Here is a 57,671-nt window from a genome sequence, read left to right as displayed (position 1 = left end):
TTGTATCAATTCCATTAATTTTTATGTGATGAAATTTAGATATTTCATATTCATAAAAAGTATATTTATTTTGCTGATTTGACTTTAAGAAATTAAAAATCAGACCTAAAGAGTCATTGGTATAAATTTTATTAAACTCATACAATCGCGAATCGTTTCCACAAAAAGCTATAGAGTCATTTTGCAAATAATCTTCAGGTGTAGTTTCTTTTACAGTAAATAGGATTTTCTTATTCGCCATCAATTTTTCAAATTCTTCTGAAGTTGTTTTATTAAAACTTAACTCTTTTAATGAAAAATCTTTATTTATATTAATCAATTCCTGAGATGTTTCCGTTTTACATCCAACAAAAAATAGAATAGAAAATATGATTATTTTGTAAAACATTGATTTTTATTTATGATTAAATTTAGAGATTAATAACTAAATAAAACTCACTAAGAATAGGGAATAAAATGGAACATCATATTTACTTTTCTTCCCATAAAAATGCCCCCAAATAGTGTCTAACTTTTTTGGAGGCAGTGTATTTTGATTCTCTCTTTATTAACCTTGATTATTTAATGTAATAAGTGGTTCTATATATTCTCTTGTATTTGCCAAACGAGGAACTTTATTTTGTCCACCGAGTTTTCCACGAGAAGCCATCCATTCTATAAATAATCTTTTTCTTGCTTTATGAACAACTGGTCTATTAAGCGTCATGTTGTTGTAGCGTTTTGCTTCGTAGTCCGAATTTACTTCTTGCAAACTCTTATCCAATGCATCTATAAAAGCATCAAAATCGGTCGGTTCTTTATCAAATTCGATAACCCATTCGTGTGCACCTTTTTCTTTATCTTTCATAAAAATAGGACCAGCGCTATATTCAGAAACAATTGCATTTGTTTTGTCACAAGCACGTTTCAGAGCTTCTTCGGCATTTTCTATCATTAATTCTTCACCAAAGGCATTGATATAATGTTTTGTTCGCCCAGAAACAACAATTCTGTGCGGATTTGTTGATGTAAAACGAACAGTATCACCAATAATATAACGCCACAAACCACCATTGGTTGTGATAACCATTGCATAATTTTCACCAATTTCTACTTCTCCAATAGTCAAATAATGTTGATCTGCTGATCCAAATTCTTCCATTGGAATAAATTCGTAAAATATTCCGTTATCTAAAAGCAACAATAAATCTTTATTATTTAATTGATCTTGAATACCAAAAAAACCTTCTGAAGCATTATAAAGTTCGAAGTAGTTTATCTTTTTTTGAGTGATAGAGTTGTAGTTTTCTTCGTAAGGTTTAAAACTAATTCCACCATGAAAAAATACTTCTAGATTTGGCCATAATTCATCTAAATAATTTTTATCCGTTTCGGCTAAAAGTTTTTGTAGAACAACCATCATCCATGAAGGAACACCTGTTAACGAACCAACATCTTCATTTTTTGTTGCATTAATAATTGCTTGCATTTTAGTCGCCCAATCTGGCATCAACGAAATTTCACGATTCGGAATATTCTTCATTTCTGCATAAAAAGGAAGATTATCAATCAAAATAGCAGATAAATCGCCGAAACGCGTGTCATATTTTTGATACAACTCACTACTACCACCAATTCGTAGATTTTTGTGCATAAAAATATCTGTCTCAGGATAAGCATTTAGGTATAAAGCAAACATAGTTTTACCAGCGGCGTAATGGCAATCTTCGAGAGATTCGTCACTAATCGGAATAAATTTACTTTTGGCATTCGTAGTTCCAGATGATTTTGCAAACCATTTGATTTTTCCATGCCAAGCAACATCTTTTTCACCTTTACGAGCAAGCTCAATATAAGGTTCAAAATCTTCGTAATGAACAGCAGGAACTTGTTGTTGAAATTGATGAATTCTATTTATTTCATCAAAACCAAACTCTTTTCCATAAATAGTAGATTTAGCTTTTTTTATGTTGTCAAACAGGACACGTTCTTGTGTACCAATTGGATTTTTGATGCTTTGTTCGATAACATTCATTTTGCTTCGCATCATAATTTCCATAATCTTATTGACTATTCCCATCCGCTAAAAGTTTTGTAGATTTACACAAAAATAATTAAACTTTAGATAGTAAGATGCAGTTTGAAGGACAAATTCGTAAAATGATGACAGAAAATGGAAATCCGATAAAGTATTATTGGAATTTCAAGAATGATTTTATTGTCATGAACCAATTATTGGGTAAAAAGATTAAAATTTCGTTTGATCATTACGAATGTTTGGGATGTGGTTTAGATAAAGAAATTTATCAGATGGGATATTGTAAGAATTGTTTTTTTACATTACCTGAAGCAAATCCAAGTATTATTAGTCCAGAACTTTCTACAGCTCATTTAGGAATTGCACAACGTGATTTGGAATGGGAACAGAAGTTTGAATTGCAGCCACACATTGTTTATTTAGCAAATTCATCAGGTGTAAAAGTTGGTGTAACGCGCGAAACACAAATACCAACACGTTGGATAGATCAAGGCGCATCTGAAGCTATAGTTATTGCGCGAACGGCTAATCGCTACGAGGCAGGAATGATAGAGGTTTCTTTGAAAGAAGTAATTGCCGATAAAACAAATTGGCAACGTATGTTGAAGAATGAAGTACCTGAAGTTAATTTATTTGAAAAATATCAAGAAATTAAAAATATAATTGGAGCAGATTTTCAACAATTTTTGGTGGAAGAGCCAGAAGTTTATCAATTAAATTATCCTGTTATTTCTTATCCAGAAAAAGTAAAATCATTAAACCTGAAAAAAACTCCCGAGATAGAAGGTGTTTTGAAAGGTATAAAAGCACAATATTTAATATTCGAAGACAATAGTGTTTTTAATGTTAGAGGACACGAAGGTTTCTATGTGAAGCTAGATCTTTAAATATTTTTAGAGAAAATTATATTCAAAAGTCGATTCTGAAACAGAATCGACTTTTTGTCATCTATCTATTTGATTTTAATAAAAATACTTGTTTATCATCTTATTTATTTTTACATTAGTTATAATCAATTAACACAAAAAATAGGAATTATGAAAGCAAGTGCATTACTTATCGTTGGAGGTATTTTGGCTTTAACAGCATGTAATAAAAAGAGTGATTTACCTCAATACAAAGTAGAAGAAGCTGTTTTAGCAGTCTATAAATATAGAGCGGATAAACCAGATTCTCTTTCATCCAAAGTAGAAGGTGTAAAAGTAGAAGATTTAATGGCTCCAGTGAAAGCATTTGGAGCAGTAGATGTCTACAATGTCGAGAAAGTAACACCTTTACAAGATGGTGATAAAACAGTTTATGAAGCGGTTTATAAAGTTTCTTTTAAAGGAGCCGAAGGTACAGAAACTTTCAAAGTAAGAAGAGTAGATAAATTAGACGGAATTGTTGTAGGCTACGCAAGCGACATAAAGCCTGTTGCAGCTCCAGCTACGGATTCAACAGCTGTTAAAAAAGATTCTGCTGCAGTAAAAAAATAATATTCTAAAATTAAATAATTAAAAAGATGATTCTGAATTATTCAGAGTCATCTTTTTTTGTTTTTATCAATTGATTATATTTGCAAAACTTTGGAACAGAAAACTATTCAAAACGTTTTTAGCTTATACGATTCATCAGATTTCGTACAGAAGCTTATTGTCAATTTCAAAAATAATCCTCAACACAAAGTAAATATCAAAGGTTTTTTAGGCTCTGGTCTTAGCATTTTAGCTGGTCATTTATATGATCGCGTTGCTCGTCCAACCATTCTTATCTTCGATGATAAAGAAGAAGCTGCTTATGTGTTGAATGATTTAGAAACGTTATTTGACAAAGATCAAATTCTATTTTTTCCTTCATCTTACAAGCGTCCGTACGAAGTAGAAGAAGTAAACAATGCAAATGTTGTTGTACGCACAGAAGTGTTGAATGCTTTGGCGCATTCTAAGCGTCCAAAAATTGTAGTTACTTACGCAGAAGCGCTTTCAGAGAGAGTTGTAACCAAAAAAGCACTTTCTACAAATACGCTAAAAGTAAAAGTTGGAAACGATTTGGGAATTGATTTTCTTACAGAAGTTCTTTCTTCTTACAATTTTTATCGTGTCGATTTTGTTTCCGAGCCAGGAGAATTCTCTATTCGTGGAGGAATTATAGATGTTTTTTCATTTTCGAATGAACATCCTTACCGTATTTCACTTTTTGGAGATGAGGTAGAAACAATCAGAACGTTTGATATCGAAAATCAATTGTCGATTGCAACGACAAAAGAAATTACGATTATTCCAAATCTCGAAAGTAAATCGATCAATGAAAAACGTGAGAGTTTCTTAGAATATATTTCGAAAGATAGTTTAATTATTGCCAAAAACATTTCGGTTTTAGCAAAACAAATCACCAAAAATTTTGAACAAGCCGAAACTTCTTTTTTAGCTTTGAAAGGAGAAATTAAACAAGCTGAACCAAATCAATTATTTCTAAATGAAAATGCTTTTCTTCAACAAATTTCAAGTTTTGGATTGATAGAATGTTCGATGAAATCGTATTTCGAGACGATTGAAGAAATAGAATCGCCTTTCAAACCGCAACCAACATTCAACAAACAATTTGAATTATTGATTGATGATTTGAATGAACATAAAACAGATGGTTTCAAAAATGCCTTGATTTGTTCAAGTGAAACACAAATCAAACGTTTCGAAGAAATCTTTGAAGACATCGGAAAAGAAGTTTCTTATATTCCAGTTTTAGGCTCTATTTATCAAGGTTTTATTGATGAAGAAATTAAATTAACGTGTTACACCGATCATCAGATTTTTGGTCGATATCATAAATTTAATCTTCGAAATTCTTTTTCCAAAAAAGAAGCAATCACGCTAAAAGAAATTAATGCACTGCAAGTCGGTGATTACGTAACACATATAGATTACGGAATTGGGAAATTTGCTGGTCTTGTACGATTGAATAATAATGGCGTAATGCAAGAATCAATCAAACTGATTTATCAGAACAATGATATTTTGTACGTTAATATTCATTCGTTGCACAAAATTGCAAAATTTAGAGGAAAAGATGGTGCTGAGCCAAAAATCTCGAAACTTGGATCGCCAGCTTGGAAAAATTTAAAGAATAAAACCAAAGCGAAAGTAAAAGAAATTGCATACGATTTGATCAAATTATATGCAAAACGTCGTACCAGAAAAGGTTTTGCTTATTCGCCAGACACATATTTGCAGAACGAATTGGAAGCATCTTTTATTTATGAAGATACGCCAGATCAGTTCAAATCAACTCAAGATGTAAAAGCAGATATGGAATCGGATCGCCCAATGGATCGTTTGGTTTGTGGTGATGTAGGTTTCGGAAAAACGGAAATTGCAATTCGTGCGGCTTTTAAAGCAGCAACAGACGGAAAACAAGTCGCCGTTTTAGTTCCGACAACTATTTTAGCTTTTCAACATTTTAAGACGTTTTCAGAACGTTTAGCAGATTTGCCTGTTACCGTAGCTTATCTTAATCGATTTGTAACTGGACCAAAGAAAAAAGCAATTTTAGATGGCTTAAAATCTGGTAAAGTAGATATCGTAATTGGTACGCATCAATTGGTTAATCCAAAAATAGAATACAAAGATTTAGGTTTATTGATTGTAGATGAAGAACATAAATTTGGAGTTGCTGTAAAAGATAAATTGAAAACGCTGCGAGAAAATATTGATACATTAACGCTTACGGCGACGCCAATTCCACGTACGCTTCAGTTTTCGTTGATGGCTGCGCGAGATTTGTCGGTAATCAAAACGCCACCGCCAAATAGACAACCTGTGGAAACGCAATTGGTTGGTTTTAACGAAGAAGTTTTTCGCGATGCAATAATGTATGAAATGCAACGTGGAGGACAAATTTATATCATTCACAATCGTGTTCAATCACTGAAAGATATTGCAGGAATGGTGCAACGCTTAGTTCCTGATGCGCGTGTTGCGATTGGTCATGGACAGATGGAAGGAAAACAATTAGAAGCCGTTTTACTCGATTTTATTGATGGTCGATATGATGTTTTTGTTTCCACAACAATTATCGAATCTGGTTTGGATGTTCCGAATGCAAATACAATATTAATCAACGATGCGCAGAATTTCGGTTTGGCAGATTTGCATCAAATGCGTGGTCGTGTTGGTCGAAGTAATCGCAAAGCATTTTGTTATTTGGTTGCGCCACCACTTTCGGTTTTGACGGATGAAGCGCGCAAACGTTTGCAAGCAATTGAGCAATTCTCAGATTTAGGTTCTGGATTTAATATTGCGATGAAAGATTTAGAAATTCGTGGAGCTGGAAATCTTTTGGGTGGAGAGCAAACAGGATTTATGATGGATATTGGTTTCGAAACTTATCAAAAAATCTTGAATGAAGCGATTGAAGAATTGAAAGAAACGGATTTTAAAGATTTATTTGAAGATCAAAAATCGGACGAAATAAAAACCTATGTTTCTGATGTACAGATTGATTCTGATTTACAAATTATGTTCTCAGATGACTATATAGAAAGTTCAGAAGAACGTTTATTATTGTACAAAGAATTGGCTGATATAGAAACTGAAACCGAATTACAAACCTTTAAAAACAATTTGATTGATCGTTTTGGTAAAATGCCACTTGAGGCTGAAAATTTATTAGAATCGATTCAATTAAAATGGGCGGCGAAAAAATTAGGTGTCGAACGTTTGGTAATGAAAAAAGGTGTTCTTTTAGCTTATTTTATCAACAAGCCACAAAGCGAATTTTATCAGTCAGAGGAATTTAGATTAATTTTAAATTACGTGCAAAATAACGCTAAAAACATCAGTTTTAAGGAAAAATCACCCAAAAACGGAGAAGAATTCCCAACTTTATTCTTACGCTTTGAGCATGTAAAAACTGTGCATGATGCTTTAGAAAATATGCAAAAATTATTAATTCAGTAGATTTTTTTAGAATAAAATAAGAATATAATAAAATAAGAAAGGAGAAATAACTATATTGTCATTTCTCCTTTTTGTGTTTAAAATATCTACTATCTTAAATAGATAAAAAATCTATAATTTATCATATTAAGAAATATAACTGGCTGTATGCGAATATTCATAATCAATCTAATAAATTATGATTATTTTTATCGATAAAATTTAGTTGGAAAAAATATAAAATGGTTATGGAAACAGCATCAAGCTATATTCCTATTCTCATCTTATTTGTTGTGGCTTTCGCATTTGTAGCAGGAACTATTGTTGCTACACATTTGTTGGGACCATCGCGTAAAACAGACGAAAAGTTAGAGAACTTTGAATCTGGGATTGAGAAGGTAGGAAATGCAAGACAACCATTTGCGATCAAATACTTTTTGGTAGCAATTCTGTTCGTCTTGTTCGATGTAGAAGTAATTTTCTTCTATCCTTATGCGGCAAACTTCAGAGAATTAGGTTGGGAAGGCTTTGCAGCAGTAGTGACATTCGTCGGATTATTTTTTGTGATGTACTTGTACGTTCGCAAAAAAGGAGCTCTTAACTGGGAAAAGTAGAGCAATTTATCATCTTAAAAAAATAGTAAAATGATTCATAATAAAAGACCAGTAACGCACAATACTAATGTGAAGATTGTAGAATCTCCAGGTGGTTTTGAAGGCGAAGGTTTTATGACAATGCAATTATCAAAAGTAGTTGGATTGGCGCGTAAAAATTCGATTTGGCCTTTACCATTTGCGACAAGTTGTTGTGGTATCGAATTCATGGCAACCATGGGTTCTACTTACGATTTGGCACGATTCGGATCAGAGCGTTTAGCGTTTACGCCACGTCAATGTGATTTGTTGATGGTAATGGGAACAATTTCTAAAAAAATGGCGCCAGTTCTAAAGCAAGTTTATATCCAAATGGCAGAACCTCGTTGGGTTATTGCGGTTGGTGCTTGTGCAAGTTCGGGTGGTATTTTTGATACATATTCGGTTTTACAAGGAATTGACGAAGTTATTCCAGTAGACGTTTATGTACCAGGTTGTCCTCCTCGTCCGGAAGCAATTATAGATGGAGTAATGCGAATTCAAGAATTGGTAGAGTCAGAAAGTGTACGTCGCAGAAGTAGCGATGAATATCAACAACTTTTGACAAGTTACGGAATTAAATAATTTGAACAAATGGATAACTCATTTATAAAAGACCGTTTGGTTCAGAAATTTCAAGAAAATATTTACGGATACGAAGAGCATTTTGGTGTTTTATCGATATTCGCAAACAAAGACTTCAATCTAAAAATTCTTCAATATTTGGTTGATGATGAGCAATTATCATTCAAATTCATGAAAGATTTAACGGCTGTTCATTATCCAAATCGTGTTGGAGAAGAACTTGTTGTCACTTATTTAGTTTATAATCTTTACGAAAAGGTTGAGTTGCGCTTAAATTTTAGTTTACCAATCGAAAAACCTTCGATTTTTACGGCAACTAAGATTTTTGAAACAGCAAACTGGTTAGAGCGTGAAGCGTATGATTTTTTTGGTGTAGATTTTATCGGACATCCAAATTTAATTCGTGTGATGAATGTAGACGAGATGGATTATCATCCATTACGTAAAGAATTTCCGTTGGAAGATCAAACGCGTAAAGACAAAGATGATGATATGTTTGGTCGTGGTGGTGATTTCAATTATGGAGGTTTTAATGTAAAAGCAAATTAACCATGGGAAAAGAAAAAACGAAAAAGAAAAAACACCTTGACCTTCCAGATGGTTCATTAGAAAAAAGTACGATTACCTTAAACTTAGGACCAACGCATCCTGCTACACATGGGGTATTTCAAAATATATTAGAGATTGATGGTGAAATCATCAAATCTACAGTTCCTACAGTTGGGTATATACACCGTGCTTTTGAGAAAATTGCAGAACGTAAACCATTGTACCAAATAACGCCTTTAACAGATCGATTAAATTATTGTTCGGCTCCGTTAAATAACTTAGGTTGGCACATGACGGTAGAGAAATTCGTTGGAATTGAAGTTCCAAAACGTGCTTCTTATTTACGTGTCATTATTATGGAATTGGCTCGTATCGCAGATCATATCGTATGTAATTCGATTATGGGTGTTGATACTGGGGCATTTACAGGATTCCTTTATATGATGAAGTACCGCGAATTGGTTTACGAAATTTATGAAGAAATTTGTGGATCTCGTTTGACGACAAATATTGGTCGTATCGGTGGTTTCGAACGTGATTTTTCTGATGTCGCATGGCAAAAAATTAATCGTTTTGTAGCCGAATTTCCAGATGTTTTAACAGAATTCAATAATCTATTTATACGAAACAGAATTTTTATGGATCGTACACAAGGTGTTGGAGGAATTTCTGCAGAGCGTGCATTAAATTATGGTTTTACAGGACCAAATTTACGTGCAGCTGGAGTAGATTATGACGTTCGTGTGGCAAAACCATATTCACGTTATGAGGAATTCGAATTCGAAATTCCAGTTGGTACAACAGGAGATTGTTACGACAGATTCTTGGTTCGTAATCAAGAAATGTGGCAAAGTTTGAGCATCATCAAGCAAGCAATTGCAAAAATTGATGCTTTAGAAGGTGAAGAAGCAACAAAATATCATGCAGACGCACCAGATTTCTATTTACCTAAAAAAGAAGATGTTTACACAAAAATGGAAGCGTTAATCTATCACTTCAAAATTATTATGGGTGAGGTAGATATGCCAAAAGGAGAAATTTATAATTCGATAGAAGCAGCAAATGGCGAGTTGGGTTATTATTTAATTTCTGATGGTGGGCGTTCGCCATTCCGTTTACATTTCCGTAGACCTTGTTTCATTTATTATCAAGCGTATCCAGAATTAATTCAAGGCTCAATGATTTCAGATGCAATCATTACGATGAGTAGTTTGAATTTGATTGCGGGTGAATTAGATGCTTAATAAAAATTAGTAAAAATGGCAATTCAATTTTCAGAAAATACACAAGAAAAAGTAGATAAAATCATTGCACGTTATCCAGCGGATAAAAAACGAAGTGCCTTGATTCCTTTACTTCATGTAGCGCAAGAAGAATTTGGAGGTTGGTTAGACACTCCTCATTTAGACTATGTTGCAGAAGTATTAGAAATATTACCAGTAGAAGTTTACGAAGTAGCTTCTTTTTATTCGATGTTTAATTTAAATCCTGTTGGGAAATTTGTTTTAGAAGTTTGTCAAACAGGACCTTGTATGTTAAATGGTTCTGATAAAATCATCAACCATATCAAAACAAAATTAAATATAGAAGCTGGTGAAACTTCAACAGACGGTTTATTTACATTAAAACCAGTTGAATGTTTAGGAGCATGTGGTTACGCACCAATGTTACAGTTAGGAAAAACATATCGTGAAAATTTAACAATCGAGAAGGTTGATGAATTAATCGAGGAATTGAAAAAATTAGCATAATGGGACAAAAATTACTGTTAAAAAATATTGATGTTCCAGGTATTCGTCATTACCAAGCTTACCGCGAAAATGGAGGTTATGCAAATGCTGAAAAAGCATTTAAAATGACAACAGACGAAATTTTAGAAGAAGTAAAAGCTTCAGGATTACGTGGTCGTGGTGGAGCAGGTTTCCCAACTGGAATGAAATGGAGCTTTTTGGCAAAGCCAGAAGGTGTGCCAAGACACTTAGTTGTTAATGCAGATGAATCTGAACCAGGAACGTTCAAAGACCGTTTCTTGATGGAATATATTCCTCATTTATTAATAGAAGGAGTTCTTATTTCATCTTTTTGTTTAGGATCTAACACATCATTTATTTACATCCGTGGAGAATATGCGTGGGTTGCAGAAATTTTAGAAGAAGCAATTGACGAAGCAAAAGCTGCAGGTTGGTTAGGTAAAAATATACAAGGAACTGGTTTCGATTGTGAAATTTATGTTCAACGTGGTGGTGGAGCTTACATTTGTGGTGAGGAAACTGCATTATTAGAATCTTTGGAAGGTAAACGTGGAAATCCACGACTTAAACCACCTTTCCCAGCTGTTAAAGGTTTATGGGGAAGACCAACAGTTGTAAACAATGTAGAAACAATTGCAGCAATCGTTCCAATCATCGAGATTACAGGTGCAGAATATGCAAAAATCGGAGTTGGACGTTCTACAGGAACTAAATTAATTTCTGCTTGTGGTAATATTAATAAACCAGGAGTTTATGAAATTGATATGACAATTACGGTAGAAGAATTTATCTATTCTGATGAATATTGTGGAGGAATTCCAAACGGAAAACGTCTTAAAGCATGTATTCCAGGAGGAAGTTCTGTTCCAATTGTTCCAGCAAATTTATTATTAACAACTGCCGAAGGTAAACCTCGTTACATGAATTACGAAAGTTTATCAGAAGGAGGATTCCAAACAGGAACAATGATGGGTTCTGGTGGATTTATTGTGTTAGATGAAGATCAAGACGTTGTTTATCATACTTATACATTAGCTCGTTTTTATCGTCACGAATCATGTGGACAATGTTCACCTTGTCGTGAAGGAACTGGTTGGATGGAAAAAATCTTGAAACGAATAGATGAAGGACAAGGAAAAATGTCTGACATCGAATTGTTATGGGATGTTCAACGTAAAATTGAAGGAAATACAATTTGTCCATTAGGAGATGCAGCGGCTTGGCCAGTTGCAGCAGCAATTCGTCACTTCCGTGATGAATTTGAATGGCATATTAATAATCCTGAAGAATGTTTGACACGTAATTTTGGTTTGGCGCATTACGCTGATCCTTTAGTGATTAAAGAAACCGCAAATTAATACGAAGATGGCAGAAGAAACACCATTATTTAAAGTTACCATCGATAACGAAATGATTGAAGTACCTGCGGGAACAACGATCCTTCAAGCTGCTCGTATGATTGGTAAAGAAGTAGCGCCTCCAGCGATGTGTTACTACGGTAAATTAGAAGATACAGGAGGAAATTGTAGAACTTGTTTGGTAGAAGTATCAAAAGGTAGTGAAGCAGATCCTCGTCCAATGCCAAAATTAGTTCCATCTTGCCGTACAACGGTAATGGACGGAATGGTTGTAGGCAATAAAACATCTGAGCGTACAGTTGAGGCTCGTAAAGGTATTGTTGAATTATTATTAATCAATCATCCTTTAGATTGTCCCGTTTGTGATCAGGCAGGAGAATGTAAATTACAAGATTTAAGTTACGAACACGGAGCAGAAGCAACGCGTTATGAATTTGATCGTCGTACATTCCCAAAAGAAGATTTAGGTCCAAATATTCAGTTGAACATGAACCGATGCATTTTATGTTATCGTTGTGTAAAAACTGCGGATCAAATCACAGGTTGTCGTGAGCATGGTGTAATGAATCGTGGAGATCATGCGGAAATTTCAACTCATATCAACAAAAGTTTAGACAACGAATTCATCGGAAATATAATTGATGTTTGTCCAGTTGGAGCTTTAACAGATAAAACGTTCCGTTTCAAAAACCGTGTTTGGTTCTTAAAACCAGTTGATGCACATCGCGATTGTCCTACTTGTTCTGGTAAAGCGCAAGTGTGGTTCCGTGGAAATGAAGTTTTCCGTGTAACAGCTCGTAAAGACGATTTTAATGAGGTAAAAGATTGGATTTGTAATACATGTCGTTTTGATAAAAAAGATATCAATGATTGGGTATTAGAAAAACCATCAGAAGTTTCTAAAGATTCTGTTGTTCGTCAAGGTCATTATTTTGAGAATAAAATAGAACCAAAAGAAACTTTACCAAAAGTTATCAAACGTGATCCAAAAATTTTGTTAGACATTCATTCGGTTTCAGAAGTTAATGAGCCAAATCGTGATTTATCTAAAATTGATGGACCAGCAACGAGTAAAGATTTTAAAGATTAATCATACGTAAATTAAAATAACAAAAATGACAGAAGAATTTATAGGTCTTGCATTAGAAAAGTTAGCTTTAGTAGGCGTTATGATTGCGTTTTCACTTGTTGTAGCAATGTACTCTACTTGGGCTGAACGTAAAGTTGCAGCTTTTTTACAAGATCGTATAGGACCAAACCGTGCAGGTATTTTTGGGTTATTGCAACCACTTGCCGATGGTTTAAAATTATTCTCGAAAGAGGAAATTACACCTAAAGATTCGAATAAATTTTTATTCATCTTAGGACCAGCTTTAGCTATGATTGTAGCGTGTATGACAGGAGCGGTTATTCCGTGGTCTACAGCTTTTGAGATTGGAGATCGCGTTGTAGTTCCTCAAATCGCAGATATCAACATCGGATTTTTATACATTTTGGGTGTATTAAGTTTAGGTGTTTACGGAATTATGATTGGTGCTTGGGCGTCGAACAACAAATACTCATTAATGGGTGGTTTGCGTGCAGCATCTCAAATTATTTCGTACGAATTACCAATGGGAATTGTGTTAATCACTTTATTGATGATGACAGGTTCTTTAAAATTAAGCGACATTGTACATTATCAGCAAGATAATGCGTGGTTTATCATTTTACAACCATTAGGATTTATCATTTTCTTGGTTTGTTCTTTTGCAGAAACAAATCGTACACCTTTTGATTTACCAGAAGCAGAAAATGAATTAGTAGGAGGTTATCACTCAGAATATTCATCGATGAAGATGGGATTCTTCTTATTTGCAGAATACATCAACATGTTCATCAGTTCTGTGGTTATTTCGACATTATATTTTGGTGGTTATGATATTCCATTTGTAGACGATGCAACATTAGTAAACTCGGTTGGAGTTAACGGATTGGCAATTCTTAATTTCCTATCGTTATTTGGTAAAGCGTGTTTCTTCATCTTTTTCTACATGTGGGTAAGATGGACGATTCCTCGTTTCCGTTACGATCAATTAATGAATTTAGGTTGGAAAAAATTATTGCCTTTAGCATTAATCAATATGTTAATTACGGGCTTAGTGATTTTATTATTAAACAAGTAGAATCATCAAAATAATAAAAAATTATGGAACCAATTACAAATAGATCAAAACAAGTAGAACGCAAACCCTTAACATTTTGGGAAAGTATCTATTTGATTTCTATCGCAAAAGGGTTGATGATTACATTGAAACATTTCTTTTCTAAGAAAGCAACAATTAATTATCCAGAAGAAAAAAGACCGTTTAGTCCTGTATTTAGAGGATTACACGTTTTGAATAGAGATGAAGAAAATCGTGAAAATTGTACAGCTTGTGGACTTTGTGCCTTGGCTTGTCCAGCAGAAGCGATAACGATGGAAGCAGCAGAAAGACTTCCTGGTGAAGAAAATCTTTACCGCGAAGAGAAATATGCAGCGAAATATGAAATTAACATGTTACGTTGTATTTTCTGTGGATTCTGTGAAGAAGCTTGTCCTAAAGATGCAGTTTATTTATCACAAACTGTTCCGCCAGCAAGTTTTGATCGCAAAAACTTCATCTATTCTAAAGAAGATTTATTAATCCCGAAAAAAGCGACAAACTAATGGAATTAGCACAAATTTTATTCTACGTTTTATCGAGCTTAACGGTGTTAAGTGCGTTACTGATGGTATTTAGCAAAAATCCTGTTTACTCGATTTTATATTTAATCGTGACGTTTTTCTGTATCAGTGGACATTACGTTTTACTTAACGCACAATTTTTGGCGATTGTAAATGTGATTGTTTATGCAGGTGCAATTATGGTATTGTTCTTATTCGTGGTGATGTTGATGAATCTTAATAACGAAAGACATTCATTCGGTAGACCAGCAAAATTTTTAGCAGCGACACTTATTTCGTTGTTATTTGTTGCCTTGACAGTAGGAATTTTCTTAGGAGACAAATCGGCTGTAACAACAGGAGTAGAAGTAGGAACAGGTGATCTTGGATTGATACACAATCTTGGTTCAATGCTATATTCAGAATATGTTTTACCATTCGAGTTGAGCAGTATTTTGTTTATTTCGGCAATGATTGGAGCAGTGATGTTATCAAAGAAAGATGAAGAATTATTGGATTAAATATAAAAAGTAAAAGATGTTACCAATCAGTTATTATATTACTTTATCATTAATCCTATTCGGAATAGGAATGGCAGGCGTTATGCTTCGTCGCAATGCGATTGTCATTTTTATGTGTATAGAATTGATGTTAAACTCTGTGAATTTGTTGTTAGTTGCATTTTCAAAAATGCACTATCACGCAAATCCAGCATTAGAAAAAGGAACCGACGCACAGTTGTTAGTATTCTTTATCATGGTAGTTGCTGCGGCTGAGGTTGCGGTAGGATTATCGGTAATAATACTATTGTTCCGAAAAGTTTATTCGGTAGATATTAATGTGTTAAATCGTTTAAAAGGTTAAGAATGGAGCAGTATATATGGTTAATTCCTTTGATTCCATTCATCGGATTTTTAATTAACGGTTTAGGACGAAATGTACTTTCTAAAAGCTTAGTTACTTTCATCGGAAGTGGAGCAGTTTTGGCAAGTTTCATTTTATCAATCATGGTTTTTATGTCAGTTCCATCAGGAGCAGACGCACAGCCATTAATTTTTAAGGCATTTGATATTATTAATATTCCAACACTACAAGTTCCATTTGCATTTCAAATTGATGCATTAACGAGTTTGTTTTTGTTAATTATAACAGGAGTTGGATTTTTAATACACGTGTACAGTTCTGCTTATATGAACGAGGACGAAGGATTTGCAAAATTCTTTTCTTACCTTAATTTATTCATCTTTTTCATGTTGATTCTTGTAATGGGAAACAATTTTGTAATGATGTTTATTGGATGGGAAGGAGTTGGACTTTGTTCATTCTTATTAATTGGATTTTGGTTTACAAACCCAGAATATATCAAAGCAGCAAAGAAAGCTTTCATTATGAACCGTATTGGTGATGTAGGATTTTTATTGGCAATGTTTTGGATTTTCAAAGAATTTGGAACGTTAGAATACGTAAAAGTATTCAATCAATTAGCAATCGATCCATCAGCATTTACAGGTTTTGTATTGACGGGAATCACATTATTGTTATTCTTAGCAGCAACAGGTAAATCTGCTCAATTACCATTATTTACATGGTTACCAGACGCGATGGCAGGTCCAACACCAGTTTCAGCACTTATACACGCTGCAACAATGGTAACGGCTGGTATTTTTATGATTACACGTTGCAACGAATTATTTACAGCAGCGCCATTTACATTAGAAATCATTCAATATGTAGGAATTGCAACAGCATTTGTTACCGCAACAATTGCGATGCGCCAAAACGATATCAAAAAAGTATTGGCTTATTCTACAGTTTCTCAATTAGGATTAATGTTTGCAGCAATTGGTTCTGGTGCGTATATCGCAGCAGTTTTCCATGTAATGACGCACGCATTCTTCAAAGCATTATTGTTCTTAGGAGCGGGTTCTGTAATTCACGGAATGCACCACGAGCAAGATATGCGCAAAATGGGAGGACTTAAAAAATACATGAAAATCACACACATCACATTCTTGATTGGATGTTTGGCAATTGCAGGTATTCCTGGTTTATCAGGTTTCTTTTCTAAAGACGAAATGTTATTAGGAATGTTTGTTTCTAATCCAATAATTTATGGTTTAGGATTTATTGTTTCTGTATTAACAGCTTTTTATATGTTCCGTTTATATGCCTTAACTTTCTTAGGAGATTTAAGAGATAAAGACGCTCATCCACACGAAAGTCCAGCAGCAATGACAATTCCATTAATCATTTTAGCAGTTTTATCTGTTGTTGCAGGTTATATCGGAATTCCAGCTTTGTTTATGAAAGATGGTCATCAATTACAAACTTTCTTAAGTGGAGTTGTAAATATAGGTGAAGCACATCACGTTTCTCATGCGACAGAATGGATGATGATGGGTGCATTATTAGTTTGTGTTTTAGGAGCGATTTTCTTTGCAATTAAAAAATATACAAATCAAATTGATGAAGAATCGACAGGAATTGCAAAATTCTTTGAAAATAAATGGTACATCGACGAACTTTATGACAATGCAATTGTAAAACCATTGTTTGAATTAGGTGATGTCTTGAAAAAATATGTAGAAAAAGCAGGTATTGCAGCTTTCGTTTTAGGAGTTGGAACTGTTTCTGATCGCGCATCAAAAAATGTACGTCAGCTACAAAACGGAAATGTCGGATTCTATATTTTGTTGATGGTTGTAGGAACTGTTGCAGGTATAGCAATCTTTTTTATGGGGTATTTAATTTCAAAATAGGTTAGTAATGCTTTTATCTTTATTTATCATATTACCATTAATAGTAGGAGTTTTCATGCTATTAATGAAAGGTCAAAAACCACAAAGATGGTTAGGAGCATTTGTTGGTGGAGCATTGTTGGCGTTGTACTTTTTTATCACTTGCAAAGGTGGAAATGATGAGTTAACGTACCAAACACAATGGTTCAATTTCAACAGCGTAAAAACTTATTTTGCGTTAAATGCACAAGGTTTGGGTGGCTTAATGTTGCTATTATCAAACTTTACATATTTGGCTCTTTTTGTTTATTTATCAACATCTAAACAAAACTATTCAAATACTTTTTATGGATTATTATTAATCACTTTAGCAGGATTGAATGGAGTTTTCTTAGCAGAAGATTTAATTTTATTCTACTTCTTTTGGGAAGTTGTCTTAATTCCAGTTTATTTCTTAATAGGATTATTCGGATTAGGAAAAGATAGACTTCGTGCAAATATGACATTTTTCTTATACACGATTTTAGGATCTATGTTTATGTTAGGTGGAATTATTTACATCGGATTTTTCTTGAAACCAGCTTCATTTTTATTAGCAGATGTACAGCAAGTAACAGCAGCAGCTTATTCTACAAATACAGCTTTAGCGTTATTATTTTTGATTGCATTTGTTATTAAAATTCCAATTTTTCCATTCCATACATGGCAACCAACAATCTACAAAACATCTCCAACACCACTTACAGTTGTACTTTCAGCTTTGATGGCGAAGATGGGATTATTTGCAGTGGTAACATGGTATTTGGGTATGTTTCCAGAAGTTTCAGTATTGTTCAAATACATTATGTACATCGCAATTTTCGGATTAGTTTACGCTTCGTTAATCGCATTGAGTGCAAAAAATGTAAAGAAAATTATTGCATATAGTTCGATTGCCCATTTAGCATTGATTTTTGTATCATTATTTTCTGAATTAGCAAATGGTATTACAGGTGCATATTTCCAAATGTTTTCGCACGGATTAGTCGTTTTAGGATTATGGCTTTGCGTTGATATTATGGAAAGAAAATATCATCTTACAGACATCAAGTCAATTGGTGGTTTAGCGAAAGTTGATCCTACATTGGCAATTTTGTTTATGGTTTTCGGTTTAGCTAATGTTGCCTTACCACTTACAAGTTCGTTTATTGGAGAATTTATGATGCTTTCGGCATTGTTTACATTCAATCCAGTTTTATGTGTTGTTGCGTGTTTAGGTGTTATCTTATCAGCCGTTTATACATTGCGTTTATCAGGTGCACTTTTGTTTGGAGAAGTAAAAAACATCAAACAAAAAGAAGCAAAAAAAGGAGGTTTCGGACCAATTGCAGTTTTATCTGTAATCGCTATTGTGATTATCATTTTAGGCGTTTATCCAACACCAATTTTTAATTTATTAGCTCATTAATCATTTAGAATAAATAGAATATGAATACTATTATTTTATCAGCACTTTCAGGTATTATATTGATGTTTAGTGGATTCTACATCAAAAATAATCGTGCCTTAAATATTCTTTCTGTTGTATTATTTTTCGGAATGATTGTAGGAGGAATATTTGATTTGAAGGGTTGCTCGATGTTTGCAGGCAAATTTGATAATATGATTGCACAATCGCTTTACGGCGTGTCTTTCTTTATCGCATTAGCGGCATTGGCAATTTTTTACTTGTTGTTGAACAAAGATGCTTTTGGCAAAGTAGGAAAACATGTTGCAGAATATTACGCACTTATTTTCTTTGCTTTTACGGGTATTGCAGTTTTAGCACAATTTCACAACTTAGTGATAATGTTTTTAGGAATCGAATTAATGTCAATTCCAATGTACATCATTGCTGGAACTAACAAAGAAAGTATAAAAAGTACAGAAGCATCTGTAAAATATTTCTTGATGGGAGCATTCTCAACAGGGATTTTGATGTTAGGAGTAACATTTTTATACGGTGCAACAGGAACATTTATGTTAGACCAATTGGTGAATTACAATCCGTCTTTCGAAAATATTTATTATTTAGGATGGTGTTTAATCATTTTTGCATTTTGTTTCAAAGTTTCGGCAGCACCATTCCACGCATGGACACCAGATGTTTACGACGGTACACCAACGGTTTTTACATCGTTTATGTCGACAATCATCAAAGGTGGATCTTTCTTAGGATTTATAATGGTTTTAAAATCATTTCCAACCAATGCAGAATACGCAGAATATTACCGATTATTATTTGCATCAATCATCATTTTGACGCTATTTATCGGGAATTTCGGAGCAATTTCTCAAAAATCTGTCAAACGATTAATGGCGTATTCATCAATTGCGCAAGCAGGTTTTATGTTGTTCGTTTTGTTTAACATCAATTCAGCATCTAAAGAAGCCTTGATGTTTTATACGATCGCTTATTCTATCGCGAATTTCATTATTTTCTATACGATTGATCAATTCAAAAATCCAAAATTTGAAAGTTTCATCGGTTTAGGAAAATCAAATCCAGTTTTGGCTGCAGCAGTTACAACATCTTTAATCTCGTTAGCTGGTATTCCATTAACAGGAGGTTTCTTTGCGAAATTTATGGCATTGAGTATTGGAGGTACAAACGATAAAAATCTTTTCTTGATTGTAATAGCTTTGGTTATGGCAGTTCTAAGTATGTATTATTATTTCAAAGTAATTAACTACATCTACTTTAAGAAAGGAAAAAATAAAGTAAAAACACAAGATGGATTGACTAATTTCCTTTTAATTATCGGAATGGTAATCTTGATTGTGATGGGAGTTTTTCCAGGAATATTATCATCATTTTTACAAACACCAATGTGGTAATTGTAGAATATGAACTAGTATAGTTTTTATTATTTATTATTAAAAAGCTCGTGTTTAAGTTTTACACGAGCTTTATTGTTTCTTAAGCATAAAAAAGCAGCTCTTTTCAAAATAGAAAAGAGCTGCTATACTTTTTTAGAGAAGGATTATTGTCCTACTCCAAGTTCTTGTAAACGTTTTAAGATTGCATCAGCTACAGCCTGAGAAGAAACCTGTTGTTGACCAGTGATCAAGTTACCATCTACAACAACGTGAGGAGTCCAAGGCGCTAATTTCACATAATTTGCACCAGCTAAACGTAAACGATCTTCTAATAACCAAGGAGCGTCACCAGCAAAAGTAGCTTGGTTTTCTTCTTCGTTACTGAAACCTGTTACATTACGTCCTTTGAATAACCAGTTTCCGTCTTTATCAAATACTGATAATAAACTTGCAGGTCCGTGACATACTGTTGCATAAACTTTTTTAGGATCATCAAGAATACCATTGATAATTCTGCTTAAATCTGGATCTACAGCTAAATCTTGCATAGGTCCGTGTCCACCAACTGTGAAAATTGCATCATAATCAGCAGGATTAATATCACCTAAAACTAAAGTAGATTTTAATGCATCTTGAGCATCAATGTAAGCTTGTTGATCATCAACTGATTTTTGATCATTATCGTTGTAACCTAAAGATAAACTTAATGGATCTACAACTGGTCTGCGACCACCTGGTGTAGCAATATGAACATCAAAACCAGCAGCAACAAATGTTTTGTGCGGTTTGATAAATTCTTCAGCCCAAAATCCAGTTGGGTGTAATTTTCCACTTTTCATTGTCCAGGTATTAGCTCCGGTAAGAACTACGAGAATACGAGTGTTTGGCATTTTTTTTAATTTTAAATGAATACTTTAAATTGATTTAGTAATAAAAGTATAATTAAAATATGAAAAAATGAAAATTTTTTTAAAAATAATAATAGCGCTTTTAAGCTAAAAAACTTCAATTATTAAAACAAACTTAGTCTATTACAAGCTTTTTCGTATTTTTGAGAGATTAAAGTTTAATGAATTAGTTTGAAATGAGAAAATTTACACTATTAATCTGTTTATGTTTAGTACAATTTGTTTTTGCGCAACGCAAAGGATATTGGCAACAAAAGGTAGATTATAAAATGACGATTGATATAAAAGACGATTTGTATCAATATGATGGAAAAATGAAATTGAAATACACGAATAATTCTGGTCAAAGCCTGAATAAAGTATATTTTCATTTATATTTTAATGCTTTTCAACCAAAATCGATGATGGATTATCGTTTGGCAAATATTGCAGATCCAGACAAACGAATGGTGAATAATATTGGAACAAAGGAAAATCCTAAAATGCAATCTCGTATCGCGACTTTAGGAAATGATAATATGGGTTATCAAAAAATAACTTCTTTAACTCAAAACGGTAAAGCGACTTCATATAAAGTGGACGGAACAATCTTAGAAGTTACGTTAGCAATACCAATTAAAGCAGGAAAATCTGCTACTTTTGATATGGTTTGGGAAGCACAAGTTCCTGAGCAAATTCGTCGTTCTGGAAGAAATTCTAAAGAAGGTGTAGCATATTCGATGACACAGTGGTATCCTAAGATGGCTCAATTTGATGATTTCGGATGGCATTTAGATGAATATGTTGGACGTGAATTTATTGCACCTTTCGGTAATTTTGATGTAACAATTAACATTGGAAAAGATTATGTAATTGGTTCTTCGGGAGTTTTACAAAACCCAAAAGAAGTAAAAGGTTATGATAAAAATGCAAAAATTGTTGAGAAAAACGGGCGTGCTTCTTGGAATTTTAAAGCAACTAATATTCACGATTTTGCTTGGGCAGCTGATAAAGATTTTGTGGTAGACGAAGCAACATCAAAAGGTGGAGTTAAAGTTTATTTAATTTACAAACCAGGAGAAAAAACAACTAAAGTTTGGAAAGAGGCAATGCCTTACGCAACTGAGTTTTTTGATTATGCTGGAGAAAAATTCGGAGCTTATCCATGGCCTACTTACACGGTTGTACAAGGAGGTGATGGTGGAATGGAATATGGAACGGCAACATTGATTACAGGTGAAAGAAACTTGTCATCATTGGTTGGTGTTATCTATCACGAAGCAGCACATTCTTGGTACCAACATTTATTTGGGATTAATGAAACGGTAGACGAATGGTTTGACGAAGGGTTTACATCTTATGTAGAAAATTTAGCTTCGTTACAAGTTTTTGAAAAGCAAGCTACGTTGGCTTCTAATCCAAACTTAGACGCATACAAAGGATACATTGGTTTAGCGCTTTCTGGTAAAGAAGAGCCTGCAAGTTTGTTGGCAGATTATTACAACACAAACTACGCATATTCTTTAGAGGCTTACTATAAAGGTCAAGTTTTAGCAATTCAGTTAGGATATATTATTGGACAAGATAATTTAGATAAAACATTTTTAGAATTCTATAAACAATGGAAATTTAAACATCCGACATCTAATGATTTCAAACGTGTAGCAGAAGAAGTTTCTGGAATTAATTTGAAATGGTATTTTAACTTATTCTTAAACACAACACGTAAAATTGATTATGCTGTAGAAAATGTTCAATCAAATTCTTTTGCAGTTGTTAACAAGTCAGATTTTGCAATGCCTTTAGACGTTTTAGTTGAGTACAATGACGGTTCGAAAGAATTATTTTACATTCCATTACGTGAAATGCGTGGAGAAAAACCAGCAGAAAATTTAGTTGAATACAAAGGCGTAAAACGTACTGTTTTGACTGATGCTTTTTGGACAAATCCTGTTTATGAAGTAAAAACGTCTAAAGCAGTTAAACAAATCACAATCGACCCTACAAAACGTTTGGCAGATGTAGATTATACAAATAACGTATTCACAAAATAATGTTATTAGCAGTTAACATAGGAAATACAAATATCCGTTTCGCAGCATTCAGAAGCGAAACGGATATTATTACTTGGACCATCAATTCTAAACCTCCACGTACAGAATCCGAATTTTTTGCAAAATTCTCAAATATGTACAAGCCTTTCGGAATTTCGAAAGAAGAGATTACAGATATTGTAATTGGCTCGGTTGTTCCACCGCTTACGGCGAGTGTAAAAATTGCTTTACAGAAAATTCATAAGTTCAAACCACTAATTGTAGATCGCAATACGCCATCAGCAATTGTACATACATCCAACCAAATGGGAACAGATTTGTATGCAAATGCGGTTGCGGCTCATTATCAAAATTACAAAGGCAAAAAAATTGTGATCGATTTCGGTACAGCTTTAACCTTTTTAGGAATTAATGAAGATGGTAAAGTTGGTGGTGTAGTTATAGCGCCAGGAATTGTAACAGCGCTTAATTCTTTGGTTGGTGAAACAGCTCAATTACCAACAATTGAATTGAAAGAACCAAAATCTGTTCTTGGAACGGATACCGAATCGTGTATGCAATCAGGAATGGTTTATGGTTTTTTGAGTATGGTAGAAGGAATGATAGACCGTATTAATGCAGAAGTTGGCGAACAATGTTTGGTTATTTCTACAGGTGGTGTTGGTGGCGTTTATAAGCCACTCACAACAAAAATTGACACGGACGACAGATTACATACCATAAAAGGTCTTAAAATACTTTATGAATTGAATAAAAATTCGTTGAAGAGATAAAATAGATTAGTTAAATCTAATTTTTATAGCCCACTTTTAGTGGGCTTTTTTCTTTTCGATAAAATTATTTATCTCAGAACTATAAATTGTTTTTTGCGTATTTTCTAGAGGTTTATGATCTAAAAATTCTATTGTCGGATTAACCATTCTTAGAATAGCTTTATAAATATAATTGGGTTGTTTATTTTCGTGAATATAACTAAACGACTTATTGATAAATGGAACTTTATATTCAGTTGTTATAATCTTTTTTTCATCATCATAGTAATATATAGGTATACTTTTTTTGCTTTTTACAATGTGTTCTACCGCATTTTTGTAAAAAATAAAATTTGTCGGAATCTTTACAATAAAGCATGTGTTATAGAATAATGTTACAAAGCAGATTATATAAAGAAGCTTATCAGATACAATATTATTTTCTCGAATAATAATTAATAATGCAAACCAGAATAAATAAGAAGAATTAAAAAGAAGTCGTATTCCTAAAGGTTCAATACCTTGAATCATTGCCGAAAAAAAAGTAAATAAAGCATTAATAAGGGCAACTACAATTAAGTATTTAACAAATAAATTTTTATTCTTTTTTAAAATATAGATACTTAAATACCAAAAAATAAGGTCAATAAATATCAATATAAATGAAATAATGATTTTTGTTTTTGATAAATAATCAAATGTTTTAAGATAAAAGAATGGATTAGCAAGATTAATTAATCCAACAAAATCTACATAAGTATCAAACCAAAATGTATCAAGTTCATTATTTACACGTTGGTTTTCTGAAGCAAATGATCCTAATGTTAAATAATTAAATAATAAGTATATAAAAAATAAAAACCCGATTGATGCAATTGTACTGAATAATGTAAGTTTAATTTTTTTTGTATCATTTTTAATAAAAAATATAAATACAAGAGAAGAAATAAAAATAAACACATTAGCATATCGTATTGTACAAAGCACAAAACCTAGTATTGTACAGGTAATAAAATACTTTTTGAAATTGATTTTATCAATAAAAAGTTGATGAGAATAATATAAAAACAGATATAAAAAAGGTAAGCCAACGTATTCAGAACTTTGATAAACAAAAATCCAAATTGTAGATTTAAGACACATTAAGATTATGGTTTCTCTGAAATAGAATTTAAATCTGTATGAAAAACAAATTATAAATAAGTAACAAATTACTTTTAATAATATTGAGCTATAATAATATTCTCCTGTCAAGATTTTTATGAATCGTAAGAACATTGGAAATCCAATAGGAAATAAGTTTTCATCAAAAGTCGGGAGCTTATCAGCGATTTTAATATAAGTTAGAAAATCTACTCCAATACCACCGTTTGATAAAAAAAAGGGAATAAAAATAATAAGAAAAAGAGTAATTAGTATCAGAAAAAAATCTAATTTTTTGATAGCCATTATTGTTAATTATATTATTAATAACGATTTTTTTAAAAAAAATTATAAAAAAGTTATAAATTTTGTAACCTTTTCATTAACCTTGAGTCTATTAAATAAGAAAGCAATTAACACACGTGAAATTATTTGTCCTAAATAGAAAAAGCAAAGAAGAACTTTTGGTCGATCGACTAAAAAAGAACGATGCTTTGGCGCAAAAAGAACTCTATCAACAATCGTCCAAAAAGATGCTAAGCGTTTGTAGAAGTTACATAGAAGATATGCATTATGCAGAAGATTGTATGATAAATGGTTTTTGTAAAGTATTTAACCATATTCAGAAATTTGAAAACAAAGGTAGTTTTGAAGGTTGGATACGCAGAATTATGGTCAACGAATGTTTAACCTTTCTTAGATCCAACAAAACGCTGATTTATGTAGATGATACACGTGTTGCAAATTATGATGAGGTAGATGATGAAGTAGATAACGAATGGTTAGATTTTAATGTACAAGATGTTTTAGATCAACTTTCGGAGCCGTATCGTTTGGTTTTTAATCTTCATATACTCGAAGATTATTCGCACCAAGAAATTGCAGATTTACTAAATATTTCGGTGTCAACAAGCAAAACGCAATTGTTTAGAGCAAAGGCAAAACTGAAAGAAATTGTTTTATCACAAAAGAGAAAAAGAAATGAAAAAGAAGGATAATATATCAAAACATATTTTTAATGAATTGGAGCAACGTGAGCTTAATCCATCACATGACGCTTGGGACAGAATACAGGCTCGTATGGATGTGGCACCAATTCAGCAATCACAATCAAATTTCAAATGGTGGTTATCTGCCGCAGTTATAGCAATTTTTACAGTTTCTACGTCAGTTTATTTATACATCAATCAAACCGAGGCAAATGTAGAAGTTGTACATCAACCGATGCAAAATACAGTGGATTCATCAATCTCAAATCATGATGAAATTGTAGATAAACATACAGATGAGTTGGCGAATAATGAAAAAAATGATTCTGCAACTAAAATAGAACAAGTGCAACCGAAAACGGAAAAACAAGTTGTACAAAAAGGAAAAGTACAAATTGCTGTAAATAAAGAAATGAATCAAGTAGAATTATCAATTCCAAAAAGTATTTCTGTTACAGAGAAAAAAGAGATCATCAAAGAAAATTTAGTTCCTAAGCAATCATTTGTTGCAAATAACAGTTTAGATTCTATAAAAAAGCTAAAGAAGAAAAAGAATTTTGTTGATCCAAATATGTTGTTGTACTCAATAGAGAACAAAGAAAATTTAAAAGAGTCAAATCAATCGCGCGTAGTTTCTATTGGCTTCAATTAATTAACCATTTTACTGTTAAAATAACACGATTATGATAAAAAAAATTATCGTAGCAGGATTACTATGTTTATCGGCTACATCATTATATGCTCAGAAATTTACATTTGATTTGAATGATAAATCAAACGATAAAATAAGTCCAATTGTCCGCGATCAGATTAGTGAATTTACATTAGTTATTCGCCAAATTGTACAAGAGGAAAAAAAAGCAATGGAGAAAAAAATTGCTGAAGTAGATAAAAGTTTGGCTGACGAAAAGTTAACTGTAAGCGAAGCAACGGCAAAAAAAGAAGCATTAGCCAATGTATATTCCGCATCAATTAATGAACGTATTCAGGAAGTTAATTTCAATTTAGATGACATTATCAAACAACAAGTTGCCTTTTCTATTATGAATGGTGAAGATCCAATAACTCCGAAAACCGAAAAAGAAGCAATCAAAAAATATAGAATTACTAATACGATGAACGGTTATGCGTCGTTTGGTTACATGAACTTTACAGGAAAAAATAATGAAGAGTTGGATAAACACGAAAAATTTTCGAGCAATTTAACGCTTGGGTTAGTTTACGAACGTCAATTGTCTATCACAAGTCCAATTAATTTCTTGGCAGGAGGATTACTTTCTTGGCGTACTTATCGTTTGGATGATGATATGATGTTTAATCGCGATGGTGATGGAAATGTAAGTATTCTAAAAAGTGAAAAATCATTAGATAAATCAAAATTACGTTCGGCTTATTTTATGGTTCCAGTAGGTTTTAAATACAATTTCTCGAAGCTAAAACGAGTAACAGATGATTTTACTTATCGCCCACAATCCAAACATTATATTGCAGCTTACGGATATGGAGGAACCTTATTATCGTCGAATAATATTGTAAAAGGAGACGGAATTCGAAATAAAAGCAAAGGAAATTACAATGTGAATAATTTTGTTTATGGAGCCGAAATTACAGTTGGTCTAGGAATTATAAACTTATTTGTACGCAAAGATTTTAATAATTATTTTAAAGATAACACTTTTGATAATCGTAAGATGATTCAGTTTGGCATAAATCTTGGAATATAATAAACATCAATCTATTATCTATAAGTTGATATATCCCCAAATAACATTTTTATAACATATTAAAACCTCGAACTAATCGAGGTTTTTTTATTTTTAAATGGATAATTTTCTGAATTTTAATCTCAAAAAGTCGTAAATTAGTAAAAATCAATAAAATGATACAATCCAAAATAAGTTGGCGAATTGCAGTACCAATCACATTATTTATACTCTTAATGATGGTTAATTTTTGGTTTGTGAAAAACTTTTGGTTTGGTGGAACATTCTATTTCAAAGATCCATTTCTAAACATTGGTTTTTTTATGATTTCTTTATTAGCGTCGGTCTCTTTTTTGTACGATTTGACGTGTAATTTCACATTATTTAAACTAAAAGAAGACACTTTCGAAATTAGAACACTTTTCAAAAAAGATGAAATTCCATACCGTGCAATTTATTATTTGTACGAGGAAGAAGATATTTTACGTCTCAACCGAAATCAAATATTAACCATACAGACCAAAAAATCAAAGTTCAGATTGCGTAGTTTTTTTGATGCGAATTATGACAAAGTAAAAGCTGAAATGATGGTAAAAGCCGAGCAATATGTAAATTTGTTGGCGTAAAAAATATGAAAAAAAAGTATTATATATTTTTGTCGTTTATCTTTCTTCTTATAATTATCTTTTATGTTATTCAGACATTTTATATAGAGCCTAATCATAAAAAAAGAGTTGATGAGGTTTTGAAAAATCAGTATGAGTCATATATTGTTTATAAGAATTCTCATAGAAGTTATAGATTGTATTTGTCTGATAAAAAATATACAATTAAACTTTCTGAAAATGAAACCTGGAATAAACCTGAAGTTAATGATTCATTAAATAATATAATTATTCCATCTAATGAATTGTATAAATTTAGTAGGATAGGAGATAAGATTTTTAAAATTGAAAACTCTAATAAATGTTTTATTAGAAGAAATGATACTTTATTCTTATTTAATTATTTAAGTAAAAATCTTAATAATTTTGAAGAATGGAATGATGAGCAAATAGGAAAATTTGTTATTAAAAAATAAAATATTTTGAGCCTCTTTATATATAAAAAATCCGCTATTCAGCGGATTTTAATATTTTAATTTTGGTTATTATTCTTCAAAAAGAGAAGAATATTCTGAATGAATATCAACAAAATCAGCGATAAAAAAAAGACAAAACCTCCGTAAATGGCAATCATTTTATCATTACCAATTTTTATAAAAATCAAATAAGCCAATAAAGTTCCGATTACTTGCATAATAACTGCTTGTCCAGCTACTTTTTTCACAACTGCTTTATCTTTTGTTCTAAAACCAGCAATTGCTTGATAAATTGTCGGAACAAATAACATTACAAATGCTATAATTTTTAAAATGCTATCCATTACACTTTTATTTCTTTCTGCATTTGCTCTACAACTTCATAAGCTGCAGGACAAATCAAGGTATTTTTAATTGTTAAATCATTTATCTGATGAAACTTTTTACGATTAGTATGTGGATATTCTCTGCATGCTTTTGGGCGATCTTCGTAAACCAAACAATAATTATCACTTGCCAAAAATGGACAAGGAGTTTGTTGTAAAACATAATCATCATCTTCGTCTATTCGTAAATATTTCGCAATAAATTGACTTGGCTTAAGGCGAAAAACATGCGACAGACGCTCAATATCTTTTTGTGTAAAAAGTGGTCCAGTTGTTTTGCAACAATTGGCACAAGAAAGACAATCCACCCGATTGAAAACATCGTCGTGAATTTCTTCCATTTTTTGATCTAAGTTTTTTGGTGGTTTTCTCTTTAGTCGTTCTAAAAACTTTTTATGTTCTTTTTGTTTTAGTTTTGCTTCGGCAAAATATTCTTCTAAATCCACCTATTTATTCTTTTTGATTTCTTCTACAGAATTTACACCACGTAGTTTACAAAATTCTTCGATTACAGTATGATGTGTAACTGTTTTGTCTTTAAAATAATTCACAAAATAGTTCTTTTCTTCTTCTGTTGCTTCCAATTGATTCAGGATATTCATCAAGTGCATTTTCATGTGACCTTTCTGTATTCCTGTTGTTACTAAAGAACGTAGAGCGGCAAAGTTTTGTGCTAAACCTGCTACAGCAACAAATCCCATCAACTCTTTTGCACTTGGTTTTCCTAAAACTGCCAAAGCTAATTTTACCAACGGATGCAAATTTGTTAATCCACCAATTGTTCCTAAAGCTGTTGGTAAATCTATCCAAAAACGGAAAATTCCATCTTTTACTTCACAATGAGTTAATGATGAATATTGTCCATCTTTTGCAGCATACGTATGTGCACAAGCTTCTACAGCACGAAAGTCATTTCCAGTTGCAATTACAACAGAATCTATTCCGTTCATAATTCCTTTGTTATGTGTTGTTGCGCGATAAGGCTCTATTTCTGCGATACGAACTGCACGAGAAAATTTCTCTACAAATTCTTCTGCTGTTACATTTCCTTCTGCTAATTGCTCAATAGGGCAAGAAACTTCTGCACGTACAATACAATCTGGTGTGTAATTAGATAAAATACACATCACGATTTGAATAGAATCTTTCTCAGTTTCTGTGAATGTAGAGTCAATATCAATTTCAGCTTTTAATGTTTTTGCAAATTGTTCTAAACAAGAATTGATAAAGTTTGCACCCATTGAATCTATTGTTTCAAAAGAGGCTTTTATTTGATAATAATTTGCTAATTCGGCTGTTTTATCAATTAATTCTAAAGCTAAAATTCCACCACCGCGCGCGCGCATATTTTTGGTAATGTCATTTGTTGTTTCAATTAATTGTGCACTAATTTTAGTATCAAATGCATTTTTCAGTTTATCAAAATCACCTTCGTACATAAAATGTACATGGCCTAATTTTGTTGTCGATAAAACAGTTGTTTTAAATCCTCCACGCATCTGCCAAAATTTTGCTGCTTTAGAAGCAGCTGCAACAACCGAAGATTCTTCCACAGCCATAGGAATTGCATACAACTCGTCGTTAATCAAAAAGTTGGGCGCTAAGCCAAAAGGCATGTAGAAATTAGAGATTGTATTTTCAGAAAATTCATCGTGCAATTTTTGCAAATCTGCATCGTCGTTCCAATATTGTTTCAATACTTTGATGGCAGATTCATCTCCATTCAAATATTCATTGACAACCCATTCAATTTTTCCTTCTTTCGATAATTTTGAAAAACCTTCTACTGCTTGATGCTTCATATTGGATATTTTTTATAAGACAAAAGTACAAACGTTTTGAATGTTATAAGATACTTCTTCTGTTTTTTGATTAATTTTTAACTATTCGCTAGAATAGCTAGTTTAGGTACATATAATAAATATAGAACTATTTATTGTATTAATACCTTTTTTGTGTTTTAGATGGCTTATTCGTTTTTTCTTCGAAAAAGGAAGTTTATTAGAATTGAGTAATTTATAAAAAAATAAAATGAGTTAGAAGATTACAAAAAATATAAATCACGTCTAAAATAAAAAAAACAGCTTCTATTTTACATAAAAGCTGTTATAAAATTTTGTTTTAACTCCAAAAATAAATGATTAAAATAGCAGATAAAACCACTGTATTTTTGGTGTAACAAACTGTATTTTTGGTTTAAACGTTTAAGTTGAACCATTAGCTTAATAGCTAACTTGACGCTAAAATGCTAAAAATATAAAACCTTATCCATCGGATAAGCGTTTTTATGGTTTATCTACTTTCTCTTTACGATAAAAGCGAGTAAAACTCTATCTCCGATAAAGAAATAAAGGATTTACTAAAACTGATAAAATAACAAAAGGCAAACCGAGGTTTGCCTTTTAATTTATTGTAAATTTTGGTTAGGAATTGTATTCATTATTTTTGATTCAGAAAACGTTTTTATATAAAAAAAACGTTTTTTATCTACATAAAAAGATAACATGTCTGGATCATAGTTAATAATCATTCCGTTTACATTACTATATGATTTATCAGAATATTTATTAAAATTTTTCAATTGAGGTGTTATTGATATTTTATTACTAGAGAAAATTGAAATAGAATTATTTTTATAAGTATATCTTCCAAAATCCTTGGAATAATCTCCTACAGAAAAATACACATCCTTATTTATTGCTGTAATTGTTATTAAATAATAATTAGGCTCCCAAGGTACAATATCATATTTTAAAAGTATTTCGTTATTTTCTATATCATATTTTTCTAAATAATAATCTAACATATTGTTAATACTATTTTTACATTTTTCTTCTTTTATTGAAAAGCAATTAAAGAGAAATAACATTATAATAAAGGATATATATTTCATATTAATTTATTTTGCTTGTAATCCATTCCTCATTGGAGAAATAACCCCTTCTTTATTATAAAGAATAGTTTTAGGTCCTGTATGATAACCTGGAACATATATAAAATGATTGATGTTATAACCTGAATTTATTACATCCATATCTCCTCCTAAACCAGAAATCGCAGATCTGATTTTGTTTCATCCGTATAAACATTTAAACCAGATGGACTTATATCTCCAGCGGGATGACTATGACCAAATAAAGTTACATTCTTAGGGTATGATTGTTTTTATTATTGTTAAATTTTTTATAATGAATGTGTTGTGAGATAACAACACATCTGATACACTACCTTATTATAATATAATATTTATGCCCTTTTTTATAATTAATATTATCTAAAAGATTAGAATTTTTTATTTCTAAAGTATCATATTTTTTTATTTTAACAGAACTAAAGGGTAAATAATTCCCTGGTGAACCTCTTTCTCCAAATAACAAAAGACTATCATTTGGATTTAAGTTGTAGATTCCTTCCTCAAAATTATCTATTCCATTTATTTTTTTAGAATTAATTTTATTGTAGGAAATGCCTTGTTTTATTCCTATCCTTTTTTCTATTGATGGATAGGTTTGTAATTCAATTTTAGAATGAGTATTATTTATAATATAAACATTATATCCAGGATAACAGCTTATAATAGATAATAAAAAAATAAAATAAAATATTATTTTTTTCATAATAATTAGTGTTTAATTAAATCCTAAAGTACAATAAGTTACAATAAAATCAAATTATTCGTGTTTTCTTCGACCATTGTCCTCGCAAAGGTGCATTTTTCCACAAGTTCGTCGAAGAGTTCTCGAACAAAGGTCGAGCGATGGTCGAACAAGACTAAAATGAGCTGTTTTCCGAGATGAACTGAAACCTTTATAAACAAAGGCATGTAGAGGAGTTTATTTTTGCGAAAAGTAATTATTTACAAAAAAATGTAATGACAAATGTGGACAGAACTGGACAAAACTGGACAAATGTGGACATGTATGATTGAAATTGTAATTTGTCTTATTTAATTCATTATATTATAGATTTTAAGCTTAAAAATGTTCTTGATCAAAATAATGAATATTTGTTATGAATAAATTGCTAGAACTATAAAATAGAGACGTATTTTCCTTTGTAATGAACGATTATAATCAATTATTCAAGCAAATGTATCAGTAGAAAAAATAGAATTGATTATATTTGATAGTTTGAACTCACATGTTTAGGATACAATTATGAAAAAAATTATTTTAAGTTTAACTGTTTTTGCGTTGAGTGTTTGCTCTTTTGCGCAACAAATTACACTTGAAGGTATTTATGGTGGAAAATATAGAGAGAACTCTTTGTATGGTGTAAATTCTTTGAATGATGGCGAAAATTATACAATTTTAACCAAAGATGGTTTGGTAAAACGTTCGTACGAATCTACTTTGAAAAAAGGACAATCTGCTGATATTACATTGGTAAAAGGACAATTTGAAGGGTATGAATTTAGTGCTGATGAGCGTTATGTTTTATTACAAACAGAATCTAATCAAATTTATCGCCACTCGTTTACGGCAAAATTTGAAGTTTATGATACACAAACACAAACTAAAACATTGCTTTTTGACGGAAAAGGAATTCAAGAGCCTTTATTTTCTCCAGATGCGTCTAAAGTAGCTTTTGCTTTTGAAAATAATTTATACATTCAAGATCTTAAAACAAATAAAGTAACACAAGTTACAACTGACGGTAAGAAGAATAATATTATCAACGGTATTAACGATTGGGTTTATGAAGAGGAGTTCGGTTTTGTACGCAATTTTGATTGGAATGCTGACGGAACATCTTTAGCTTTTGTTCGTTTTGATGAATCTAAAGTAAAAGAAATTAATATTCCGATTTATTACAACAATCTTTATCCAAAAGAATTACGTTACAAATATCCAAAAGCTGGGCAAGACAATTCGGTTGTGACGCTTCATGTTTATGATACAAAGGCTAATTCTACAACAAAAGTTGATTTAGGAGGTGTACAAAATTATTACATTCCGAAAATTAAATTCTCTAATAAAGCGAATTTATTAACAGTTGCGACATCAAATCGTCATCAAAATAATGTAGATGTTTCGTTTTATGATTTATCAACAAAAAAAGTAAACAAATTATTTACAGAAACAAATAAATCGTGGATTGAAACGGATAATTTAACGGTAGAGTTTTTAGCAGATAATTCTTTCTTATGGACTTCGGAACGCGATGGAAACAATCATATTTATCATTATGCAGATAATGGAAAGTTGATTAACCAAGTAACAAAAGGAGATTGGGAAGTAACAAATTATTATGGATACAATCCTGCAAACAAGACACTTTATTATCAATCTAATGCAAATAACGGAAAACGTATTTCGACAGAAAGACAAATTTCTTCGGTTAGTTTAGATGGTAAGAAAACGACTATGTTGACAAAAAATAATGGAACAAATTCGGCTGCTTTCAGTAAGAATTTCACTTATTTTATCAATACTTTTTCTAATACAACAACACCAAAAACAATTAGTTTAGTTGATGCAAAAGCTGGAAAAGATTTGGGTGTGATTGTAGAAAACTCTCCTTTAAAAGATAAATTGAATGCAGATAACATTGGTACAAAAGAATTATTTGTATTGAAAACTGCTGCAGGAAATGAGTTGAACGCCTATGTTATCAAACCAAAGAATTTTGATCCAAATAAAAAATACCCAGTTTTGATGTATCAATATTCTGGTCCAGGATCTCAGAATGTAAATAATTCTTACTTCAATTCTAACGATTATTGGCACATGATGTTGGCACAAGAAGGTTACATTGTTTTTTGTGTTGACGGACGTGGAACGGGATACAAGGGAGAAGCTTTCAAGAAACAAACGTATTTACAATTAGGGAAATATGAAGTTGAAGATCAAATTGCAGCAGCAAAAGAAATCGGAAACTTACCTTATGTAGATAAATCTCGTATCGGAATTTGGGGTTGGTCTTACGGAGGTTTTATGGCGTCTAATGTTTTATTTAAAGGTGCAGATGTTTTCAAAGCTGCAATTGCAGTAGCTCCTGTAACCAATTGGCGTTATTATGATTCTGTTTATACAGAGCGTTTTATGCGTACTCCAGAAGAAAATGCAGCTGGTTACGACGACAATTCACCAATAAATTATGCAAAAGATTTAAAAGGAAATTTCTTGTTAATTCATGGTTCTGCGGACGATAATGTGCATCCACAAAACACATTTGAGTTGTCTGAAGCGTTGGTACAAGCGAACAAAGATTTCGACATGGCAATTTATACAGATAAAGATCACGGAATTTATGGTGGAGCCACTCGTGTTCAGCTTTACCGTAAAATGACGAACTTTATTAAGAAAAATCTATAACAAAAAAGACTGTTTTATTAGAATACGCCAACGATTTCGATTGTTGAGTATTCAATTTGACAAAAATCATACATTAAACAAAAAAAACCTCTGCATTGTCGGAGGTTTTTTTTATTTTCGTTGATTGCTAATAAAATCTAAATGATATATTAGCGTTTAGTTAAAGAAAATATGAGTAAAGAATTAACTTTAGAAGAAATTCAGAATTTTAAAGGAAAATATCCAAAACAAATTTGGAGCCTTTTCTTTTCTGAAATGTGGGAGAGATTTTGCTTCTACGGTATGCGTGGAATGTTGGTTTTCTTTATGATTGACCAATTAAAATTTGAAGAAGCTCAATCACAATTACAATATGCAGCAATACAAGCATTTGTTTACGCCTTCACATTCGTAGGAGGTTTATTTGCAGATAAAATTTTAGGATTCAGGAAATCATTATTTTGGGGTGGTTCTCTCATGATTTTAGGGAGTATTTTATTGGCCACAAATCCGCATGATTTATTTTTTGTAGGAATGTCATTTACTGTTGTAGGAACTGGTTTCTTTAAACCAAACATCTCTACAATGGTAGGAGAATTGTATAAAAAAGGTGACGAAAGAACCGATGCAGGTTTTTCATTATTTTATGCAGGAATCAATTTAGGTGCTTTTCTTGGAGGATATATTTGTATTGCGATTGGGAAAGGTCACATGCTAACAAGTATTATTGACGAGGCACATCGTTGGAATGTTGCTTTTGGTTTAGCGGCTTTTGTAATGTTAATCAGTTTGATTAATTTCTTTTTTACAGAAAAACATTTAGGACCAATTGGTTTACAACCACGCAAATTATCAGTAGATGGAAAATCTGAAAGAATGCCACTTTGGAAAGAAATCGCTGTATATGTTTGTACAATTTTATCTATTCCATTAATTATGATAATGGTTAAAAATACAGATTACACAGACTATTTTATGTACACTGTAGGACCATTAACATTGTTATATTTATTCTATGAGATGACAAAAGTAACATCTCAGGAACGTAAAAAATTATATGCTGCTTTAGTATTTATTATATTTTCTATCTTATTTTGGGGGATTTATGAGCAAGCAGGAGGATCTTTAAGTATTTATGCTGCAAAAAATTTAGACTCTAATTTATTAGGAATTAATTTAGATCCAAATGGTGTAAACAATTCTGGTGGAGCATTTTTTATTATCATCTTCGCACCATTATTAGGTTTATTATGGATTTGGCTAGCAAAAAAGAAAATACAACCAAATACAGTTATTAAATTCGGATTAGGATTTATCTTATTAGGATTAGGATATTACGCGCTTTTTGCAACAAAATTCTTTGCAAATGCAGAAGGTGTTACTTCACTTAACTTTTTCACAATTGCATTATTAATCATTACATTCGGAGAATTATGTTTGTCACCAATTGGTTTATCAATCATGACAAAATTATCGACAAAGAATTTACAAGGAATGATGATGGGTATGTGGTTCTTAGCATCTGCTTATGGGCAATATGTTGCAGGAATCATAGGTGCTAATATGTCAAACTCTACAGGAGATGGAGGAACTAATTTGGATAGATTATATGCTTATGCAGACGGTTACAAAGAAATTGCGCTTTATGCAGTAATTGCAGGTGTAATTTTAATTTTAATCTCTCCATTAGTGCGTAAATTAATGCAAGACGTAAAATAATTTTTAAGATATATATAACAAACAAACATGAGTTCAAAATCGGAAAATTTCTTTGATTCTAAAGTACTTGGACATCCATCAGGATTGTTCGTACTTTTCTTTACAGAGATGTGGGAGCGTTTTTCTTTCTACGGAATGCGCGTTTTATTAATTCAGTTTTTAACGGCTGCAGTTATTGGATTAAATCCAGGTTGGGAGTGGTCCATCGAAAAAGCAACTGCTTTGTATGGTACTTACGCAATGTTACTTTACATTACACCAATTTTTGGAGGAATTATAGCAGATAAATACATTGGTTATCGCTGGGCAGTTGTTGTCGGAGCAATTATCATGACTTTAGGTCACGCATTTATGGCTTTTGATACACCAATATTTTTATATTTAGGATTAGGATGTTTGGTAATAGGAACTGGTTTCTTTAAACCAAATATGACATCAATCTTATCAGAAATGTACAAAGATTTCCCTGAGAAAAAAGATGGTGCATACACAATTTTCTACATGGGAGTTAACGCTGGTGCATTCTTCGGAATGATGCTTTGTGGATTCTTAGCAGAAAAAGTAGGTTGGCATTGGGGATTCGGACTTGCCGGAATCTTTATGTTATTAGGAACATTACAATTCTGGTTAGCAAAACCATTATTTGGAAAAGTAGGAGAAGTTCCATCAAAATCAGGAAATCAAATTACTGCTGATGATGAAACACCAAAATACGAGCCAGGAGAAAAACCAAATCCATTTACAGTTTTAGATCAAATCTTAATTGTTTTAATGACAGTTTTAGGTTTAGCTTATGCATTCAATGATCCATTAAATGCAATTGGTGGAATTAACTTATTTCCATTCTCTATAGGAGGATTATCAGGACAAAATGTAGTGATTATTGTTGCTTTAATCTTGTTCTTATTTGTTGTAATTCGTCGTTTAGCAAATTATACAAAAGTGGTTCGTGATCGTATGATTGCTGTAATTATCTTCGCATTCTTCGTAATTTTCTTCTGGATGTCTTTCGAGCAAGGTGCTACATCGTTAGTAATCTTTGCACGTGATAATACCGAACGTAATTTGATTGGTGATGCTGCAATGGCATTCAATGTTTTCAATACATTATTAACAGTTGTTCCATTATTGTTCATCTCTTATGTATTGATTTTATTAGCAAAACAGACGTACAAAAAAGCATTATTATCTAACGTAGTTTTAGCGTTTACATTCTTAGGAATTTGGGCTGCTGCCGTTTGGATGTTAAACTATAACTGGTCTTCACACTCTTATGATGTTTCTTACCAAGCAATTGAAACGGCTAAATTAGACGATTCTGGTAAGCAAGTTATGAATGAAGAAGGTCAACCCGTTTTTGTTAAAACACCAGTTACAGCTTCTTATGTTGCAAACTCTACAGATAAAATTGTTACAGAAACAATTAATTTAGCTTCGCAAGACGCTTTAACAAAAGGAACTGATATTAACATTCACCAAGAAGGAGATAAATTTGTTTTAGTTTCACCAGAAAGTTTAGTAAAATTAGATGCTGAATATAAAAAAGAGAGTAAACCATCTGAAATAGTTCCTGCTAAAGTTGCAGAAATTAAAGATTCTCAAGTAGAAATTACAGTTTCTTGGTTCTCGACATTAAATTCTTTCTTTATCATTGCATTGGCATCATTAGTTTCTCGTGTTTGGGATTCTAAATACAATCCATCTGCAGCTGTAAAATATGGTTTAGGATTAATCATTATGGCAATCGGATTCGGATGTTTAGCTTTTGGTTCTTATGGAATCGCAGAAGGTGTACGTGTTTCTATCATTTGGTTAGTATTAGCTTATTTATTCCACACATTAGGAGAACTTTGTTTATCTCCAGTAGGTCTTTCTTACGTGTCGAAATTAGTTCCAGCTCGTATGATTGCATTTATGTTCGGAATGTGGTACCTTGCTATTGCAATTGGTAACAAATTGGCAGCTATTTTAGGTGGTCAAATCGAAAATATAACAAAAACATATTCGTTATCAACTTTCTTCTTAATCTTTACAATTGTACCAATTGTTGCAGGATTATTAGTAATGGCATTAAACCCAGTATTGAAGAAATTGATGCACGGAGTTAAATAAAAAATAAAACGCTATGAAATCTAGTTTAGCTATAGTTGTATTTATCTTTTCATCATTTCTTTTCGGACAAGAAATTAAATGGTTAACATTAGATGAAGCGACAAAAGAAATAAAAGCACATCCAGAAAAACCAGTATTGATTAATTTCTATACAACATGGTGTGGATTTTGTAAACGTCTTGACAAAGAAACTTTTACAGATGCGAAGGTTGCAGATTATGTAAACAAAAATTATATTGCTATAAAATTTGATGCCGAGACGAAAGAAATGGTAAAATTTAATGGAATTAATTACACTTACATTGCACCAGCTAAAGCAAACTATATAGCTTATGCGTTTACAAACGGACAACTAAGTTATCCAGCAACCGTTTTGATGGACGGAAAAGGAGCCGTAAACAAAGTTGTTTTAGGTTTTAGAGTGGCAAACGATTTTATACAAGACATCAAAATTTAATTGAGAAATAACCTCTTTCTGAGGTTTTCCATAACAAAGAATCAGAACTATATTTAGTTTCTAATTCTGTTACAATAGAAGGGTAGTTGCTGGTATCAGCAATTACCCTTTTTAATTGGTTATTTTTTTCATAATCATATCGTTTAGAATTATGAATTAAGGCATAAAAAGGAACATTAGAATCATCTTTATCCAAAAGAAGTTTGAATGTCTTCGTTTCGATAGAAGTTGCATGTTTAATAAACTGAGTATGTTTAAAACTTGATTGATACGAGTAAAAATCAACTTCTCTAATTCTGTTATGTATTTTATAAGGTTTCAACGTATAAGTATAGGTTTTTTCATCAATTGGTTTTTCGCTAAAAATGGCTAGATTTCGAGCATTTCTAATACCGATAATACTATTTTTATATTGATTGAAAACGATTAATTCATTGCTAGTATTAAGTTGATAAATCTGTAAAAACCTTCCCGATTCTATCAAAATTACACAACCAATTATTGTAGCTAAAGCTATTCTAGATTTATTAAGAATAAGAGGTCTCAGAAAATAAATAATTACTCCTAATAAAACAGCCGTAAATAGACTGATGTAAATATCTTTTGCGACAAATTTGAAACTCGCTAACCAATAAATATACTGGTTTGAGTAATAAATAAATTGGTTAAAAATCCATACATAATAAGTTATTTTAAGATCAAAAATGACTAAAATAATACTGATAATTCCACCACAAATCATCAAAAAAGAAGCAGGAATTAAGATTAAATTTCCAAATAAAAATAATCCTGAAAATTGATTGAAATAATAAACAGAAATAGGTAAAGTTCCTATCTGAGCTGAAATACTTGTTTCTGTCATTACCTTTATTTTCCGAATAAAGTTATTTTTTACTTTCCAGAAATTTTCAAAAATAGGATTGAGCCAAACGATAAAAAATACCGCTGAAAAACTTAATTGAAAACCAACATCAAATAAATAATTTGGCTGAAATACAAGAATAATGAATGCTGAAAGTGATAACGTGTGATAAATATTTTTTGGACGATTGAGTAATTCGCTCACATAATAAATCGTAATCATCAAAGCAGAACGAAAAACAGGAGGTTGTAATTCGACATAAAAAGCGAAGATCCAAATAAAAATTAGACTACTAATTATTCTAATTTTTCGACCATTTTTTAGTCTTAATAATGGCTGAAAAGTTGTTTGTAAAATCAAGAAAATCATCATCACATGAAGACCAGAAATCGACAAAATATGTACAACTCCAGTTGCAATATAACCTTGATTCAACTCATTTGTAAGCTCTGTTCTATCGCCCAAAAGCATCGAAGAAATAATGGCTCTACTTTCTACAGTATAACCTTGTTGTTTTAACTTATTTCGAACAGTTTCTTTTGATTTTGCAGTCCAATTATAAAATCCTTTTCCATCTTTATGTTTAGAAATAACATTTTCGGCAAATAATTGTGCGTAAATTCTTTTTCGTGCTAAAAATTTTTTATAATCAAACTGATATGGATTTAAAATACCTTGAATTTCCGTTGATTTTGAATAAACAATGATTTCATCATTTGGATAATATTTTTGATTTTGATGCTTTAGATGTAAAATTAGTTGTTGATTAGTTCCTAAATCTTTTACAATATAATTCTGATATTTTTCTGTTTCATTACCTTGATTAACGATTTCTAAAAAGAATATTTTTGATGTAGGTATGATCTTTTTACCTCGCTCTTGATTATAATTTTGATGAATATAGATGCCTAAAATTATCGAAATACCTAAGTATGCGTAGATATTTTGCCTATTATTATTTTTTAACACACTTATAAAAAGTAAGGCGGCTATCAGAAAAAATATAATTTGTAAATTTGTAGCAGGAATTAATAATTCAGAAATGATTATTCCAATTGAGAAACAAATTGTTAGTGTAAAAAAGAGATACTTTTTCATACCTATAATTTAAACTAAAATTTGCAAATACTGAGTTTTAAACATTTGTAAATGAAATAATTAAAAAAGAATTTCAAAAAATGAATAAGATTCTAACGATAGTTGTGTTATTTCTAGCACAATTTGGGATGGCTCAAATCGATGTAAAATTATCGATTACAAATATTAAGAAGATGAAAGGAAATTTAGCAATAGAATTTTATCGAAATGTAGAAAATTATACAAAAGGGCAAAATGCATTCAAAAAACTGTATGTTCCGATAGAGAATATTGACAAATACGAAACAGTTTTTAAGAATATAGAACCTACTTTTTATGCTGTAAAAGTGTATTTAGATGTAAATAATAACAAGCAATTGGACAAAAGTTTTTTGGGTGTTCGTAAAGAGCCTTATGGGTTTTCTACAAACGCAGATCCAATTCTAAGAGAACCAACTTTTGAAGAGGCAAAAGTAGAAATGACAGAAGAAAATAATACAATTGGAATAAAATTGAATAACAATAAAGGCGAAGAATAATTCGTCATTATTGTTTAAAATTTTATTGAAAAGCCAAGATTAGCTCCTAATAAAGATGGATTTTTGGTATTTACATTATTTAAGGGATTTATCATATAACGATAATTTGGTTCAAAATTAAGACTCGTCTTATTCGAAATCATATACTCCAATTTCAAACCTGCATTTGCGCTGTAACTTGTGTTGTTTAGGTTTGTAGCTTTTCCTATCTTAAAATCTAAACCAGATGTAGAAGAATTGATAGAAATCGTGTTTTTAGTAACCATGTAATAGCTTCCACCAGCAGTTGCCAATAAGTTGAATTTATTAAAATTTAGTAACCTATATTCAAGCTCCAAAGGAACTTCTATGTACTGTATTTTTTGCTCCATTTTATTTGCTTCTGTAGTAACAGTCATCATTGTTTGGGAATTAGTAGCAGAAGAATTTACACGAATATTACTATTATAATTAATATTATTTGTGTTTTGAGGAGACATATTTTCGGCAGTAGATAACGCTATAATTACAGTATTTAATCCTGTATTTACATGATTGGTTTGTTGTTCTAAATTAATTTTAGAAACACCAGATCGAAGGTTTAATTTATCATTTATTTTGATAGAAATCTTTGCACCATAAGCCATTGTTACAGCATTTTTTATATCATTTTCATTAAACTCATCAGACAAAATAGATTTAGAATCTAATAAAACAGATGGATTTACAAAAGAAGAAACTGCAAATCTTGGAACTATTTGTTTGATGTCTATTTTATTTTCTGATTTCTTATTTTGCTCTGCAATAACCAATTCAAGGTCATTTTCTTTCGAGATATTTTCCTCTTTTTTTGTAATCACTTCATTTTTTATATAATTATGAAATGATTTTTCAACAGTTTTTTCAGTAAATTCAGACGGCTTTTTAACGATGAAAACATCCGAAAAAATATCATCATTTGATAATAAGTGATCATTTTTAAGATTTAATTTTTCTAAATATTTTGATTGAGATTTTTGATTGTTTTTTCTTTCAAATACAAAATGCTTCACAGTATTTATACTAGAATTTTCAATACTATTATTTGGTTTAATTTTATTATCAATCGATTTTATTGGCTTTAAATCTTTTTCAGAATTTGAATCAGTTTCTTGTTGATTTTTGTTTTTTGAATGTACACTTTCAGTTATTTTACTTGAATTATTTATTGTTTTATTTGGATTAAAATAATAAACACTAACTCCTAAAACTAGACAGGCAGCAGTAGAACCAATCCAATAAAAAATAGGAATGATTCGTTTCTTTTTTTCCTTTTTATCTAATTTTTCTTCAATATTTTTCCATGCATCCAAAGGAGGAGTTTGAGGTTGCGATAAATTATCTTTAATATATTGATCAAACTTTTTCATCTGCGATAGGTTTTAAAAGGATAAGTTTTTGTTTTAATAGATTTTTTGCTCTAGAGAGATTTGATTTGGATGTTCCGACTGAAATTTGGAGCAATTCTGCAATTTCTTGATGCGAATATTCTTCAAAAATGTAGAGGTTAAAAACTTGCCTATATTGTGGTGGAAGATGTTGTACAGTTTCTAATATTTGTTGATAATTATAACCTTGTGGTAATTCATCAGATTCATTATCAATAGCTAATTGTAGGTGGTTTTCGTAATCGTCAAATGATATCGTATTCTTTTTCTTTATTTTTTCTAAAGACAAATTAATCATAATTCGTTTCATCCATCCTTCAAAAGAACCCTGAAATTTAAATTGATCTATTTTATTAAAAATAATAACAAAACCCTCTTGAAAAGTATCTTGAGCGTCTTCGTAATTTTCTGCATAACGAAGACATATCGAGAATAAAATAGAAGAAAACTGAAGATAAATTTCTTCTTGAGCTTTTCTATTTTTTTCCTGACAACTTTTAATTACTTTTTCAAGAGAGTCATTCAAAACTTATTTGGACTATTATTTTTCTTTGATATCTAAAACGATAGAATCGTATTTTGGAGCTGTACTACCTTCTTTATTACCTATCCAGAATTTTAATGTGTACTTACCAGCTTCCTTAGGTGTAAATTTTAATGTTTTTGTTTCCTGAACAATTCCTTCTGTACAACTTGTATTACTTGATTGTTTTCCATAAACACCAATATTATGTTTAAAAGTGGTACTACCTTGTAACAAACTAAATTGAATAAAATCTTGACAAGAATTAGTTTTTTGATAAGTTACATGTACATTTGTTGCTTGATTTACAGGCATTATAGAGTCCTGATTTACTTCAATCTTAGTTGTAGGAAAAAAACCAAAAGTAGAGTAGTCATTATTATCATCATTATTTAAACAGCTTGTTGTAGCTAATCCTAAAAAGCCAACTAAAGCTAAAGTACTTAATTTTTTTACTAATTTCATTGTGTGTATTTTATAATAAGAGTTCCTTTTTGTAAATGGTTGCGTTATAATTAAAATTTTAACATTTAGCTGAATTAAAAAATCCTTTTAAGCAAATGTTAAAAGGATTTCTTCTGTTAGAAAAGTTAGTTAACTTTTAAGTTAAGTTAACCTTGTATCGAAATTACCTAATAATATTTTGGCACTCTCTTTTACTAAGAGATAGATTTTTAGAAAAGGTTGCGTCAGATTGCAAATTATTTTTCTAAATCGTTCACAATCATATTCGCAGTTCGCTCCGAAGCGCCAATTCCACCAAGTTTATTATACAATTCGTTATAATCTTTCAAAATTTGATCACGTTTTGGTGTATTCAGAATTAAATTTAATTCATGTTTAATATTCTCGTATGTTAATTCGTATTGTATTAATTCTTTCACAACTTCTTTGTCCATAATCAAATTGACAAGAGAAATGAATCGAATGTTTTTTATAATTCGTTTTCCAATTTCGTACGAAATTGCATTTCCTTTGTAACAAACTACTTCCGGAACTTTCAACAAAGCCGTTTCTAAAGTCGCTGTACCAGAGGTTACCAAAGCAGAATGTGAAACACGTAATAAATCGTAAGTTTTATTCTCAATAATTTTTAACTCGTTTCCTGCAATTTTTTTATAATTTTCAATTGGCTGAGAAGGCGCGCCTGCAACTACAAATTGATAATCAGGAAAATCTTTCTCGACAGAAAGCATTAGTGGTAATTTTACTTTAATTTCTTGCGTTCGGCTTCCTGGTAAAATGGCAATAATTGGTCTTTCATCCAAATTATTATCTTTTCTAAATTTTGCTTCGTCTATTTCTGGAAGATGATTAAGAGAATCTAACAATGGATTTCCGACAAAATCTACTTTATAATCGTAGCGTTGATAAAATTCTTCTTCAAATGGAAGAATCACAAACATTTTATCAACAACTTTTTTTATTTTATGAACTCTACCCGTTTTCCATGCCCAAATTTGTGGCGAAATATAGTAGTAAACTTTTATACCAAGTTTTTTTACAAATTCGGCAATTCGTAAATTAAAACCAGGATAATCAACCAAAATAACAGCATCTGGTTTATAAGCTTCAATGTCTTTTTTTGCAACAGAAATATTACCAAGAATGGTGCGTAAATTCATCAAAACTTCTGCAAAACCCATAAAAGCTAATTCGCGATAATGTTTTACCAACGTTCCGCCTTGCGCTTGCATTAAATCGCCGCCCCAAAAACGAAATTCAGCTTTTGGATCTTTCTTTTTTAATTCTTTCATTAAGTTCGAAGCGTGTAAATCGCCCGAAGCTTCACCTGCAATGATATAATATTTCAATGGAAATAGTTTTTCTTCACACAAAGATAGGAGAAATCTATAAGCGTAACAGATTCCACTAATTTTTTATTGCGTAATTTTACTATTTCAAAATAGAATGATAATGTCAGACGAAATAGTAAATAAAATTGCCAATAGTGGCTTAGTTACAATTGATTTGCAGGATTATTATCCAGATGGAGAGCGTGTGGTTTTTGATTTGAAGAATTGGTTGTACGAAGAATTAATTTTGAAAGAAAAAGATTTCAGAGAAAATCTAAAAGCACATGATTGGTCACAATATCAAGATAAATATGTTGCAATAACGTGTACAGCAGATGCAATTGTGCCTTCGTGGGCATATTTGTTGGTTACGACGTATTTGTCATCTGTTGCAAAACGAATTGTACATGGAGATTTGAAGGATTTGGATATGATTTTATATACAGAAATCGTAGATCATTTGCCGTATGATGAGTATGTCGATGGAAAAATTATAGTGAAAGGTTGTTCGCATAAACCTGTACCAGATTCGGCTTATATACAATTAATAGAGCGTTTACAGCCTATTGTTAGTTCGTTGATGTTTGGAGAGGCGTGTAGCACAGTGCCTTTATATAAAAAGAAGAAATAAAAAAATCGCTCAGTGAGCGATTTTTTTATGATGTTTATTTTGATTAATTCAAATTCATTCTTTGCATTCCACCATCTCTTGGACGATTTCCCGTATCACCTTTATTTGTAGATTTTCCGCCAAATTGATTTAAGTTGAATGTCAACGAAAACATTACAAATTGCGATAAAATATTATTTCGCATATCAACTGTAGAATCTGTATTAATAGTTCTTGTGAAACTATTATTCTGATTCAATAAATCATAGACTTTTACGCCAGCTTCTAACTTATCATTAAAAAATCGGTACATTAAACTTGTATTCCATAAGAAGAAATCATGTTTAAAACCTGCTGCCATAGCAGAATTGTAATTGTAACTTAAATCATTTGTCCACGTTAAATTTTTTGGAAAAGTAGTAATTGTTTTCAATCCAAAATTGTGTGTTATATTGTTTTGATTATCAATTGTATAATTTTTATATTTAGAATTTGAGAAGTTTAGTCGATATGATGGTGAAATTGTTAAATAATCGCCGTAATCCCAATTCAAACGAATATTTGGCACTAAATTAGTACTAAATTGTTCATATTTTTCTCCATCACGAAAACCTTGTGTTAAGCCATAATTGGCTGAAATACCAATGTTTAATCTGAATTTATTTACACCCTTTTGATATTGTTTATTAAAAGAAAAATTTCCAGATAATCTATAATTTCCTTTTATATTTTCGTAAGTAGTTGTTCGTTTATAGCTTATATAATCCATATCTGTAAAATTCACAATACTCGATTCGTTGTACGTATAGCTAAGAAAAGTATTAAAACCTTGTCGTGTTTTACGGTCAAAATTGCTAAACATCAAATTAATATTATGCGCCTTATTAGGATCAAGATCAGGATTACCTTTGTAAACATCTAACGGATCAGTTTCGTCTAAAATTGGTAAAACTTGTGATGAAGAAGCCAAACTTGTTTGATAATTATATTGCAACGAAAGCGAATTATTTCCACTTTGATAACGAATATTTCCTTCTAAATTAGGTAATGTTTTATTTTGAATAGAGTTATAATCTGTCGATTTGAAAATTCCGAAATTGTCTTGATTATAAATATTAGCACCAACTTTTACCGCTGCAGATAATTTTGATTTGTTCAATAAAAACTGAGCATAAGGATTAATTTGATTCTGTTTTGTCGAATAAAATCGTGTCAAATTATTGTTAATTTGATCATATTCACCAGTAATTTCATTATAATTCCATGTTCTGTTATTTGTTTCGTTATCAGAAAAATCATAAGCTGTACCAATTGCTATTTTTGTAGAATCTGCGATTGGATACGTATATTTTACATCAAAATTGTACGAATTGTTTTTAGAAATATTGTTTTCGTTGATGTTTCTATAAATGTCCGGAATAGTATCGTTTGTATATAAAGTCGTGGAATTTATGCGTGAATTTCGATCTGTTTTACCAATTGAAATGGTTGAATTTAAATCGAAATATGAATTATTTTTAAATTTCTGATTAAGAGATAAGGTTGAATTAAATGTATTCGAAATTGATTTTCCATTTGAAGTTTGATTCATTTCATTTCTCAAATCACCTAAATCCGAAAATGTTTTGCTTGCCGTTTGTGCCAAACTTGTGGAAGATGAATTGTTAAACGATGGATAGAAATATATTTTTGTATTGTTTTTCGTCCATTCCAAATTTGTTCCAAAATTATGACCATACGTTTCATTTTTTGTATTAGAATTTGCATCTGACGTATAAATATTTTTGGGTGTAAAATTCTCAATGTGTTTATATTGTTCATTTTTAGAAAAAGAATGATTTAATCGATAATCTGCACCAATTTTTAAATTATCATTTAATTGATCGTTATAATTCAATCCAATCGAAGTGTTAGTCGTAATACCGTCCGAATTTCGACGTCCCATACCACCACGACCACGCGATCCTTCGCCACTTACCATGCCCGAAGCAGCAATATCCGTAGAAGAACCAATCAAACTTATTTTCTTTTTACCTTTAAAATAATTAACCATCAAATTCGCTTCATAATGATTATCAGTTCCATAACCACCAGTCGTTTTCAGCATATAACCTTGCTTTTTATCTTCTTTTAAAGTAATATTCAAAGAAGATTTATCTGATTTTGATTTTTCTCCAGAAAATTTTTCATTCTTTGTTTTGAAGTCAGAAACTTGTATTTTTTTGATAATATCTGCAGGTAAATTTTCTATCGCAACTTTACCATCCGTCCCAAAAAATGGTTCTCCATCAATCAAAATTTCATTAATCTGTTTTCCATTTACTGTAATTGCACCATTGTCATCCATCTCAAAACCTGGTAATTCACGCAATAAAGCTTCCAGATTTGCATTTGGTTTCACTTTGTAAGAATCGGCATTAAATTCTACCGTATCTTGTTTCACAATCATTGGTTCTGCGTTGGTTACAATAACTTCTCGTAAATCGTAAACCATCGGATTGATGACAACTGTTCCTAAATCTGAATTATTTTTTAGTGAATCAAAACTTTTCTTGAAAATACCTTCTAAAGCATCATCTACAATTAAATATATTGGTTGATTTTGAATAGAAAGTTCTATTTTGAATGCTCCATTTTCATCTGTTGTCGTTGTTGCAATTTTAGTAGAATCGGCTTTGTTACCAATAATAACTTCGGCATCTGCTAACGGAAAATTTAATGCATCTGTAGCTTTACCTGTTATTGTAATTTTTTCTTGTCCAAAAGCGAGAAGCGTAAGACAACTAAAAAATAAGGCAAGAAAGTATTTTGACATATTTAGAATAAATTTTACTATTTATTAGACATCAAAATCAGTGCAAAGTTTAATTATAAATTAAAGTTTTTTCCAACTATTTGTAGAAATCTTGGTTGTATCTATTGATGAAGAAGTTATAAATAGTGGCGTAATTTGCATAATGCGTTTTACTTGTAATGATTTTGATTTATTTTCTTCACAAATAATTTCGACTAATTTGATTGTTTCCGAAGTAGATGATTTTGATTGATAAAGTGTTTTTTTATTTATTTTTTCAATTTTCCAATCTGCACAATCGTTCATACTATAATATTCAAACGTAAATAGAGGAATTAAACCAACAATAATTCCCAAAACAAATTTCATTACATTAGAAAAACTCCAGCCTTCATTTTTTTTGATAGAAAGTAAAAACAAAACGTAAATACTAACTGCGGCTAAAAAGGTTAATATTTTTGGAAATAGTTGAGAAACTTCATAATTTGAGAATTCTAAACTAATAAAATCACCTATCAGAAAGTATCCAATAAACCATAAAATAAAAATAATACAGCTTGTTGTAATAATATATCGTAAGGTTTTATTCATCTCGTTTTTAGGTTTGTGTGGTATAAATATAAAAATATTCCTGTCAATAGACAGGAATATTTGTACTAAAATAGACTTATTTAGATGATTTTAATAAATTTTGTAAGATTTCACAGGCACTTTCAGCCAAATTGGTTCCAGGACCAAAGATTGCATCAGCACCATTTTGATATAAATAATCATAATCTTGACGAGGAATAACGCCGCCAACAACAATATAAACATCATCGCGACCTAAGTCTTTCAATTGTTTTACAACTTCTGGTACCAAGGTTTTGTGACCAGCCGCTAAAGAAGAAATTCCTAAAATATGAACATCATTTTCTATCGCTTGTTTTGCAACTTCGGCTGGCGTTTGGAACAATGGTGAAATATCTACATCAAATCCCATATCAGCAAAGGATGTTGCGACTACCTTCGCACCACGATCGTGACCATCTTGTCCCATTTTGGCAACCATAATACGTGGACGACGTCCGTCTTGTTCAGCAAATTCGTCTGCCAATTTGCGTGCTTCTTCAAACTTATCCATTTTTCCTGCTCCCATTGCGTAAATACCTTGTATTCCTCTTGTTATAGCTTTGTGTCGACCAAAAATAGTTTCTAAAGCATCAGAAATTTCGCCTAAAGTTACTCTACGACGAGCAGCTTCTATAGATAATTCTAATAAATTACCTTTGCCTGTTTCTGCGGCTTTTGTTAATTGTGCTAAAATATCTTTCACAGCCTCGTTATCACGATCTGCTTTGATTTGATTTAGACGATCAATTTGCTTTTGACGAACTGTTGTATTATCAATATCTAAAATATCAAATTCTTGTTGCTCTAATTTAGATCGATAAGCATTTACACCAACGATTGCAACTTCTCCAGAATCAATATTTGCTTGTTTTTTTGCAGCAGCTTCTTCAATACGCATTTTCGGAATTCCAGCTTCTATAGCCTGTGTCATTCCGCCTAATTCTCGTACTTCTTGAATATATTCCCACGCTTGATTTGCCATTTCATTTGTCAAAGATTCAATCATAAAACTTCCTCCAAAAGGATCTGCCGTTCTACAAATTTGAGTTTCTTCTTGTAAAATAATTTGTGTATTTCGTGCAATTCGTGCAGAAAAATCTGTTGGTAAAGCAATTGCTTCATCCAATGCATTGGTGTGCAAAGATTGCGTTCCTCCAAGTGCAGCAGCCAAAGCTTCTATCGCTGTACGTCCAATATTGTTATAAGGTTCTTGCTCTGTTAAACTCCAACCAGAAGTCTGGCAGTGCGTTCTTAGCATTAATGATTTTTTATTTTGAGGCTCAAATTCTTGCATCAATTTTGCCCAAAGCATACGAGCAGCTCTCATTTTTGCAATTTCTTGAGGGAAATTCATTCCAATTGCCCAGAAAAATGATAAACGAGGAGCAAAATCATCTACTTTCAATCCTGCTTCCAAACCTGTTTTTACATATTCGTAACCATCTGCTAATGTGTAAGCCATTTCCAAAACTGGTGTTGCACCAGCTTCTTGCATGTGGTAACCAGAGATAGAAATTGAATTGAAACGAGGAATTTTTTGAGAAGTATATTCAAAAATATCCGCAATAATTTTCATAGAAGGAGTAGGCGGATAAATGTATGTATTACGTACCATAAATTCCTTCAAAATATCATTCTGAATTGTCCCAGAAAGTTGATCTTGTGTTACGCCTTGTTCTTCCGCAGCAACAATATAAAATGCCAAAATAGGAAGAACTGCTCCGTTCATAGTCATCGAAACTGAGATTTTATCTAATGGAATTTCATTGAATAAAATCTTCATATCCTCAACAGAATCTATTGCAACACCAGCTTTACCAACATCTCCTACAACACGCTCGTGATCTGAATCGTAACCACGATGCGTAGCCAAATCAAAAGCAACAGAAAGTCCTTTTTGCCCTGCAGCTAAATTACGTTTGTAAAAAGCATTTGATTCTTCAGCAGTCGAAAAACCTGCATATTGACGAATTGTCCAAGGTTGACGAACATACATTGTTGTATAAGGTCCGCGTAAATAAGGCGCAATTCCAGGTAAAAAATCAATTTGCTTTAAATCTTTTACATCATCATAATTGTAATCACTTTTTACGTGTAAACTATCTAATTCAAATGATTCTGTATGTGTTGGTTTAGAAGTAAGATTTCGTTTAAATCTTACATTCGAAAAATCTGTGCTGTGATTCATAGTGCTAAGATAAATAATAATCAGTTAGATTATATAAAATAACATTTTTTTGATTTGACTTTTTAGAGTCGTTTATTAAGAAATTATTCTAAATAAAGTAATGTTGTGATTTTTGGTTAAATTATTGATTTGATTTTGATAATCAGTATAATAACGAACCGAAAAAACATGCGATTATGAAATTAGAATTTAGTAAAAAATCAATTTCTGATATTTTAGCAGAATTTGAAGATAAAAAAACGTTTGATTGGCAGAAAGAAATTTTTTCTTTTTTAAGAAAACATGATGAAAGCTCATCTGCTATTAAATTTCATTATGCTTTAAAAGACAATGTTTATACATCTGTTTTTAACAGAGAGTTTGTAAGCGATACTTTTAAGTCTTTAAATGATTACTTAGGCTTAAAAAAAGGTGATACTGCCTTATTAAGTTCTTCGGTATTAGAAAACGAAGGAGAAATTGTTATTTTACAGGCAATAGAAGGAGGATTGGATTTGTATTGTAATGAAGATTCTGATGAGATAAAAATTCCGTACACAGGAGAAAATCAAGATAAAATTGGGTTTGCGATTGATTATGCTTACGTTACAAAAGTACAAGCAGAAAACTCGATGGATAATTTGATTAGAATAAATAAAGTTGCAATAGAGGTTGATAGTTTAAATAATGATTTATCAAAACAGTTAAATCAAATTGACAAAACGTTATTTTATAAGGTTTATACAGCAAATGGATATCCTGTTGCAATAAAAAAGAACAATGATGTAGAATTTTCTGTTTTAGATAAAATTGATATTTCTGAAGATGATAAAGGAAGTTTGATTTTGGATTCACCTTACGAAGAAGAATCATTAAATACACACCGACAAGTTGTAATTATAAGTGATGATAAATTCAGATTTTTATCTAAAAATGAATGCCGATTAGGTGCTAATGGAGAGATTGTGAATTTAGAACAAGTAGAGGAAAAATTAAAACCATACATCGATTTGAATTACGTTGTTATTGATTTTCCTAAGAAGGATACAGGAGAAGGTGTCATTACGTTAGTTATAGAAAGTAGATTTTCTGCTGAAATTAATATTCCAAATAATGAATTAGAAGAAAGAGAAGTTCCTCAACAAACTTTTTATATCGGAGAATTTCCTAAAAGTCAAGATAAATCTGCAATTCGAGCAGAATTAAAACAGTTATTAAAAGAATCAAACAAAAAAGGCTAAAAACCAATAATGGGATACTTATTTTATTAAGTATCCCATTATTGATTTTAAATTGTAAAAATCGATTAATACTGAATATCAATTAATGATTTTAAAGGAATTAAAACTCCATTTTTTATTTGTAAATATTTTTCTGTTACAGACCAAACTGTCGTTTCAATCTTCTTAGGACCTTGATCTGTTTGAAAAGTAATATATGCTTTTGATTTGAATTCGTTTCCTAAACGTACAGCACCATTCAATTTACTTACCTCTACTGTTACTTCGTCTTTGGGCGCGTCTAAAAATTTATAGTTAAATATTTCTTCTTTTTCAATTAACTCTGCTTTCATCATTTTTTTAAATTTTGGATTATTTAATTTTCCATAACACAATATGAAATTAGTCATATTTTTTAATAAACAATAAATTTTTTACTATTTTTTTTAATGTAAACACACCTATTCAAAACACAGACCAAATCAGCTTTTTGAAGAATAAATATTTTAAAATTCATGTTTCATAAAATCTAACAAAATAATAACTCAATCATTTTCTAAGAAATCACTAAATTTGCACAATGTCAGACGAAAAGATATTTAAATCCGGTTTTGTAAACATCATAGGAAATCCAAATGTTGGAAAATCTACTTTGATGAATATAATGATGAAAGAACGTTTAGTAATTGCAACTCACAAGGCGCAAACCACACGTCATCGTATCAAAGGAATTTTGACGGGAGAAGATTATCAAATTGTTTTTTCGGATACGCCAGGTGTTTTAGACCCAGCTTACGAATTGCAAAGTAAAATGATGGATGCTGTAAAAGAATCGTTGGTAGATGCTGATGTGATTCTTTATGTGGTAGAAATTGGAGAAAAAAGTTTGAAGAATGAAGAAGTTTTTGCTCGCTTACAAAAAACGTCTACACCAATTATTTTACTACTAAATAAGATAGATACTGCTACACCAGAAAGATTGAATGATGCTGTAGAGTATTGGCATGAACTTTTACCAAATGCCGAAATTTTACCAATTTCAGCAAAAGAAAATGTAAATGTAGATTTATTAGTTAATAAAATAAAAGCTATAATACCAGAAGGTCCACAATATTATCCAGATGATCAATTAACAGATCGTTCGGAGCGTTTTATTGTAAACGAAGTTATTCGCGAAAAGATTTTATTAAATTATCAAAAAGAGATTCCATACTCGGTTGAGGTAGTAACAGAGCGTTTTAAAGAAGATTTACATCTAATCTCAATAGAAGCAGAAATTTATGTAGAGCGTGATTCTCAAAAAGGAATTATCATAGGACATAAAGGTGAATCTTTATCAAAAGTAGGAAAGGAAGCAAGAGAAGAATTAGAGAAATTTTTTGATAAAAAAGTGTTTTTAAAACTCTTTGTAAAAGTCCGTAAAGACTGGCGAAGTAAAGAAAATGATTTACGTCGTTTTGGTTATTAAAAATGATTGAAAAAATAGTAAAGCGTTGAGAAATCAACGCTTTTTTTGTGTTTTTAACTGAAAGAATAATTGTAAATTTGAACAGATATAAATCTTTATAATCAAATAATTATGACTAAAATATTATTCCCAACAGATTTTTCAGATACTGCAAATAATGCCTTTTTGTATGCATTAAATCTTGCGAAAGTTTTAAATGCTGAAATCCGATTAATTTCTGTTCAATCTAGTGTTAAAAATTATCTTGATGTAACAGAAGATGATTTCGAAAGCTATATAAATCAATTAAAAGATGTTGCCATAAAAAATGGTTTAGAAGATATAAATATCGAAAGTTCATTGGTTGTTGGAGATTTATTGATGATGATTTTAGATATTGTAAACAAACAAGATATTAAATATATCGTAATGGGAACCAATGGACAAAATAGTTTAGGTAAAAAGTTTTTTGGCTCTAATACGTTAAATGTTCTTAACAATGCAACTGTTCCGGTATTGATTGTACCTCATAAAGTAAAGTTCAAAAAAGAAAGAAATTTTGCCTTTGCAACATTGTTCAACGAATCAGAAAATAAAGCATTAGCAGAAATGGATGAGGTTGTAAATCGTTACAACAAAAAATTAAAATTAGTACACGTAGAAAATAAAGTTATCACAACAGAAATGCTTCGTGTAAAAGGCGAATGGGAAGAAAAATATCCAAAAGCTAAAATACAAATTGTAAATGATGATGATGTAGAAGGTGGATTATTTAGCTACTGTGCATCAAATAAAATTGATGTTTTAGGAGTTGTTCACCGAAAATTATCTTCTTTCGAACGTTTATTTACAATTAACCATAGCAAACGTTTATTATCAAATGCAAGCGTTGCTTTATTGGTTTTTCAAGAATCAAAATAAGTAGAAATAATAGAGAGAAGCGGTGAAATTCATCGCTTTTTTTGATTGGCTAAATTTTTGCTCTTTTTTTTAAAAATTAACGAATATGACCGAAGAACAAAAGAAAAATAATCTAAAAAAACACAAAGCGATTGCCACAGGACTATTTGTAGCAATGATGATTGTCTATTTTTTGATGGTTTATTTGGCTCAACATTCCGATGCAAAATGGATTGGTTATGTAGAAGCTTTTGCTGAAGCAGCTATGGTTGGCGCGCTTGCCGATTGGTTTGCCGTTACCGCTTTGTTCCGTTATCCGTTGGGAATTAAAATTCCGCACACAAATTTAATAGAAAACAGTAAAAATGCAATTGGTGATAATCTGGGACAATTTGTAACCGATAATTTTTTGACGCCCAAAACAATTCGTCCTTATATAGAAAAGCTAGAAGTTGTAAAATTTGCTGCCGATTGGCTAAATAAAGCATCTAATCAAAAAAGTTTACAAGAGGAATTAATTAACTTCTCGAAAAAGGTTGTGAATGACTTAGATGATAAAGATGTTGTTGATTTTATTTCGTTGAAAGGTGACGAAATTTTAAAACAATTTGATTTGCCAGAACTTGTTTCATCTAGTTTAGAATATATTTTAGAAAAGGAGAAACATGATGAAATTTTGGAAGCGATCATTCCAAAAGCGAAAGAATATATTTTGCAAAGCGACTTAATTATCAAAGATAAATTGAATGAAAAACATCCAGTAATTTCTTTTTTTGCGGGTAAAAAAATCTCGAAAGGAGTCGTAGAAGGTGTGATTAGTTTTTTAGATGAAATAGAAGAAGATCGTGAGCATCCGGTTCGTCAAAATATAGAACAACTTATTCGAGATAATATTTTGAATATAAAAGAATCACCAGAATGGAGAGCTAAGTTAGAAAGTTTGCGTGATGATTTTATTACGCCCGAGCGTTTTCATGATTATGCTTTTGATTTATGGACTGCGATTCGAGAAAATTTAACCGAAAGTTTTGACGATCAAAATTCAGCGTTACAAATTTATATTCAGAAAAATATACAAAAACTTGCCGAAAACTTAACGGATAATCAAGAAATGATTGATAAAATTAACGGTTGGGTTCGTCATTTTATTTACCGAATGATTTTACGAAATGTAGGCGAAGTAGAAGATTTGATTAGTAAAACTGTTGGCGATTGGGAAGGAAAACAATTAAGCGAAAAGTTGGAATTAGAAGTCGGTAAAGATTTACAATTTATACGTATCAACGGAACTTTGGTAGGAGGTTTAGTCGGTTTAATCATTTATGTGATTACACAATTTGTGTTTCATTAATAAAAATTAAAAAAGTGCGAGATTTATCTCGCACTTTTTTAATCAACAATAATCCTATTATTTTACTGTGGTAAGCTTTTCATCAGCTTTCCAAATTCTATATTCTAGCGTGAAACCTTTTGGTACATAAACTACAATTGGTAATTTGCTATTATAGCGTGCTTGTAAACTTTTTGCATGAACTGTTTTTTCAACCGTTTTGTTGTTCATACATCCCATCAAAGTACCTGCTACATTACCATTCGATTCGAATTGATAAAAATTATATCCCCAGCCATCAACTGTTTTTTCTTCGAAATTACCAGCTAAAAAGAAATTGTTACACGTGTCAACTGCTGTTTTTTTACCAACAAATAATTCTACACTATAATTATCTTCGTTTGGTAATGTTTTTAAAGTAATTACTTTTTGTTCATATCCAGTTTTTGCTTTCGGATACATAGAGTAGTCTATTTTACTTTTTTGAGCAAATGATAATGTTGTTAAGATCAATGCTACAATGCTAAATAATTTTGTCATTACTATACCTTTTTAAAATTTGTTTTCTATAACTAAGATGTTTATAAAGGTAAAAAGGTTGTGTGATAAAGTGTTAAATATTTGTAAAATTATTTGAAATAAAATTTACAAATTCTATAAAATAAAAAAGACAATCAAATGATTGTCTTTTTTGCTCCTCCTCTTGGGCTCGAACCAAGGACCCTCTGATTAACAGTCA

Annotated in this window: 53 protein-coding genes (1 of these 53 running past the window's edge); 34 read left to right on the top strand and 19 right to left on the bottom strand. The window is 31.2% G+C overall.

The window, feature by feature from the left end:
- Positions 1 to 388, bottom strand: the 5' portion of a protein-coding gene (locus RSC72_RS05695) for a hypothetical protein (protein ID WP_332544249.1). It extends 161 nt beyond the left edge of the window; 388 of the gene's 549 nt are visible here — the first part of the coding sequence; the start codon lies at positions 386 to 388; the stop codon falls past the left edge of the window.
- 159 nt (positions 389 to 547) lie between these two features.
- Entirely contained in the window at positions 548 to 2,059 is a 1,512-nt protein-coding gene (locus tag RSC72_RS05690; RefSeq protein WP_332544250.1) for a GH3 auxin-responsive promoter family protein, read from the bottom strand.
- Positions 2,060 to 2,112: 53 nt separating this feature from the next.
- On the opposite strand from RSC72_RS05690, the gene RSC72_RS05685 reads away from it, so the two are divergent.
- The 17 genes from RSC72_RS05685 (at position 2,113) to RSC72_RS05605 (ending at position 20,088) form a co-directional block, all read left to right on the top strand.
- Positions 2,113 to 2,904, top strand: a complete 792-nt coding sequence (locus tag RSC72_RS05685; RefSeq protein ID WP_332544251.1) for a DUF2797 domain-containing protein — start codon at positions 2,113 to 2,115, stop codon at positions 2,902 to 2,904.
- A 150-nt stretch (positions 2,905 to 3,054) separates the two neighbouring features.
- Positions 3,055 to 3,495, top strand: a complete 441-nt coding sequence (locus tag RSC72_RS05680; protein ID WP_332544252.1) for a hypothetical protein — start codon at positions 3,055 to 3,057, stop codon at positions 3,493 to 3,495.
- Between the two features lie 90 nt (positions 3,496 to 3,585).
- Complete coding sequence (gene mfd, locus RSC72_RS05675) at positions 3,586 to 6,954, top strand: transcription-repair coupling factor (RefSeq protein WP_332565853.1); 3,369 nt, start codon at positions 3,586 to 3,588, stop codon at positions 6,952 to 6,954.
- Positions 6,955 to 7,181: 227 nt separating this feature from the next.
- Positions 7,182 to 7,547 (top strand): NADH-quinone oxidoreductase subunit A, encoded by a 366-nt coding sequence (locus RSC72_RS05670; RefSeq protein ID WP_332544254.1) that lies wholly within the window; start codon positions 7,182 to 7,184, stop codon positions 7,545 to 7,547.
- Positions 7,548 to 7,577: 30 nt separating this feature from the next.
- On the top strand, positions 7,578 to 8,150 hold the full coding sequence (locus tag RSC72_RS05665) for an NADH-quinone oxidoreductase subunit B (protein WP_332544255.1): 573 nt from the start codon (positions 7,578 to 7,580) through the stop codon (positions 8,148 to 8,150).
- A 9-nt stretch (positions 8,151 to 8,159) separates the two neighbouring features.
- Positions 8,160 to 8,699, top strand: a complete 540-nt coding sequence (locus RSC72_RS05660) for an NADH-quinone oxidoreductase subunit C (RefSeq protein WP_332544256.1) — start codon at positions 8,160 to 8,162, stop codon at positions 8,697 to 8,699.
- 2 nt (positions 8,700 to 8,701) lie between these two features.
- Positions 8,702 to 9,943 carry an NADH-quinone oxidoreductase subunit D gene (locus RSC72_RS05655; RefSeq protein WP_332544257.1) on the top strand — a complete coding sequence of 414 codons (1,242 nt, stop codon included), beginning with the start codon at positions 8,702 to 8,704 and terminating at the stop codon, positions 9,941 to 9,943.
- A 15-nt stretch (positions 9,944 to 9,958) separates the two neighbouring features.
- Positions 9,959 to 10,450 (top strand): NADH-quinone oxidoreductase subunit NuoE family protein, encoded by a 492-nt coding sequence (locus tag RSC72_RS05650; RefSeq protein ID WP_332544258.1) that lies wholly within the window; start codon positions 9,959 to 9,961, stop codon positions 10,448 to 10,450.
- Positions 10,450 to 11,808 carry an NADH-quinone oxidoreductase subunit NuoF gene (gene nuoF / locus RSC72_RS05645; protein ID WP_332544259.1) on the top strand — a complete coding sequence of 453 codons (1,359 nt, stop codon included), beginning with the start codon at positions 10,450 to 10,452 and terminating at the stop codon, positions 11,806 to 11,808. Before RSC72_RS05650 ends, nuoF begins: the two co-directional genes overlap by 1 nt.
- A gap of 7 nt (positions 11,809 to 11,815) precedes the next feature.
- Positions 11,816 to 12,898, top strand: a complete 1,083-nt coding sequence (locus RSC72_RS05640; protein ID WP_332544260.1) for a 2Fe-2S iron-sulfur cluster-binding protein — start codon at positions 11,816 to 11,818, stop codon at positions 12,896 to 12,898.
- Positions 12,899 to 12,923: 25 nt separating this feature from the next.
- Positions 12,924 to 13,973, top strand: coding sequence for an NADH-quinone oxidoreductase subunit NuoH (nuoH, locus tag RSC72_RS05635; RefSeq protein WP_332544261.1), 1,050 nt, complete (start codon positions 12,924 to 12,926; stop codon positions 13,971 to 13,973).
- 23 nt (positions 13,974 to 13,996) lie between these two features.
- Positions 13,997 to 14,497, top strand: a complete 501-nt coding sequence (gene nuoI, locus RSC72_RS05630) for an NADH-quinone oxidoreductase subunit NuoI (protein ID WP_332544262.1) — start codon at positions 13,997 to 13,999, stop codon at positions 14,495 to 14,497.
- Positions 14,497 to 15,015 (top strand): NADH-quinone oxidoreductase subunit J family protein, encoded by a 519-nt coding sequence (locus RSC72_RS05625; RefSeq protein WP_332544263.1) that lies wholly within the window; start codon positions 14,497 to 14,499, stop codon positions 15,013 to 15,015. Before nuoI ends, RSC72_RS05625 begins: the two co-directional genes overlap by 1 nt.
- Positions 15,016 to 15,031: 16 nt before the next feature.
- Entirely contained in the window at positions 15,032 to 15,358 is a 327-nt protein-coding gene (gene nuoK, locus RSC72_RS05620; RefSeq protein WP_219034517.1) for an NADH-quinone oxidoreductase subunit NuoK, read from the top strand.
- A 2-nt stretch (positions 15,359 to 15,360) separates the two neighbouring features.
- Positions 15,361 to 17,253 carry an NADH-quinone oxidoreductase subunit L gene (gene nuoL, locus RSC72_RS05615; RefSeq protein WP_332544264.1) on the top strand — a complete coding sequence of 631 codons (1,893 nt, stop codon included), beginning with the start codon at positions 15,361 to 15,363 and terminating at the stop codon, positions 17,251 to 17,253.
- Positions 17,254 to 17,260: 7 nt separating this feature from the next.
- Positions 17,261 to 18,679: a complex I subunit 4 family protein gene (locus RSC72_RS05610; protein WP_332544265.1), complete on the top strand. Its 1,419-nt coding sequence runs from the start codon at positions 17,261 to 17,263 to the stop codon at positions 18,677 to 18,679.
- Positions 18,680 to 18,699: 20 nt separating this feature from the next.
- On the top strand, positions 18,700 to 20,088 hold the full coding sequence (locus RSC72_RS05605) for an NADH-quinone oxidoreductase subunit N (protein ID WP_332544266.1): 1,389 nt from the start codon (positions 18,700 to 18,702) through the stop codon (positions 20,086 to 20,088).
- A gap of 146 nt (positions 20,089 to 20,234) precedes the next feature.
- On the opposite strand, the gene RSC72_RS05600 is transcribed toward RSC72_RS05605, so the two are convergent.
- Entirely contained in the window at positions 20,235 to 20,960 is a 726-nt protein-coding gene (locus RSC72_RS05600; RefSeq protein WP_332544267.1) for a type 1 glutamine amidotransferase domain-containing protein, read from the bottom strand.
- Positions 20,961 to 21,154: 194 nt separating this feature from the next.
- On the opposite strand from RSC72_RS05600, the gene RSC72_RS05595 reads away from it, so the two are divergent.
- A complete protein-coding gene (locus tag RSC72_RS05595; RefSeq protein ID WP_332544268.1) occupies positions 21,155 to 23,011 on the top strand; it encodes a M1 family metallopeptidase in 1,857 nt (618 codons plus the stop codon).
- On the top strand, positions 23,011 to 23,784 hold the full coding sequence (locus tag RSC72_RS05590) for a type III pantothenate kinase (protein WP_332565854.1): 774 nt from the start codon (positions 23,011 to 23,013) through the stop codon (positions 23,782 to 23,784). The genes RSC72_RS05595 and RSC72_RS05590 overlap by 1 nt, the downstream gene beginning before the upstream one ends.
- Positions 23,785 to 23,820: 36 nt before the next feature.
- On the opposite strand, the gene RSC72_RS05585 is transcribed toward RSC72_RS05590, so the two are convergent.
- Complete coding sequence (locus RSC72_RS05585; RefSeq protein WP_332578440.1) at positions 23,821 to 24,906, bottom strand: hypothetical protein; 1,086 nt, start codon at positions 24,904 to 24,906, stop codon at positions 23,821 to 23,823.
- Positions 24,907 to 25,328: 422 nt separating this feature from the next.
- Between RSC72_RS05585 and RSC72_RS05580 the strand changes: the two genes are divergently transcribed.
- The 5 genes from RSC72_RS05580 (at position 25,329) to RSC72_RS05560 (ending at position 28,679) form a co-directional block, all read left to right on the top strand.
- On the top strand, positions 25,329 to 25,904 hold the full coding sequence (locus RSC72_RS05580) for an RNA polymerase sigma factor (RefSeq protein ID WP_332543612.1): 576 nt from the start codon (positions 25,329 to 25,331) through the stop codon (positions 25,902 to 25,904).
- Entirely contained in the window at positions 25,888 to 26,547 is a 660-nt protein-coding gene (locus tag RSC72_RS05575) for a hypothetical protein (RefSeq protein ID WP_332543613.1), read from the top strand. Before RSC72_RS05580 ends, RSC72_RS05575 begins: the two co-directional genes overlap by 17 nt.
- A gap of 31 nt (positions 26,548 to 26,578) precedes the next feature.
- On the top strand, positions 26,579 to 27,619 hold the full coding sequence (locus RSC72_RS05570; protein WP_332543614.1) for a PorT family protein: 1,041 nt from the start codon (positions 26,579 to 26,581) through the stop codon (positions 27,617 to 27,619).
- Between the two features lie 155 nt (positions 27,620 to 27,774).
- On the top strand, positions 27,775 to 28,224 hold the full coding sequence (locus RSC72_RS05565) for a hypothetical protein (protein WP_332543615.1): 450 nt from the start codon (positions 27,775 to 27,777) through the stop codon (positions 28,222 to 28,224).
- Positions 28,225 to 28,229: 5 nt separating this feature from the next.
- Entirely contained in the window at positions 28,230 to 28,679 is a 450-nt protein-coding gene (locus RSC72_RS05560) for a hypothetical protein (RefSeq protein ID WP_332543616.1), read from the top strand.
- Positions 28,680 to 28,735: 56 nt separating this feature from the next.
- On the opposite strand, the gene RSC72_RS05555 is transcribed toward RSC72_RS05560, so the two are convergent.
- The 5 genes from RSC72_RS05555 to RSC72_RS05535 all read right to left on the bottom strand — a co-directional run bounded on the left by RSC72_RS05555 (position 28,736) and on the right by RSC72_RS05535 (position 32,682).
- Positions 28,736 to 29,023 carry a hypothetical protein gene (locus tag RSC72_RS05555; RefSeq protein WP_332543617.1) on the bottom strand — a complete coding sequence of 96 codons (288 nt, stop codon included), beginning with the start codon at positions 29,021 to 29,023 and terminating at the stop codon, positions 28,736 to 28,738.
- Complete coding sequence (locus RSC72_RS05550; protein ID WP_332543618.1) at positions 29,023 to 29,511, bottom strand: YkgJ family cysteine cluster protein; 489 nt, start codon at positions 29,509 to 29,511, stop codon at positions 29,023 to 29,025. Before RSC72_RS05550 ends, RSC72_RS05555 begins: the two co-directional genes overlap by 1 nt.
- On the bottom strand, positions 29,512 to 30,867 hold the full coding sequence (locus tag RSC72_RS05545) for a hydroxymethylglutaryl-CoA reductase, degradative (protein ID WP_332543619.1): 1,356 nt from the start codon (positions 30,865 to 30,867) through the stop codon (positions 29,512 to 29,514).
- 605 nt (positions 30,868 to 31,472) lie between these two features.
- Positions 31,473 to 31,871 carry a hypothetical protein gene (locus RSC72_RS05540; RefSeq protein ID WP_332543620.1) on the bottom strand — a complete coding sequence of 133 codons (399 nt, stop codon included), beginning with the start codon at positions 31,869 to 31,871 and terminating at the stop codon, positions 31,473 to 31,475.
- Between the two features lie 418 nt (positions 31,872 to 32,289).
- Positions 32,290 to 32,682 (bottom strand): hypothetical protein, encoded by a 393-nt coding sequence (locus RSC72_RS05535; protein ID WP_332543621.1) that lies wholly within the window; start codon positions 32,680 to 32,682, stop codon positions 32,290 to 32,292.
- Positions 32,683 to 33,222: 540 nt separating this feature from the next.
- Here RSC72_RS05535 and RSC72_RS05530 point away from each other — a divergent pair.
- The 4 genes from RSC72_RS05530 to RSC72_RS05515 all read left to right on the top strand — a co-directional run bounded on the left by RSC72_RS05530 (position 33,223) and on the right by RSC72_RS05515 (position 39,649).
- The gene (locus RSC72_RS05530) at positions 33,223 to 35,382 is read left to right on the top strand and encodes a S9 family peptidase (RefSeq protein WP_332543622.1); all 2,160 of its coding nucleotides are present in this window, start codon (positions 33,223 to 33,225) and stop codon (positions 35,380 to 35,382) included.
- Between the two features lie 171 nt (positions 35,383 to 35,553).
- Positions 35,554 to 37,080 (top strand): peptide MFS transporter, encoded by a 1,527-nt coding sequence (locus tag RSC72_RS05525; RefSeq protein WP_332543623.1) that lies wholly within the window; start codon positions 35,554 to 35,556, stop codon positions 37,078 to 37,080.
- A 27-nt stretch (positions 37,081 to 37,107) separates the two neighbouring features.
- Positions 37,108 to 39,192, top strand: coding sequence for a peptide MFS transporter (locus RSC72_RS05520; RefSeq protein WP_332543624.1), 2,085 nt, complete (start codon positions 37,108 to 37,110; stop codon positions 39,190 to 39,192).
- 13 nt (positions 39,193 to 39,205) lie between these two features.
- The gene (locus RSC72_RS05515) at positions 39,206 to 39,649 is read left to right on the top strand and encodes a thioredoxin family protein (protein ID WP_332543625.1); all 444 of its coding nucleotides are present in this window, start codon (positions 39,206 to 39,208) and stop codon (positions 39,647 to 39,649) included.
- Here RSC72_RS05515 and RSC72_RS05510 read toward each other — a convergent pair.
- Complete coding sequence (locus tag RSC72_RS05510; RefSeq protein ID WP_332543626.1) at positions 39,639 to 41,609, bottom strand: ComEC/Rec2 family competence protein; 1,971 nt, start codon at positions 41,607 to 41,609, stop codon at positions 39,639 to 39,641. The genes RSC72_RS05515 and RSC72_RS05510 overlap by 11 nt on opposite strands.
- A gap of 80 nt (positions 41,610 to 41,689) precedes the next feature.
- Between RSC72_RS05510 and RSC72_RS05505 the strand changes: the two genes are divergently transcribed.
- Entirely contained in the window at positions 41,690 to 42,127 is a 438-nt protein-coding gene (locus tag RSC72_RS05505; RefSeq protein WP_332543627.1) for a DUF2141 domain-containing protein, read from the top strand.
- Positions 42,128 to 42,141: 14 nt separating this feature from the next.
- On the opposite strand, the gene RSC72_RS05500 is transcribed toward RSC72_RS05505, so the two are convergent.
- The 4 genes from RSC72_RS05500 to lpxB form a co-directional block, all read right to left on the bottom strand.
- The gene (locus tag RSC72_RS05500; protein WP_332543628.1) at positions 42,142 to 43,515 is read right to left on the bottom strand and encodes a hypothetical protein; all 1,374 of its coding nucleotides are present in this window, start codon (positions 43,513 to 43,515) and stop codon (positions 42,142 to 42,144) included.
- Complete coding sequence (locus RSC72_RS05495; protein WP_332543629.1) at positions 43,502 to 44,059, bottom strand: RNA polymerase sigma factor; 558 nt, start codon at positions 44,057 to 44,059, stop codon at positions 43,502 to 43,504. The genes RSC72_RS05500 and RSC72_RS05495 overlap by 14 nt, the downstream gene beginning before the upstream one ends.
- Before the next feature lie 15 nt (positions 44,060 to 44,074).
- Complete coding sequence (locus RSC72_RS05490; protein WP_332543630.1) at positions 44,075 to 44,521, bottom strand: hypothetical protein; 447 nt, start codon at positions 44,519 to 44,521, stop codon at positions 44,075 to 44,077.
- Positions 44,522 to 44,757: 236 nt separating this feature from the next.
- Positions 44,758 to 45,870, bottom strand: a complete 1,113-nt coding sequence (gene lpxB / locus RSC72_RS05485) for a lipid-A-disaccharide synthase (protein ID WP_332543631.1) — start codon at positions 45,868 to 45,870, stop codon at positions 44,758 to 44,760.
- Positions 45,871 to 45,973: 103 nt separating this feature from the next.
- On the opposite strand from lpxB, the gene RSC72_RS05480 reads away from it, so the two are divergent.
- Positions 45,974 to 46,483, top strand: a complete 510-nt coding sequence (locus RSC72_RS05480; RefSeq protein WP_332543632.1) for a DUF2480 family protein — start codon at positions 45,974 to 45,976, stop codon at positions 46,481 to 46,483.
- Positions 46,484 to 46,526: 43 nt separating this feature from the next.
- Here RSC72_RS05480 and RSC72_RS05475 read toward each other — a convergent pair whose 3' ends face one another.
- The 3 genes from RSC72_RS05475 to scpA form a co-directional block, all read right to left on the bottom strand.
- Complete coding sequence (locus RSC72_RS05475) at positions 46,527 to 49,277, bottom strand: TonB-dependent receptor (protein ID WP_332543633.1); 2,751 nt, start codon at positions 49,275 to 49,277, stop codon at positions 46,527 to 46,529.
- Between the two features lie 60 nt (positions 49,278 to 49,337).
- Complete coding sequence (locus tag RSC72_RS05470; protein ID WP_332543634.1) at positions 49,338 to 49,847, bottom strand: hypothetical protein; 510 nt, start codon at positions 49,845 to 49,847, stop codon at positions 49,338 to 49,340.
- 76 nt (positions 49,848 to 49,923) lie between these two features.
- Positions 49,924 to 52,056 carry a methylmalonyl-CoA mutase gene (scpA, locus tag RSC72_RS05465; RefSeq protein ID WP_332543635.1) on the bottom strand — a complete coding sequence of 711 codons (2,133 nt, stop codon included), beginning with the start codon at positions 52,054 to 52,056 and terminating at the stop codon, positions 49,924 to 49,926.
- A 176-nt stretch (positions 52,057 to 52,232) separates the two neighbouring features.
- Between scpA and RSC72_RS05460 the strand changes: the two genes are divergently transcribed.
- Positions 52,233 to 53,276, top strand: a complete 1,044-nt coding sequence (locus RSC72_RS05460) for a hypothetical protein (RefSeq protein WP_332543636.1) — start codon at positions 52,233 to 52,235, stop codon at positions 53,274 to 53,276.
- A 65-nt stretch (positions 53,277 to 53,341) separates the two neighbouring features.
- On the opposite strand, the gene RSC72_RS05455 is transcribed toward RSC72_RS05460, so the two are convergent.
- Complete coding sequence (locus tag RSC72_RS05455) at positions 53,342 to 53,611, bottom strand: hypothetical protein (RefSeq protein WP_332543637.1); 270 nt, start codon at positions 53,609 to 53,611, stop codon at positions 53,342 to 53,344.
- A gap of 224 nt (positions 53,612 to 53,835) precedes the next feature.
- Here RSC72_RS05455 and era point away from each other — a divergent pair, with 224 nt between their 5' ends.
- From era to RSC72_RS05440, 3 genes are all read left to right on the top strand, one after another.
- On the top strand, positions 53,836 to 54,723 hold the full coding sequence (gene era / locus RSC72_RS05450; protein WP_332543638.1) for a GTPase Era: 888 nt from the start codon (positions 53,836 to 53,838) through the stop codon (positions 54,721 to 54,723).
- Positions 54,724 to 54,834: 111 nt separating this feature from the next.
- Positions 54,835 to 55,623, top strand: coding sequence for a universal stress protein (locus RSC72_RS05445; protein ID WP_332543639.1), 789 nt, complete (start codon positions 54,835 to 54,837; stop codon positions 55,621 to 55,623).
- Positions 55,624 to 55,708: 85 nt separating this feature from the next.
- Positions 55,709 to 56,953, top strand: a complete 1,245-nt coding sequence (locus RSC72_RS05440; RefSeq protein ID WP_332543640.1) for a DUF445 domain-containing protein — start codon at positions 55,709 to 55,711, stop codon at positions 56,951 to 56,953.
- A gap of 57 nt (positions 56,954 to 57,010) precedes the next feature.
- On the opposite strand, the gene RSC72_RS05435 is transcribed toward RSC72_RS05440, so the two are convergent.
- Positions 57,011 to 57,472 carry an ecotin family protein gene (locus RSC72_RS05435; RefSeq protein WP_332543641.1) on the bottom strand — a complete coding sequence of 154 codons (462 nt, stop codon included), beginning with the start codon at positions 57,470 to 57,472 and terminating at the stop codon, positions 57,011 to 57,013.
- Positions 57,473 to 57,671 lie beyond the last annotated feature (199 nt).

Source organism: Algoriella sp. (genome assembly GCF_036647415.1).
Lineage (GTDB): Bacteria > Bacteroidota > Bacteroidia > Flavobacteriales > Weeksellaceae > Empedobacter.
Note: the sequence above shows the minus strand (reverse complement) of the source record. Positions and strands in the feature narration are given on the sequence as shown.

Excerpts from the sequence above, each read along its gene's own strand:
- RSC72_RS05690 (WP_332544250.1), bottom strand. The coding sequence starts at position 2,059 with ATGGGAATAGTCAATAAGATTATGGAAATTATGATGCGAAGCAAAATG.
- RSC72_RS05685 (WP_332544251.1), top strand. The coding sequence starts at position 2,113 with ATGCAGTTTGAAGGACAAATTCGTAAAATGATGACAGAAAATGGAAAT.
- RSC72_RS05680 (WP_332544252.1), top strand. The coding sequence starts at position 3,055 with ATGAAAGCAAGTGCATTACTTATCGTTGGAGGTATTTTGGCTTTAACA.
- RSC72_RS05670 (WP_332544254.1), top strand. The coding sequence starts at position 7,182 with ATGGAAACAGCATCAAGCTATATTCCTATTCTCATCTTATTTGTTGTG.
- RSC72_RS05665 (WP_332544255.1), top strand. The coding sequence starts at position 7,578 with ATGATTCATAATAAAAGACCAGTAACGCACAATACTAATGTGAAGATT.
- RSC72_RS05660 (WP_332544256.1), top strand. The coding sequence starts at position 8,160 with ATGGATAACTCATTTATAAAAGACCGTTTGGTTCAGAAATTTCAAGAA.
- RSC72_RS05655 (WP_332544257.1), top strand. The coding sequence starts at position 8,702 with ATGGGAAAAGAAAAAACGAAAAAGAAAAAACACCTTGACCTTCCAGAT.
- RSC72_RS05650 (WP_332544258.1), top strand. The coding sequence starts at position 9,959 with ATGGCAATTCAATTTTCAGAAAATACACAAGAAAAAGTAGATAAAATC.
- nuoF (WP_332544259.1), top strand. The coding sequence starts at position 10,450 with ATGGGACAAAAATTACTGTTAAAAAATATTGATGTTCCAGGTATTCGT.
- RSC72_RS05640 (WP_332544260.1), top strand. The coding sequence starts at position 11,816 with ATGGCAGAAGAAACACCATTATTTAAAGTTACCATCGATAACGAAATG.
- nuoH (WP_332544261.1), top strand. The coding sequence starts at position 12,924 with ATGACAGAAGAATTTATAGGTCTTGCATTAGAAAAGTTAGCTTTAGTA.
- nuoI (WP_332544262.1), top strand. The coding sequence starts at position 13,997 with ATGGAACCAATTACAAATAGATCAAAACAAGTAGAACGCAAACCCTTA.
- RSC72_RS05625 (WP_332544263.1), top strand. The coding sequence starts at position 14,497 with ATGGAATTAGCACAAATTTTATTCTACGTTTTATCGAGCTTAACGGTG.
- nuoK (WP_219034517.1), top strand. The coding sequence starts at position 15,032 with ATGTTACCAATCAGTTATTATATTACTTTATCATTAATCCTATTCGGA.
- nuoL (WP_332544264.1), top strand. The coding sequence starts at position 15,361 with ATGGAGCAGTATATATGGTTAATTCCTTTGATTCCATTCATCGGATTT.
- RSC72_RS05610 (WP_332544265.1), top strand. The coding sequence starts at position 17,261 with ATGCTTTTATCTTTATTTATCATATTACCATTAATAGTAGGAGTTTTC.
- RSC72_RS05605 (WP_332544266.1), top strand. The coding sequence starts at position 18,700 with ATGAATACTATTATTTTATCAGCACTTTCAGGTATTATATTGATGTTT.
- RSC72_RS05600 (WP_332544267.1), bottom strand. The coding sequence starts at position 20,960 with ATGCCAAACACTCGTATTCTCGTAGTTCTTACCGGAGCTAATACCTGG.
- RSC72_RS05595 (WP_332544268.1), top strand. The coding sequence starts at position 21,155 with ATGAGAAAATTTACACTATTAATCTGTTTATGTTTAGTACAATTTGTT.
- RSC72_RS05590 (WP_332565854.1), top strand. The coding sequence starts at position 23,011 with ATGTTATTAGCAGTTAACATAGGAAATACAAATATCCGTTTCGCAGCA.
- RSC72_RS05585 (WP_332578440.1), bottom strand. The coding sequence starts at position 24,906 with ATGTGTCTTAAATCTACAATTTGGATTTTTGTTTATCAAAGTTCTGAA.
- RSC72_RS05575 (WP_332543613.1), top strand. The coding sequence starts at position 25,888 with ATGAAAAAGAAGGATAATATATCAAAACATATTTTTAATGAATTGGAG.
- RSC72_RS05570 (WP_332543614.1), top strand. The coding sequence starts at position 26,579 with ATGATAAAAAAAATTATCGTAGCAGGATTACTATGTTTATCGGCTACA.
- RSC72_RS05565 (WP_332543615.1), top strand. The coding sequence starts at position 27,775 with ATGATACAATCCAAAATAAGTTGGCGAATTGCAGTACCAATCACATTA.
- RSC72_RS05560 (WP_332543616.1), top strand. The coding sequence starts at position 28,230 with ATGAAAAAAAAGTATTATATATTTTTGTCGTTTATCTTTCTTCTTATA.
- RSC72_RS05555 (WP_332543617.1), bottom strand. The coding sequence starts at position 29,023 with ATGGATAGCATTTTAAAAATTATAGCATTTGTAATGTTATTTGTTCCG.
- RSC72_RS05545 (WP_332543619.1), bottom strand. The coding sequence starts at position 30,867 with ATGAAGCATCAAGCAGTAGAAGGTTTTTCAAAATTATCGAAAGAAGGA.
- RSC72_RS05540 (WP_332543620.1), bottom strand. The coding sequence starts at position 31,871 with ATGTTAGATTATTATTTAGAAAAATATGATATAGAAAATAACGAAATA.
- RSC72_RS05535 (WP_332543621.1), bottom strand. The coding sequence starts at position 32,682 with ATGAAAAAAATAATATTTTATTTTATTTTTTTATTATCTATTATAAGC.
- RSC72_RS05530 (WP_332543622.1), top strand. The coding sequence starts at position 33,223 with ATGAAAAAAATTATTTTAAGTTTAACTGTTTTTGCGTTGAGTGTTTGC.
- RSC72_RS05525 (WP_332543623.1), top strand. The coding sequence starts at position 35,554 with ATGAGTAAAGAATTAACTTTAGAAGAAATTCAGAATTTTAAAGGAAAA.
- RSC72_RS05520 (WP_332543624.1), top strand. The coding sequence starts at position 37,108 with ATGAGTTCAAAATCGGAAAATTTCTTTGATTCTAAAGTACTTGGACAT.
- RSC72_RS05515 (WP_332543625.1), top strand. The coding sequence starts at position 39,206 with ATGAAATCTAGTTTAGCTATAGTTGTATTTATCTTTTCATCATTTCTT.
- RSC72_RS05510 (WP_332543626.1), bottom strand. The coding sequence starts at position 41,609 with ATGAAAAAGTATCTCTTTTTTACACTAACAATTTGTTTCTCAATTGGA.
- RSC72_RS05505 (WP_332543627.1), top strand. The coding sequence starts at position 41,690 with ATGAATAAGATTCTAACGATAGTTGTGTTATTTCTAGCACAATTTGGG.
- RSC72_RS05500 (WP_332543628.1), bottom strand. The coding sequence starts at position 43,515 with ATGAAAAAGTTTGATCAATATATTAAAGATAATTTATCGCAACCTCAA.
- RSC72_RS05490 (WP_332543630.1), bottom strand. The coding sequence starts at position 44,521 with ATGAAATTAGTAAAAAAATTAAGTACTTTAGCTTTAGTTGGCTTTTTA.
- RSC72_RS05480 (WP_332543632.1), top strand. The coding sequence starts at position 45,974 with ATGTCAGACGAAATAGTAAATAAAATTGCCAATAGTGGCTTAGTTACA.
- RSC72_RS05475 (WP_332543633.1), bottom strand. The coding sequence starts at position 49,277 with ATGTCAAAATACTTTCTTGCCTTATTTTTTAGTTGTCTTACGCTTCTC.
- RSC72_RS05470 (WP_332543634.1), bottom strand. The coding sequence starts at position 49,847 with ATGAATAAAACCTTACGATATATTATTACAACAAGCTGTATTATTTTT.
- scpA (WP_332543635.1), bottom strand. The coding sequence starts at position 52,056 with ATGAATCACAGCACAGATTTTTCGAATGTAAGATTTAAACGAAATCTT.
- RSC72_RS05460 (WP_332543636.1), top strand. The coding sequence starts at position 52,233 with ATGAAATTAGAATTTAGTAAAAAATCAATTTCTGATATTTTAGCAGAA.
- RSC72_RS05455 (WP_332543637.1), bottom strand. The coding sequence starts at position 53,611 with ATGATGAAAGCAGAGTTAATTGAAAAAGAAGAAATATTTAACTATAAA.
- era (WP_332543638.1), top strand. The coding sequence starts at position 53,836 with ATGTCAGACGAAAAGATATTTAAATCCGGTTTTGTAAACATCATAGGA.
- RSC72_RS05445 (WP_332543639.1), top strand. The coding sequence starts at position 54,835 with ATGACTAAAATATTATTCCCAACAGATTTTTCAGATACTGCAAATAAT.
- RSC72_RS05440 (WP_332543640.1), top strand. The coding sequence starts at position 55,709 with ATGACCGAAGAACAAAAGAAAAATAATCTAAAAAAACACAAAGCGATT.
- RSC72_RS05435 (WP_332543641.1), bottom strand. The coding sequence starts at position 57,472 with ATGACAAAATTATTTAGCATTGTAGCATTGATCTTAACAACATTATCA.